This window comes from Achromobacter mucicolens (assembly GCF_902859725.1).
GTDB lineage: Bacteria > Pseudomonadota > Gammaproteobacteria > Burkholderiales > Burkholderiaceae_B > Achromobacter > Achromobacter mucicolens.
Genome location: NZ_CADIJP010000024.1, coordinates 1 through 57,671, shown reverse-complemented (window position 1 = coordinate 57,671; position 57,671 = coordinate 1). Strand labels below are relative to the sequence as shown.

The following is a 57,671-nucleotide window of genomic DNA, read 5'->3' as shown; positions in this document are numbered from 1 at the left end:
ACTCGTAGGATTCGTCGTAGTCCAGCCCAAGGCGGTGCTTGACCGTGACTGGAATATCCACGGCGTCCTGCATGGCCTTCATGCAGTCGGCCACCAGCGCCGGCTCGGCCATCAGGCAGGCGCCAAACGCACCCTTCTGCACCCGCTCGGACGGGCAGCCGCAATTCAGGTTGATTTCGTCATACCCCCACTGCTTGCCAAGCTTGGCCGCATGCGCCAACGCATCGGGCTCGCTGCCGCCAAGCTGCAAGGCCACAGGATGCTCGGCTTCGTCAAAGTCCAGGTGGCGGGCCACATTGCCATGCAGCAGCGCACCGGTGGTGATCATTTCGGTGTACAGGCGTGCACGGGGCGCCAGCAGCCGGTGAAAGTACCGGCAATGGCGGTCGGTGACGTCGATCATCGGGGCGACACAGAGCCGCCAGTCGGGGGAGTCCAAGAATCACTCTACAAAACAAGGGGATGCGGTATTTTACGGTGCTTGGCGACATTGTGCCCGCCGGGCCTGGGCATCCGTGGCCGAACCGCTGCCGAAGCCCGCCCGCCATGTGGTCTAAAATTGCGGCGCCGCAACCCTGCACGCCCGTGCGCGCGTCCGTTCAACCCTCATAACGAAGATCCATGGCCGTATTCACCCCCGTATCCGATGACGACGCGCGCGCCCTGCTGGCGCATTTCGATCTGGGCGAGTTTGTCTCGCTTCGAGGCATTACGGCGGGTATCGAGAACACCAATTATTTCCTGCACACGACGCGTGGCGAATATGTGCTGACGCTGTTCGAGGTGCTGACGCACGCTCAACTGCCCTTCTACATCGAATTGATGTATCACTTGGCGGAACGCGGCATCCCGGTGCCGCAGCCGCAGACCCTGCGCGACGGCACCCGCCTGACCACCCTGCACGGCAAGCCTTGCGCCATCGTGTCGCGCCTGCCAGGCGGCTACGAGCCCGCCCCGGGGCCTGCCCACTGCGCGCTCGCTGGCGCTACGCTAGCCCGCGCCCACGTGGCGGCGCAGGACTTCCCGATCCACCAGCCCAACCTGCGCGGGCTTTCCTGGTGGCTGGAAACGGCGCCCAAGGTCATGCCCTTTCTCAGCCCGGCCCAGGCCGAGCTGCTGACCTCGGAACTGGCCGCGCAGCAGGCCGCGGTCAAGACGCCCGCCTGGCAGGCCCTGCAAACCGGACCGGCCCACTGCGACCTGTTCCGGGACAACGTGCTGTTCGCCGGCACGTTCGAGAATCCGCTCATGGGCGGCATCATCGACTTCTACTTCGCGGGCTGCGACACCTGGCTGTTCGACGTGGCAGTCAGCGTCAACGACTGGTGCATCGACCGCGACTCCGGTGAATTCATCCCGGAGCTGGTGCAGGCCTGGCTGGCCGCCTACGCCTCGGTTCGCCCCTTTACCGACGCCGAGCGCGAAGTCTGGCCCCAGATGCTCAGGGCGGCAGCCTTGCGCTTCTGGCTGTCCCGGCTGTATGACTTCTTCCTGCCCCGCCCCGCGCAGACGCTCAAGCCGCACGACCCGCGCCACTTCGAAAGAGTGTTGCAAGCGCGCCACCGCTCGGAACTGCCCGTCTTGCCGTAATCGCTACGCCCCCCATAATGGGAATAGCGCCCCCTTTTTGAAAGATCTCCCCCTTCAGAGAGCCATGCAAGCAGCATTTCTACCCGCGACGTCCGGCTGGCTTTGGGTCCGCGACGGATTCCGCCTGTTCCGCAAGCAGCCCCTGGCCATGTTCACCTGGGCCATGGCCATCAGCCTGCTCGTCGTCTTTGCGTCGGCCACGCCTCCGGTCGGCCCGATGCTCGTCGTGGCCCTGATGCCCATCATCACGCTGATGACATTGTCCGCGTGCAAGCATGTCGAGGCCGATCGCATCATGCTGCCCTCCATGTGGGGCAAGCCGCTGAAGCAGCCGGGCGTGTTCCGCAAACTCTTCCTGATGGGCGTGCTGTATGCCGGCCTTTGCCTGGTGATGGGCTTGGTCATCTTCCTGCCTTTCTCCGACGCCATGATGGAGGGCATGCGCATTGCCTCGGTCGAAAAAAGCATGGAACCGATCCTGTCAGCCATGGCGCTGCCGCTGATGCTGTTTGCGATCTGCTACGTGGTGATCGCGGCGCTGTTCTGGCATGCACCCGTGCTGGTTGCCTGGCACGGCCTGCGCCTGACCCAGGCCCTGTTCTACTCCGGCATCGCCTGCTGGCGCAACAAGCTGCCGTTCCTGGTTTACGGCGTCTGCTGGATCATGGTCTTTTTGTTCATCGACCTGTGCGCCGGGCTGCTGGTTGCCATCGGCCTGTCGCCGCAGATGGCCGGCACGCTGCAGATTCCGTTCAACATTGCGGCGGGCGGCATCCTGTACTGCAGCTTCTATCCGGCCTACACCTCCGTGTTCGGCATCAATAGTTCCAGCGCGCATCTCGACAACGGCGACGGCGCGCAGGCATAGCGCCACCCGCCACGGCGCAAGCGCCGGGCACAACCGCACTACCCGGCCTTCCCGGCCGATGAACGCCACGTCGATGGCATAACGCATGCCGAAGGTATGCACCGCGGCACAGGGAATCAGCATCACTCCTGTGCGCGGCCCCGGCGGGTTCCGCCCCAGCAACCCGCGCATCCGACCCCACCACCGCTTTACCATCAACAGCCGCAGGCGCCCTTGGCGCAATAGCGCGGCGCGGCTCATTGCACGCTCTGCAGCAACTGCATCGCGATCGGAAACGCCAGCACGATGAAAGTGCAAGGGAAGATGCAACCGATCAACGGCAGCAGCATCTTCACCGGCGCCTGCATCGCCAGTTGCTCGGCCCGCGTGTGGCGGTCGCTGCGGCACTGCGCCGCCTGCGCGCGCAAGACCGGCCCCAGGCTCGCCCCCAGCGCCTCTGCCTGCGCCAGGGCCGCTGCCCAATTACGCGCCAGCGGACTGTTGCTACGCTCGGCCAATGTCTTGATCGCGGCGGTTCGGGAAACGCCGGCGCGCATCTCGGCCAGCGCATCGGCCAGCGCGTCGCGCAGCACGCCAGGCGGCCCGCTCTGCGCCGCCAACTGCAACGCGCCCTGCACGCTCAGTCCGGCCTCGACGCACAACGTCATCATGTCGAACACGAAGGGCAAGTCCCGTTCGATGGCGCGGCGCCGCTGCGTGCCCAGGCCTTTCAACCACGCCGCCGGCGCCACCCCGGCGGCCAGCGCCGCCGCAGCCGTCCAGAGCACCCACGACGCGGAGCCGGGTGGAGCAAGCGCCACCGCCACGGCGCCGGCCACGCCACCGGCAGCGGCGGCCGCGCTACCGCACAACGCCGCGATGTGCGCATACCCGACTCCTGGCGGCAAGGCCGCCCGCTCTATTGCCCGGTTCAACCGCAGCCGCCAGCGCCAGGCGCAAAGGGGACCCGCCAACGGCGCCACCGCCACGATCCACGGCCATGCGGCGCGCCACCACCACGGCATCGCACGCTCGGCGTTCTGTTCCTGCCGCAGCAACGGACACAACAGCACCCACGCAAGCCAGGCCGCTCCCGCCGCCGTCGCCGCCATGCCCACATAAAGCCACATCCCGCCCCCTTTCAGATATCGATCCGCATGATCCGCCGGATCAGCAGCACGCCCGCCGTCTCCAGCACCGCCACGATGGCGAGAACACCCCATCCCATCGGCGTACGCCACAACAGACTCATGATGTCGGGCTCGAGCCGGTCCAGCACCGCCAGCAGCAGCAAGGGCAGCGCGCCCACGATCCAGGCTTGCAGCCGCCCCTGCGAGGTCAGCGCAAGCAGCTTCGCCTGCAACTGCAGGCGAGCCCGCAGTGTCTGCGCGATGCTTTCAAGGGCCTCGGCCAGGTTGCCGCCGGTTGTTGCCGCGATGCGCATGGCAGCCACCACCAGCGAGGTCGAATCGGCCGGCATCCTGGCCTGCAGGTTGCCAAGCGCAACCTCCCACGGCACGCCAAGACGCTGTTCGCGCAGCATCAGGCCGAACTCCTGCGCCAGCGGCGCGCTGCTCTGTTGCACCACATGGCGCAGGCCTGTCGTCATGGCCACACCCGCCCGCAACGCAGAAGCCAGCATCAACAGCGCCATCGGTAATTGCGTTTCAAAGCGCTGCGCGCGCCGCCGCCGCAGTCCGTCAACGACCGACCGCGGCAGGCGCGAGGCCGCCAGCGCGAACATGGCCGCGAGCAACGCGCTTCCGGTGGCCGAGAACGCGGCCGCCGCGGCGGCCACCCCGCAGATGATGGCGCCCGCCCACAGTTGGCGCGGGTCGATGAAGAGGAACACCTCGCTCAACCGCACGCCCGCATCCTGCGTGTAGACCTCGCGGTATCGCCGAAGCGCGGGCGCAAACCAGTTCTGTGCGCGCCACGCCAGCAACCCCGCGCACAGCATCGCGGCCGCCGCCGCAAGCCAGATCATGGCAAGCCCTGCGCAAAGGTCGCAACGCCCGGCGCCTGGCCCGCCAAGTCCGAAAACCAGGTGGCGTCCAGACTCACGCCCTTATCGGCCCAATCGCGCGCAAAGCCGGGCAGCGCGCCGCATCCCCGAAATCCGTGACTGCGGTCAAACCCAAACAAGTCCTGCAATTGGATGCGGCCGCTTTCCATGCCCGCCACTTCGACGATCGACGTGACCACGCGGCGGCCATCCGCCAGTCGTGCCTGCTGCACGACCACGTCCACGCTGGCGGCAATGTGCTCGCGGACCGCGGACAGCGGCAGGTCAAGCCCTGCCATGAGAATCATGGACTCCAGCCGCGCCAACGCATCGCGCGGAGAATTGGCATGCAGCGTCGTCAGGGAACCTTCGTGCCCCGTGTTCATGGCCGTCAGCATGTCGAACGCCTCGGCGCCGCGGCATTCGCCCACGACGATGCGGTCAGGCCGCATGCGCAGCGCGTTGCGCACCAGTTCGCGGATGTCGATTCGGCCTCTGCCTTCCTGGTTGGCTGGCCGGGCCTCCAGCGCAACGAGATGCGCATGGTTGAGCCGCAATTCCGCAGCGTCTTCGATCGTGACCACGCGCTCGCCGTCCGGAATCTCGTTCGACAGGATGTTCAGCAGCGTCGTCTTGCCCGCCCCCGTCCCCCCGGAAACGACCAGATTCTTGCGCATCCGTACGCACAGGGCCAGAAACTGCGACATCGCGTCGCTCAGCGCGCCCAGCGCAATCAGATCGGGCATCTGCGGGCGACGCTGCGGAAACTTGCGTATGGTCAGGCTGGCGCCCTTCATCGCCACCGGCGGAATGATGGCGTGGACCCGCGAGCCATCGGGCAGCCGCGCATCCACCATCGGCGAGCTTTCGTCGATGCGGCGCCCCAAGGGCGTGACAATGCGTTCGATCACCCAGCGCACCGACTGTTCGCTGGTGAATGCGGCCTGCTCCCGCCACAGGCGCCCCGCACGCTCGACATAGATTTCGTCGTAGCGGTTGACCATGATTTCCGTGATGTCGGGGGCCGCAAGCAAGGGTTCCAACGGCCCGAGCCCAACCGCTTCGTCAAGCACCTCGCGGCACAGCGCCGCCTTGTCCGCATGGGGCGGAAGTTCGGCGTCCGTGGCAACGATCTGGACCAGAAGGCGCTCGGCTTCGGCACGAAGCATCCCGTCGCTCATCCCCGCCACGTCGCGCCGTCTCAGGTCAAGCGCGCCCAGCAGGGCCGCGTGAAGACGTCGACGGTCGTGCAGCCGATGCGGGGCACAGGGCGGAACAACTGGCGGCGCAATGCTCCGGTCATCGCCCATCGACCGGATTTCCGGTTGAACCGGGTCGGATGACACCGCATCCGCACCCTCAAGAGGCGAGGCGGCCTCGGCCTTCGGCATCGACACGCGCAGCCTGCAAGGCCCGATCAGGATCTCGTCTTGAGGCTGTACCGGCGCATGCCGCACTATCCGCACCCCATTTACCATCGTGCCTGCCAGCGTGCCCAGGTCTTCCAGGACGATTTGATCCGCTTCGCAAAGCAGCCGGGCGTGCTGACGCCCGACTCTCCAGGTGGGAATCCGCAATCCGCACTGAACGCCCCTTCCGATCAGCACCGGCGCGCGCAGCGTGAGCTGCTGCTGCGCGGCGTCCTCGAAGGTGAGTTCAATGGTCAGTTCAACGTTGAGCATCGCGCCCCTCCGGAAAAGGTGAATCGGCCTCGGCAGACGTCAGTCCCCACTGCGAACCCGCGCCCGAGTAGGGATCCCAACCGATCGCGTCCGAAGGAACCGCCGTCCCGAGGCTGGGAGGATCGGGAAACGCCGCCTGCAGCGTCTCGCGTCCGCGGCGTATGCGATCGGCCATGGCGGGCTCTGCTTGCGACACGATCTTGGGCGTCACGAAGATCGCCAGTTCGGTCTCGCGGCGTTGATAGCGGGTTGAGGAAAACAACGCGCCCAGGATCGGAATGTTGCGCAGCCCCGGCAGACCGCTGACGTCGGTGCCCTGCTCACGCGAAAGAAACCCGCCGATGACGAGCGTGTTGCCCGAACGCACGTTGAACTCGGTGGACGCGCGGCGCGTGCGCAGCGCCGGACCGCCGGGAAGGCTTAGCGACGTGTCGACCGAACTGGCCTCCACCTCGATCAAGGACCGGATGACGCCATTGCGATCGATCCGCGGCGTGATGTTCAGCGACACGCCATAGGGCTTGAACAGCGTGGTGGGATTGCCCCGTGCATCCGTGGAGGCATAGGGCACTTCCCCGCCCGCGAGAAACGTCGCACTGGCGCCGCTGCGCGCCAGCAGCTGCGGTTGCGCAAGCATTACGGCTTCACCCGTTTGCGCCAGCGCGGCAATACGCGCCGAAAGCAGCGCATTGACGCCGAAGTAGCCCGCGGCCGACGCGACCGGCGCGGCGGTCTCGATGATCTGCTCGCCAGGGCGTGTCATGCGGCTGCGCGATCCCCCATCCCAAGCGAGGCCCGCATTGAGGCCACCCTGCGTCATGCCATCCCAGCGCACGCCGAACTCTTGCAGCCGCGATGTGGGAATCTCGACCACCTGCACGTCGAGCAGCACCATGCGGTCCCATCCGACTTGACCGGTGAAATCCACGACGTCCGGATACCGGTCCACCAGCGCCGCAATACGCGCGCGATCATCGTCGGACAGGTCATCGCCTTCGATGACGATGCGGCCGCCCACGTTCGAGCTGCGCGCCCCCGGGATCCGGGAGAGCAGACTCTGGACCTCCTCGCGCAGTTGTGGCGTGCCGGCAGGGACCACACGCAATTCGTAGGCTGCCACGCGATCGCGTCCAGCCCACACATGCACGGACGACACGCCTTCGGCTCGCGCAAACACTACGACCTCGCGCCCTTCCGCCGCCACGGCGCTGGCCACCTGACTATTGCCGATGGCGACTCGCCGCACGCCGGGGTGCGGCAACACGCGCGTTTCGCCGACCTGCAGTTCCAGCGTCTGGGTGTTGGACCATGCTGGCATGCTGCACAGGCACAGCACGATGGCGAGCAAGCTTTTAATTCGGATCATGGCCGCTCCGCGTCAAAGCCTGCCTGTGCGTCCAGGCGATCACCGTAAACGATGGCGACACCGGGCACGGGCTTGGGTTCGGCGTCCAGCCCCATGAGGGAAGCCAGATCGCTTTGTGCTGCGGGGTTCACAGACGCGGCGTCGTCGCGATGACGCAGCATTGCGGTCAGCACCCCAGCCTGCCGCGCGGCAATGAACCGCATGGCTTGGTCAGGCGTCGCGGCCAGCGTGATGTTGCCCGCGCCGTCGTCGCTCATGGCGGTCAGGACTCGCATGCTCTGCAGCACCGGGACGGTGAGTTCGCGTTGGCGATGATTGAACGTCACGTAGATATCGATGGCATCGCCGCCTTTGAGCATGTCTGCAAGCCCGCCAAGGTCCGTCGCGTTCACCGTGAACGCGCGCTGCCCCGCTTCAAGCCGCGCGGCCAGCGAAGGCTGCGGCGGGTCGTAAGTCATGAAGCTTCTCAGCAAGGGGTCCCCATGCGCCAGATCGGCAAGTAGCGTTGCGCCCAGCACGCTGCCCAGTTCCATCGGGTCAACGCTGGCGCCGGGCGCCCAGGGCTGAGGGATCTTGCGCACGGCCAGATGCACCTCTTCGAGCAATGTGCCGGCCGGCAGGTCATAGGCCGCCACAAGACGGCTGACCAGCGGCGTCTGCGCCTCGGCTTCCAGCGCCTGCACGCGCTGCTGGACGTGCTCGCGCACGGCCCATGCGGCGACCAGGCCCGCCAGCACCGCCAATCCATACACGCCGGTACGGCGCAACCGCTCGGCGCCGCGATTGATCCAGGACTTCATGGCGCCCACCCCAGGGCTCGCAGCCCGCTGCCGCCTTCCACAGGCACCAGCCAAAGCTTCATCCGCTCCCGTTCACGCGCCCACCATTGGCCAGCGCCTGCGGATGACGCGCCTCGCCCCGCGGTGACCGCTGACGCCGCCATCGCGGCCCCCTCACGATCCGGGTCGCCCTGCGGCATCCATCCCGTCCGCCGCAACGCGGCATCAAGCAGTTCAGCCAGCTTTTGAGGCGGCAATGCGTACTGCCAGATCCGGTCGGAAACCTTGACACCGGATTCCATCACGGCAACGTCAGTCCTGACGCGCGCGCCCTTGGGCAGCCACCCCGGCAGATGCGCGGAGGGAGCCGCACGCACAGAAATTGCCGAGAGGCTGCCGACGGTACGATCCGCGCCCGCGTTTTCCAATTGGGCCACCCAACGCTCATCGCCGACGCGGCCGGACAGAATGAGTTGCCCGGGCAGCACGTGCAGATCCGCCAACGCAGGTTGCTGCGTGGCCAGCGTTCTGGCCAGGGCCGATGGGCTCTGGGGCGCATCGAACACCCACACTTGCGCGGGCATGCCGTGCAGCCACAACCGATCCGCCATGCGTTCTCGCAAGGTGCCTTCGGGGAGCCGCAGGCGCTCCAGGCTGGACACGCCGCCTGATGCGCCCGCGCGTTCGGGCAACAGCATCAGCGCACCGCACAGCCCGATGCCAACGGCAAGCAAGGCAGGACGGATTCGCATGCCCTGCCCTTCGCACACTTTTCGGACAAGATTCATTTTCCGCCCTCCGCAAGCCTGCCAAGCCGATCACCAGGCAGCACATCCCCCCACGCGGAAAGCCAATCCCGCGACAGCGCCGGCCGCCCCCACGGCGCCTCTGCATGGCTGACGGGACGCTGCATCCTTACCGCCTCAGCCTGTGAGGTGCGGCTCGCTTGCAACCAGCCTGTTGGCGATGCCCCAATACGGCGTTGCGCATCCGCGTCGCCATGCGCATAACCCGCGCCGTCTGCCACGCTGAGGTGACGCGAGACCGGCAGTCCAAACATGACATTGCCCGGCGGCGGCAGCGAACGCACTTGCACGGACAGCAGACGCATTGCCGCGCCAAACCATTCATCCTGCAACGCGCCGCCCCCCGCGACAGAAGATCCAAGCCAGCGTTGGGCGCGGCCTTCCACGTCCATCCGCGCCGGCGCGCGAAGCGTTGCGACGGGCTGCCCCAACGCCGCCGCCATGGCGGCCTGACGACCAACCTGCGTCGTGCGCTGCGCCGAAAACTGCATCGCGCCGATATCCGAGACCGCCCAGAGCAACACGGTCAAGAGCGGCAATATCAATAGCGCCTCGACCACCGCCTGTCCTTGTTCCTTTGATCCGCGTTGCATCACGGCAGCCTCCTGGCCAATGCTTCCTCTTGCGGCGTGACTGCGGAGAGGCGGGCCTGCCAATAGGGCCGGAAAAGCGTGGCGAGCTCCAGGCGCCCGTCGGCGCGGCGCTCCGGCCGGGAAAAGTAGGTCTCGGCAGCCGTGCTGACCGTGATGGCGCCAATTCGGCCCAGTGCGGCATATCGGAACTGACCGATTGGCGCCGACACAGCGCTGCCGGCGTCCGTGGTTTTGACGACGGACGATTGCAGGCCGACCGCCACGGCAAATCGCAAGGGATCGGCAAGACGCTTGGGCGCGACTTCCCGGTAGGCCGGCAAGCCGCCGCCGGGCCATCGGCGCACCCCAGCCATTGCGTATGAGTTCGCCATGGGGTTGTTGGCTCCGTCAAAGATGTTCCAGGACGTGGCGTGTTCCACCCATCGCCAGAAGTCTTCCTGCGAAAAGTCTGCGGGCGGATCTTCGACGAATTCCACGTCGTCGGGCGCACGGCTTTTATTGCCCTGGACGGTGCCCCACCCCATCGCGTATTCGCGGAAGTAGCAGCCAATCCAGCGGTTCGAGCGCAGCGCATGGTTGGACTGCGTGTCCAACGCGCCCCAATGGCCATCCGGCCCAAGCCAGGTCGAGCCGCGCCGCCGGAGTTCGTGCCGAAGCCACGGACACCGGGTGCTGACCACCCAGGGGTTGCGTAGCGTCGTGTTGCGGCGGTCCAGGAAACCATAGCGAGCCGCTGCGCTTTCAATAGCCGGCCGCAGGCCGGCCTTGCGTGTGGCGGCTTGGCGCTCAGTGAAACCGGGCCACCCGTCCGTCAACACACGCAGATCCAGCGGCGAGGCCCCGGATGCGTTGTCCCGGCCAGTCTTGCCAAACGCAGGATAGTTGGCAGCCAGCACCTCGCGCATGACACGATCCCGAGACATGATGAAATCGCCGGCAATCGCTCGCGCCGCGGCTTCCAGCACCTGATGCACGACGCGATCATGCTGCGCGAACGCGCGCGCCAGACGGCTTTCGGCGTCCGGAGGGGCCTGCGCCCCTTGGTAGGCCGCGCCGGCAGCCGGCCCGAAAAGCATCGCGATCAGGCTGGCTGGCGGATTGCCGCGCCAACGCTGCGATTGCAACGCATCGAGGTATTGCGCCGACGCTCCTAGCGTCACCAGATGCGCCATCGCAACCTGATGCGCGATCTGGCTGCGATTCACGTAGGCGATGGCATTGAGCGCGCGCGCCTGCATGAGCGCACCGCTGTAGGCCGCCGCGTCCGCGGCGTGGGTCAGGCGGCTGCGCGCCTCGACGGTCTGGCCAACGTTGTACAGGACGACGAGCGACGCCGCGCCGACGGCCGCGACCATCAAACCCAGGACCAGAGCCTGGCCCCGTTGTTGATCGTCGAACATGGATGGCGGCGCGTTCAATTCGCGATCTCGGCGTTGCCGGTAAATGACTTGAGCGACCGCGCCTTGGTCTGGGCCGCCGCTTTCTGGGCCGCCTGCTGCGCCGCTTTGGATTGCGTGCTGCCGTCTTCGCCGGCAAGCTCTCGCGCCATGGCGGCCGTCTGCGACCGCACGACCTGTCCGAAGTACTGATAAACCGCGATCGCCGCCACGGCGACCAGCGCCACGACAACGATGTACTCCGTCATGCCTTGTCCCAGTTGGCGCTTTCGATGCCCCCACATATCTGCTCTCCCGTGCATTGAACGTGGAGGCCAGTGTCGCCAGCGGGCGGCGGGCGGACAATTCGTGGATGCCGAGACGGACAAATCCGCGCACGCCCCCTTGACGCATGTGCATGCCTCAAAGGTCCTGCGCCAATGACGTTCCCACCCTTTTTTTGGCAAGGGTTTCCCCTATTGCCGGGGTGAAATCCGAGCAGTAGATTTGAGTTGCCGGGCTGTCTGACACCCATCGCGTGCGAAGCCGGGCAGGAGCGCCTCAGACTCATCTTGAGCTGGGGCGCTCTTCCATTTGGAGACGCTTTCCTGCTCGCGGGTGCGTTCCCATTCGCGGGGGCACGTGCCCCTGTCGGTCACGGTTTCAACACGACGTTGCGACCTCAGCTGGCCCCTACCACTGCACGCGAAAGCCGATCATGCCGCCCACGGAGTGGTTGTCGCTCATGTTGTTGGTCGCGCCAGCCACGCTCAGGTTTCCATAAACGCCGTAGCGCCCTTTGTTCCACAGGTAGGTCCCGCCAACGCCAAGTTCGGCCCACAGCCGCTCGTCCCGGCTTCGAAAAGACACGCCCGCCACGTTGACGTTCGTGCCATTCATGAACTCGTTGTACAGATTGGCGATGGCGTACACATGCGTTTGCTCGGCCGCCCCTTGCGCAACGGAGCGTTCAGGTTCGTAATCGAGCGACACGCCCAGACGTCCGATCAGACTGTCGCCATCGTCAAGCCGCACCTTGGCGCCGAACGGGTCCGTGAAGCTGTCGAAGTCGACGCGAGAGCGAATCAACTGCGCCTGCGGCGTCAGCGAAAAGCCCTTGCCGATGTCATGGCGATAACCTGTCTCCACCGAGATGGCGACGCCGTTTCCATTGTTTCCCTTCACCTCATCGCGCCCGATCGTGCGCGACGAGATGTCGCTGTCGAACCACATGGCCTGCAACTGTCCGTCCACGTAGAACCCGCTAGCGCCGTACCACGTCAGGCTGGCGCCCACGCCCGTGCCTGTCGTGTCGATCTTGCCCCGGCCATACGGAGACGCGATATCGGCCGACGCGTTCCCATGAGAAAGGTTGACGCCAGCCACCAGCATCGATCCATCAGGCTGGCGGTTTGCCACGACGTCAATACCGGTTTGCAGCTTCCACAGATCGATATCCCGGCTCGACTTTGTCGCAGACTGAGCCGGGCGCATCGAACTGGTGGCGCCTTGGATGCGGGCCCACCCCCCGAATTTTTCCCCGGCCTCGGGCTGACCGTCAGTCCGCCAGAACCGGTTTCCGACGCGTTGCTGCAACGTCGGCAACGCGTTGAGGGAAGCGAGCACCTGGGGATACTGCTCGTAAAGCGGTATGCCAGGCTGGTAGCGTGGCCCCGCTTCGGGACTTCCGGGTATTTCTTCCACCGGTGCGCCAGGCCCGGGTTCGGGTTCGGGCTCTGGATCAGGTCCCGGTCCCGGCTCCGGTTCGGGAGCCGTCTCCGGTTCCTTGAATTCGGATACGAGATACCAGTGACCGTCCGCGGGCGTATTGCTGCCGCCGTGTTGCAGCGTGTACGCATACGCGCCGGCAATCACGGCTTGCTGACCGTTTTCGGCCCGATAATCGCCCCGAAGGTTGAACGCGCCCGCAGGCGACGCGCCGCCGACCTCAATGACGCGAATGCCATTTACCGTCTGCGCCCCGCTGCCATTCAGATTGGTGACCTTGACGGCAGTACTGCCCGCGACATTGCCCGTCACAACCAGTTTGTCGGTAGGCGACGCGTCATTGCCAAGCACCGTCTCCAGCTGCAACAGCGAACCGCTGCTGCCCGCGTAGTTCCCGCTGATGGTCAGCGTGCCCAACGAGGCCCCGGGCGCTACGGTGCCTGCATTGACGACACTGCCCACCCGTCCGCGCCCTTCCAACGTACCGCCCGAGAGAATCTGCATCGCCGCGCCCGACAGGTCGCGATTGACCTGCAGAATGCCCGCGCCGCCTATTTGCGCGGCGCCCGAGAAGTCCCCGTGGTCCGCATTCAGGATGGTGCGGCCCGCCATCGCCTCCAACCGCCCGCCGCCGACCAATCCCGTATTGGAACCCGCGGCATTGTTGGCGCCGTTGTTGATCGTCGCGTCGAACACATAACTGGAAGACGTGTGATTGAAAATCACCCGGCTGTCGCCCGGGCCAAATGCAACGCGCGTGGTTTCCAGCGTGCCAGGCGCGACCGGTGCAGTGCCCACATCGCTGCCGATGACAAGCTTGCCGATCCCGGAAGCTGTCGTCCCCATCACCGCGCCCGGGGCAATCACCTGCCCGCCTTCCGAGATCGTCAAGCTGCCAGTGCCGAACGAGCCAATCTGAATGGGCGATCCCGAAAGCCACCGGGAATTGGCCCCGCGGACTGTGACGTCTCCCTTGCCGCCAACGACGCCGACAGATCCCGAACCCGTAGAAACGTAGCCCCCGTCCAAGATGTTCAAACGTCCCTCGCCCGACATCCCGACGTAGAGCAACTGGTTGTTGATCCATTGCGATCCGGCGCCGGTGATGTTCACAACGCCTACGCCGTCGTCGAATTCCCCGAGAACGGCGCGCTGACTCTGGACCACGCCACCGCTGGCAACCGTCAGTGTCCCTGCCGCGCTCCAGCCGACATTCAGCGTGCTCAGGCTGTTGGCGGACACCTCCCATCGCGCGTTTGGTCCGGTCACCGATACCACCCCGGCGCCGCCGAAAACACCTCCCAGGTAAGCATCCGGGCTAATCACCAGACCGCCACTCAACACGTTCAGCGTGCCGGCTCCCGTATTTCCAACCAAGAGGGGGCCGTTCATGTTCCAGGGAGAAGCCTGAGTTCCCGGAACGGTTACCGTCTGCCCACTCTCGATTGTGATCTGAGCGACCGATACCCAAGGAAATGCCAGGAGGGGGAGCAGCGACGAACGAGACAGTACGCCGGCGGGCAGAGCGTTGTTTTTCATGAAACTTCCTCCGATCGAGCTTCGGTATCAGCACATGCCAAACATCAGACGGGGCGGATGGGCCCTCCCCTCATCGCCCACAGCCACGAGCGGTTTCGAGGATTATTGAGGAATAGTCCTTTTGGACGAGGAAGTGTTACGCGAGGTTACCAATCAGGAATGGCACCGCTGCACGGCTCGCGCAGCCTCACGCCCAACCGTGCGCCGGAAATGAAAACAGCCGCCATTGCTGGCGGCTGCGGTACCTGAGTGTCAGGTCGCTTCGCGTCATGCGCGCCGATTACGTCGGATTGCGTCCGCTTTGCCAATATTTCCGCCGCCAAAACACCGCACATTTTGTCCGGCCCCTTGTCCTTTTGGCATCAAGCAGCGGTTCCCACAGAGCGAGGGCGGGAGCGTGACGCTGCCAGCCGCTGCCCACGCAGCCCGGCGGACAGTTTTCTCCTGGTACCTGCTCTCCGGAAACAAAAAAACCGCCCGGAGGCGGCCGTCTGCGGCATAGCGTCGGCGTCAAAGTGTGACGTCAATCACCTTAGTGTGATTCATGCAATGCGCGTTGATCTTGTACAGAAAGATCAGATACCCGATGCCGAAAGTGACGATAGAGATAATCGCCCAGATGACGATATTTCCGATAATGCTGGCCAGATCGATGGTGCATTGCAGGCGGCCAACACGGCGTCCAGAATCATCGAGCACCGAAGTGCGGCTGATGATGAAACGCTGCATGTAATACGGGAACACGAAAAGCGCTAGGCCGAACGTGACGATACTCAGGAGGATCCAGATAATCCCGTGGCCGATGATGTCTCCGACGGTGAGATCCGACTTCAATTTCAACTGCTTCATGGTGTGCAACTTCCTGCGGCTTATATAACAACCTTAGTTTTTACCATTTTTTGCAGTTGTTTCAAAAAGAGACTTCAATGTGCTCAGGCAAAGCCGAAGGATCGGCACGCCAGTGCGCCTTGGCTCCTACTTGTCCAAGGCGCAAGAGCCAGGGAGATTAGTCCCACTTCCCCCTGCGCGGCCTTTCTCGTAGCGTCTCGCTCGCGCGGCTCAAGCGTCCGGCTGCGGGACACATGGCTCACCAACTCCAGCATACTGGGGCCACCTGCGCTTTCACGACCTGCAACACAGCGCAGCGAGCGAGATAATCAACGCCAAGGTGGACCTATACACCGTGGGCGCCGTGCTGGGGCACAAGTCAGCAGCCAGCACCAAGCGCTACGCGCACCTGGCCACGGATGCCATCAAAACAGCGCTCAGCCAGATTGGCAAAAAATCCCACACACAAAAGAAAACGCGGGCTGCATGAACTTCATGCAAACCCGCGTCAATTCTTGGTAGGCCCCCCGAGAGTCGAACTCGGCACCAACGGATTATGAGTCCGCTGCTCTAACCAGGCATGAGCTAGAGGCCCAGGAAATTTACTGCCCTTCCAGGAAGCTCTTCAGCTTGTCGGCCCGGCTGGGGTGACGCAGCTTGCGCAGCGCTTTGGCCTCTATTTGGCGGATGCGCTCGCGCGTGACGTCGAATTGCTTGCCCACTTCTTCCAGGGTCTGGTCGGTGCTCATTTCGATGCCGAAACGCATGCGCAGGACCTTGGCTTCACGCGGGGTGAGAGAGTCTAGCACTTCCTTGACGACATCGCGCATCGAACCATGCAGCGCCGCATCCGAAGGCGCCAGCGTGGACGTGTCTTCGATGAAATCGCCCAGGTGCGAATCGTCGTCGTCACCAATGGGCGTTTCCATGGAGATCGGTTCCTTGGCGATCTTCAGGATCTTGCGGATCTTGTCCTCGGGCATGTCCATCTTTTGCGCCAGGGTCGCGGGATCCGGCTCAGCGCCGGTTTCCTGCAGGATCTGGCGGCTGATGCGGTTCATCTTGTTGATCGTTTCGATCATGTGAACCGGAATACGGATGGTGCGCGCCTGGTCGGCGATGGAACGCGTGATGGCCTGACGGATCCACCACGTTGCGTAGGTCGAGAACTTGTAGCCGCGACGGTATTCGAACTTGTCCACGGCCTTCATCAGGCCGATGTTGCCTTCCTGGATGAGGTCGAGGAACTGCAGGCCACGGTTCGTGTACTTCTTGGCGATCGAGATCACCAGACGCAGGTTGGCCTCGGTCATTTCGCGCTTGGCCTTGCGAGCCTTGGCTTCGCCGGTGGCCATGCGCTTGTTGACGTCCTTCAAGTCCTTCAGCGGCAGCACGACGCGCGTTTGCAGGTCGATCAGCTTTTGCTGCAGTTCCTGCACGGCGGGAATCTGGCGCTCCAGCGTTTCGGCGTACGGATGGCCGGCGGCCACTTCGTCGACGACCCACTGCAGGTTGGTTTCGTTGCCGGGGAACACCTTGATGAAGTGCAGGCGCGGCATGCCGGCACGGTCCACACACGTGTGCAGGACAGCGCGCTCGAGCTGACGCACTTCTTCAACCTGGTTGCGCAGCGTGTCGGCCAGCTTTTCCACCATCTTGGCGGTGAAGCGGATGCCCATCAGTTCGTTCTGGATCGATTCCTGGGCGCGCACGTAGATGTCCGACTTGTAGCCGTCCTTCTCGTACGACAGGCGCATCTTGTCGAATTGCTTGCCCACTTCGTCGAACTTGGCCAGCGCCTTGACGCGCAGGTCTTCCAGCTGCTTGCTGGACATGCCGCCGGCGGGGCCGTCGTCGCTTTCGTCTTCATCTGCGGTGACGCCGGCGCCGGCGTATTCCTCGCCGTCTTCCGGATCGACCAGGCCGTCGACGACTTCGTCGATCTGCGCCTGTCCCTCACGCACGCGCGTGATGTGGGCCAGGATTTCGTTGATGGTGGTCGGGCACGCCGAGATGGCCATGACCATGTGCTTCAGGCCGTCTTCGATACGCTTGGCGATCTCGATTTCGCCTTCGCGGGTCAGCAGCTCGACCGAGCCCATTTCGCGCATGTACATGCGGACCGGGTCGGTGGTGCGGCCGAAATCGGAGTCCACGGTGGTGAGCGCAGCTTCGGCTTCGTCTTCGACGTCGTCGTCGTTGGACGCAACCGGCGCGTTCTCGCTCATCAGCAGGGTTTCGGCGTCGGGGGCCTGGTCATAGACCGCGATACCCATGTCGCTGAACGTGCTGATGATGCCGTCGATGGCTTCGGCATCGACCAGGTCGTCGGGCAGATGGTCGTTGATCTCGCCGTACGTCAGGTAGCCGCGGTCCTTGCCCAGCTTGATCAGCTGCTTCAGGCGATTGCGGCGCGCTTCGTATTCTTCCGGCGTGACGGGGCCACGGGCGATCAGGTCCTTGGGATCGGCCTTGCCGCGCTTGCCGCCGCGCTTGGGCGGCTTCAGATCGGGCAGGACTTCGCCTTCGCCGTCCATCGGATCGTCGAAACCGTCGGAGTCGTTGTTGGCGTTCTTGGCGGGGCGGCCCGGACGGCGGCCGCTCGGCGCGGGACGCGCGCTGCCGACCAGGTCGGCCAGTTTGTCTTCGGCTTTCTTGGCGCGGGCCTTCGTTACCTTTTCGGGCTTGTCCGCGGCAACAGCCGTTTTGGCCGCCTTTTTGGCGGCCGTCTTGGCGGCGGGCTTGGCGACCTTCACCGCCGTCTTGGCGGGCGCTTTTTCCGCGGCCATGCTGACGGCGCGTTTGGCCGCCACAGCCTTGGTTTCGGCCGCATCAATTGCAGAGGAGGATTTGCCGGTGGATTTGGTCATAGTCGCTTCCGTGGTCGTCGCAACCCGTTCGGGCTTGTTGCACCGCATAACGCCGCGCCGGATACGGATCCGGTGCGGCATGGAATACGGGTAAATCTGGTGGATCGGCGAAGATCACGCGGCTGCGTTGTTCGCAGCACCGGCTCTTGCGAGCCCGTCTGGCGACGTCTCCGGTTCTTAACCGTTCTGACGCCCGACGTGCATGACCTCATTCAACAGCGGGTTCCGGACGTTGGGGGGGCTGCCTGCCTATAAATAGGCTTTGCTCGCTTATCGGGCCATTGCCCCAAGCAGCTACGTATACACAGCACCCAAACCACTCACGCCACGCGGAGTTACCGCTGCTGAACTGCTTTTGATCCACCGCTCAGCTATATTAATTAACGATGTAACAATTTTGACGCACGCGTCCCGTTTCTAACCTTTTTTAGTGGTTAGCGATGCCGCCTGGGCTCAATAACCGGGATGCCCGAGCTTCAGGCCGCTCTCGTCAAATTGGTACATAAATCATTAGATTCCGGCTTCCGGAATAGATTCCAGTTGCCGGACTTCGTGTCACGTTCCTGCTCTTGCTGCATCGATATGGCGAACAATCCGCCACCAATCGACCTTGAATTTCCAGCGATCATGCAACAGTCGGGCACAGCTGGCAATGGCGGCATCCGCGCTTAGCCGAACTGCACCGGCTCTGCGCTGGCCTCACAGCCCCCGCATGAGCGGAAAACCTTTGATTTTAGCGTATTTAGCGTATCCCGGCACCTTTCAGCACGGTCATGCGGCGGGAGAGCTCAAGATACCGCTTGCGAGCCTCTTCCGAAGCCAGTCCGGAAGCCGCCAGCTTGGCCATTTCATTTTTCGCCGAATCGAACTCGATCCGCCGCAACGCATCGTCCCATTCCGTCTGCGGGTCGGGCAGGTCTTCCTGCGCCAGGATGTCCGCCCGCAGCCCCTTCAATACGGTTGCAAGGTCCGAGTCCGGCTCCGCGGCCTCCAGCAAGGCGCCGACATGGCGCGCGCCGCTGGATTGCGCCAGCATGATCAGGTCTCGTACCAATCCTAGATGGGGGCCGTGGTCGATGACTTCAAGCTGCTGATCTCCCATGGAGTCGACCAGTTCAGGATGCGCGAGCAGCAGGCTCAAGAGCCGCTTGGCCAGCGACGGCATGGTGCGGCGCCCCTCGAAGCCGCCAACATCGTTGTCGCGCCGGCCTTTCCAGTTGCCCTTGCCGCCCTTCCAATCACCCTTGCCCTTCCAGTCGCTCTTGCCTTTCCAATCGCTCTTGCCCTTCCATTCCGGCTTTGCGCCTGGCTGCCAGCCCGCAGATCCGCCACCAGACTCTTCGCCATGCGAGGCGTACTGGCCGTAATCGTCGGACTCGTCGGCGGGAATGTCGTGGAAGTCGTGATTGCCGTAGTCGTAGCCCATGTCCGGCGGGCCGCCGTCGTGGCTCGGCTCGCCGCCCGGGGCCATGCCGGACTCGCCACCGCCCGACGCGGGCCGCGCGGCCGGCGCAAATGGCTTGGCAGGCTGTTGCGCCAGAACCTGCGCCATTTCCTCGGGCGTCAATTGCACCAGCTTGGCCATTTCCCGTTCGATCTGCACGCGCAACGCGCACTCGGGGATCGTTGCCAGCAGCGGCTTGGCCTCGTGCAGACAACTGGCGCGCCCTTCGGCCTCGGTCATGTTGTGACGCGACGCCAATTCGTCCAACAGGAAGCGCGACAGCGCCACGGCGTCGCCCAGACACGCGCGGAACGCTTCGGCGCCCAATTCGCGCACATACGAATCGGGATCATGCTCCGCCGGCAGGAAGAGGAACCGGATCGCGATGTCATCCCGAAGCACCGGCAGACAGGCCTGCAGCGCGCGCCAGGCGGCGCGCCGGCCGGCCTTGTCGCCATCGAAGCTGAAGATGACCTTGTCGCTGGCGCGCAAGAGCTTCTTGACGTGATCCGGTGTGGTGGCGGTGCCGAGCGTGGCAACGGCATTGGCGATGCCCTGCTGCGCCAAGCCGACCACGTCCATGTAGCCCTCGACGACAATCACCTGGCCTTCCTGGCGGATGGCCTGGCGGGCTTCCCACAACCCGTAGAGCTCCTGCCCCTTCGAAAACAGGGGAGTTTCAGGAGAGTTCAGGTACTTGGGTTCGCCTTTGCCGATGATCCGGCCGCCAAACCCGATGAGGCTTCCCCGCGCATTGCGGATCGGAAACATCACCCGTTCGCGAAAGCGATCGTAGCGCCGCCCGTCCTCGGACTCGATGACGAGGCCGGACTCCACCAACGTGGGGTCCTCGTAGTTCGGAAACACCTGGGACAGACCGTGCCGGTCCGTGCCTGACCAGCCCAGGCCGAAATGCGCGGCGATCTCGCCAGTCAGGCCGCGCTGCTTCAAATAGCGGACGGCGGCGGGCGAAGCGCGCAGCAGTTTCAGGTAATGGGCTTGGGCAGCGTCCAGCACCTGGGTGTGCCGGGATTCCTCGGCCTTGCGGCGCGCGGACTCCTGCTGCTGGCGGGGACTGCGGTTTTCTTCGGGGACCGTCATTCCCGCCGACGCCGCGAGCGTACGCACGGCGTCGGGGAAACTGGCGCCCGTATGTTCCATCAGGAAGGTGATGGCGCTGCCATGCGCTCCACAACCGAAGCAGTGATAGAACTGCTTGGTGGGGCTGACAGTGAACGAGGGGCTTTTTTCGTTATGAAAGGGGCACAGGCCAAGCAAGTTGGCCCCACCCTTTCGCAACTGCACATATCGCCCGACAACGTCGACGACGTCGACTCGGGCGAGCAAATCCTGGATGAATGATTCTGGAATCAATAGATTCGGGAATCAGAAATCAATACAGGCGCGGGGGCAGTTGTTGGCTACGGATGCGCTTGTAGTGGCGCTTCACGGCGGCGGCATGCTTGCGCTTGCGCTCGGCGGTGGGCTTCTCATAGAACTCGCGCGAGCGCAGTTCGGTGAGCAAACCGGTCTTTTCGATGGTGCGCTTGAAGCGGCGCAGAGCGGCTTCAAACGGTTCGTTTTCCTTCAGTCGAACGATAGGCATAAAGTAATTGGCCTGCTTGTAGGGTAACAAAGTTGATGACAAACCTGGCTTGCTTTTCCAGCAACGCTGCGCGGACCCAGGTACGCGAAGACGGCCTCTGGCGATAAGACCTGCAAACCGCCAATAGGCAAGTACCGCGAACTGTGAACCTTGAAAGCGCAACCCGGGCATGCGTTCACCCGGGTTTGAGCTGGCTGTTTCCGTTACCCAAAGACTACCCAAAGAGTAACAAGCCAAGTTCGGTTTAGCGATAACCAGCGATTCTAGCATGGTCAAGGACGGTTTGACTACTGCCAGGGACAGTCCGCGCCCTGGGCCCCGCCCTTTTCCTGCCTGCTATCAGCTCTGGGAACCCTTGCGGATCCAGGCTTCCAATTGATGGGGACGCAAGCTGTCGTAGTCTTCGAAAGGCTGGTGAATCCAGGGATTCGTGGGCAGCTTCTCGACGTAATAGTCGGGCGTTGCCAGGGAATGCCCCTTCCACCACAGCACGGCGCTGCGCAATTCGGTGATGTCGGCGAACTGGCTCTTCAGGTGATCGAAGACCTTGTTGAAGGTCTTGCCGGTATCGACCATGTCGTCCACCAGCAACACCCGGCCGGACAGCGTGCCGCGGGTGATGGTGATGAACTGGGCGATGTCCATGTCGCCTTGCTTGGTGCCAGCCGCCTCGCGATAGCTGCTGGTGGCAAGAATGCCCAGCGGCACGTCAAAAATACGCGACATGACGTCACCCACGCGCATACCACCGCGCGCCAGGCAAAGAATCTTGTCAAACTTCCAGCCCGACTGGTGCACCTGCAAAGTAAGGCGCTCGATCAAGCGGTTGTAATCGTCCCACGTTACCCACAGGTGGCTATCGTCACTGGTCGGCGTGCTCATAGGCAAGCATCTCCTGCACAAAAATACGAAAAGGCCGCCGCCGGTATGACCGGCGGCGGCCTTGGGAATAATAACCCGATGTCAGCCCTTCAGGGGATGACGCAAAACAATGGTCTCGTTGCGGTCCGGACCGGTGGACACCAGGTCGATCGGCACGCCGCAGACCTCGGCGACACGCTCCAGATAACGGCGCGCGGCGGCGGGCAGCTTGGCGTATTCGGTGATGCCGACGGTGGATTCGCTCCAGCCGGGCAGCTCTTCGAGCACCGGTTGCGCTTGCGCAACGGCATGCGCGCCGTAGGGCAGCACGTCGCGGAATTCACCGTTGACGCGGTAGCCGACGCCCAACTGGATGGTTTCCAGACCGTCCAGCACGTCCAGCTTGGTGATGCACAGGCCGGAAATGCCGTTCAGGCGGACCGAACGCTTCAGCGCGGCGCCGTCGAACCAGCCGCAACGGCGCGGACGGCCCGTGACCGAACCGAATTCCTTGCCGATGGTGGCCAGGCGGGTGCCGATCTCGTCGACCAGTTCCGTGGGGAACGGGCCCGAGCCGACGCGCGTGGTGTACGCCTTGGTGATGCCCAGGACGTAATCCAGTTGCTGGGGGCCGACGCCGGCGCCTGCCGAGGCCGCGCCCGCAACGCAGTTGCTGCTGGTGACGAAGGGATAAGTGCCGTGATCGACGTCCAGCAGCGCGCCTTGCGCGCCTTCGAACAGGAGGCGCTTGCCTTCCTGCTGCATGGCGTACAGGTTGCTGGAGACGTCCTTGACCATCGGGGCGATGGCCGGAGCCAAGGCCATGGCCTGATCGCGCACTTCGTTGGCCGAGACCGCTTCGGCACCCAGGTACTGGGTCAGCACGAAGTTGTGGTAATCCAGCACTTCGGCGAGCTTTTCGTCAAAGAGCGCCGGATTGAAGAGGTCTTGCACGCGCAGGGCGCGGCGGGCGACCTTGTCTTCGTAGGCCGGGCCGATGCCGCGGCCCGTCGTGCCGATCTTGCCCTCGCCCTTGCGCGCTTCGCGCGCCTTGTCGATGGCGACGTGGTACGGCAGGATCAGCGGGCAGATCTCGGAGATCTGCAGGCGCGAACGCACGTCCAGGCCGGCGGCCTCAAGCTCTTCGATTTCCTTGAGCAGGGCTTCCGGGGACAGCACGACGCCATTGCCGATGAAGCAGGTGACACCGGGGTGCATGATGCCCGACGGGATCAGGCGAAGAATCGTCTTCTTGCCGTTGATCCACAGCGTATGGCCGGCATTGTGACCGCCTTGGAAGCGGACCACGCCCTGGACGGATTCCGCCAGCCAGTCGACGATCTTGCCCTTGCCCTCGTCACCCCATTGGGTGCCGATTACGACTACGTTCTTGCTCATGATACGAATCAATTTCGAGTTTCTCGGGAAATCCGGAAATCTCCCCGCGGCCCCCTCGTTTCCGAGAGGGAGTTAGTCACAGCGTTTTGACCGTCCAGACGCCATCCTGCAGCGCCAGCTCGCGATCGCAAACGAATTCGTCCTGATCCTGCTCGTGACCGGGCAATACCTGAACGACGATTTCCCCTGACCGGCGCAAGCGGCGAACCGCCTCGGTCAGAGCGGGGGCCTGCCCCCAGGGCGCGCGAACCGCTCGCGCCCTTTCCGCCGGCGGCAGACCCGCCGCCAGCTTGCGTAAATCAAGACTGAAGCCCGTTGCCGGACGCGACCGGCCAAACGCGTGGCTGACGTCATCGTAGCGGCCACCGCTGACCAACGCGTCGTGCCAGCCTTCAGCGTAAAGCGCAAACTTGACGCCCGAGTGGTAAGCGTAACCACCGACGTCGGCCAGATCGACGCTGAAAGACACGTTGGGCATGGCGTCGACCACTGCCTGAAGGGCGTCGAGCGCCTCGGCGATACCCGGCAGCGCCGGCAGGTCACGGCGGGCGATCTTCAGCACGTCCTGACCACCGTACAGCGTGGGCAGCAATTGCAGCGCCTTCAGCGTTTCCGGACGGATGCCGGGCGCGCGCGCCGCCAGCTCGCCCAGTCCGGGCACGTCCTTGTCGCGCATCAGCCGGATCGCGTCCTGCGCCAGCTCGGCAGCCGCCGGATCCGACTTCAGGATCGCGCGCAGCACCCCGGGGTGATTCAGATCCAGGCGCGGATTGCGAACGCCGGCGATGGCAACGGTTTCCAGCACCAGCTGGATGATTTCCAGATCGGCTTCGAATCCGGCATGGCCGTAGATTTCGGCGCCGATCTGCAGCAACTCGCGGCTCGACAGCAAGTCCGAGGGACGGGCATGCAGCACATTGCCGCAATAGCACAGGCGGGTGACGCCGGCGCGGTTGAGCAAGTGCGCGTCAATGCGCGTGACCTGGGGAGTCATGTCCGCGCGCACGCCCAGCGTGCGGCCCGAAAGCTGGTCGATCAGCTTGCAGGTGCGCAGATCCAGATCGCTGCCGGTGCCCGACAGCAATGAATCGATGTACTCGACCAGGGGCGGCGCGACCAGCTCGAACCCGTATGTACGGTAAAGATCGAGAAGTTCGCGGCGCAGTTCCTCGATGCGCCGGGCCTCTGCCGGAAGTACGTCGGCGAGGCTTTCGGGCAGCAGCCAGTTACCCATGAATGTGTTTACCTGAATAACGCCAAGTGATGCGTGGGCGTCGCCCAAACGAAAAGCGGCTGAGGGGCGTAAGCCCGCTCAGCCGCTGCGGAATGTTTTCTAGCTTACGCGGTATTGTACATGGTTCAGCGGCAAGCGCCACCTGGGGGACGGGCATGTCCAGAGCCCGGCGGCGTCCCCGATACCGGCAAGGGAGCATCCCGCCAGAAGCAGAAAAGCCCCTCGGTTATCCGAGGGGCTTTTTCGTTCGTGCGGACTGCTGCCGGTTACTTGGCCGGCACGGTGACCGGCGCCAGGGCGGCGCCTGCCGGATCCTTCATGAACTGGAAGAAGCTGGAGCTGGGGTCCACCACCAACACGTCGCCCGGCTTGGAGAACGAGGCGCGATAGGCTTCCAGGCTCTTGTAGTACGTATAGAAGTCCGGATTCTTGCCATAAGCCTGGGCGTAGATGGCTGCGGCGGCGGCGTCGCCCTCACCCATGATGCCCTGGGCCTTGGCGTACGCCTGGGCCACGATGACCTCGCGCTGGCGGTCGGCCTCGGCGCGGATCTTCTCGCCTTCGGCGGCGCCGATGGAGCGCAGTTCGTTCGCCACGCGGGTACGCTCGGCTTCCATGCGGCGGTACACCGACTCGGAAATTTCCGGCGCGAACTCGATGCGGCGCAGACGCACGTCAACGATCTGCACGCCCAGCGGCTCGGCGCGCTTGGCGACGTTGTCCAGGATTTCCGTCATGATCTTGTCGCGTTCGGTCGAGACCACGTCGCGCACCGTACGCACGTTGACCGATGCGTTCAGGGCGTCGCGGATCTGAGCTTGCAGGCGCTCTTGCGCCGCACGCTCGTTGCCGCCGAACGTCACGTAGAACAGACGGGGATCCGCAATGCGCCACTTGACGTACGAGTCGATCAGCAGGTTCTTCTTTTCGGAAGTCTGGATGCGCTCGGCTTCGTTGGTTTCGATGGTCAGAATGCGCTTGTCGAGCGTGACGACATTCTGGAAAGGCGGCGGAACCTTGAAGTACAGGCCAGGTTCACTGATGACGCGGCGGACCTCACCCAGCGAGAACACCAGGGCATAGTCGCGCTCGCGGACCACGAAAACGCTGGAGGAAAGGAGGGCCAGCACGATGAGCAGGCCGACCAGGATGGGCATAAGACGATTCATGTTCAGGACTCCTCCGGATTAGCGCGACATACGGTCGCGAGGCAGCGTGTTGCTATTGCTGCTGCCGGAAGGCTGCGGCACCGGCGCGGCCGAACCGCGCGAAGGCTGCTGGACAGGCGGGTTGGCCACCGGCGAGCTGGAGCTGCCGATATTCGACTTGCCTGCGTCCTGAGCGGCGAGATGCATGATCTTGTCCAAGGGCAAATACAACATGTTGTTGTTGCTCTTGGTGTCGACCATGACCTTGCTGGCGCGGGTGAAGATGTCCTGCATGCTTTCCAGGTACATGCGCTGGCGCATGACTTGGGGAGACTTTTCGTATTCGCCCAGGATGCTGGTAAAACGCGAGGTATTACCTTGCGCGTCGCCCACGACCTTGGCCTTGTAGCCTTCGGCCTGTTCCGTCATGCGCGAAGCCTGACCGCTGGCCAGCGGCACGACCTGGTTGGCATAGGCCTGGCCTTCGTTGATCTGGCGCTCGCGATCCTGACCGGCCTTCACGGCGTCGTCGAACGCGGCCTGGACCTGCTCGGGCGGCTGCACGTTCTGGATGGCGACGGTGCTGACCTGCACGCCCGTCTTGTAGCGGTCGAGAATCTGCTGCATCAGCGCCTGGACCTGCGAGGCCACCGTCGTACGGCCTTCGTACAGCACGAAGTCCATCGACTGCTTGCCCACGACTTCGCGCATGGCGGTTTCCGACGCCTGGCGCACGGATTCATCCGGGTCGCGCGTCTTGAAGAGATAGTCGGGCGCGCCGTCTGCACGCAGGCGGTACTGGACGACGAACTGCATATCGACGATGTTCTCGTCCGTCGTGAGCATCAGCGCTTCGGGCAGGACCTTGTTGCGCGCGCCGCCACGGAAACCGACTTCGAATGTGCGCAGTTGCGACACGTTGACGATTTCATGGCTTTGAATGGGATAAGGCAGGCGCCACTGGAAACCGGCTTGCGACGTGCTCTTGTATTTGCCGAACTGGGTCACGACCGCGACCTGGCCTTCTTGCACGATGTAGAAGCCGCTGGCCAGCCAGATGCCTGCCGCAACCAGGGCAATGACGCCCAGGCCGATGCGAGTGCCCCGCGGGGATGGCGGCGTCATGCCACCACGATTGCCGGGCCGGTTGTTGCCGCCCCCGCCCTTGCGCCCGAACAGGTTCCCGATGCGATTATTGAAATCGCGCCAGACCTCGTCCAGGTCCGGAGGGCCGTCTCCATTGCCTTGGGGCCGCTTGGGCGGCGGCTCGGAGCCATTGTTGTTTCCGCGACCCCAGCCGGGGTCATTCAGATTGAAGAGTTTGATAATTCGCGGCATTGTTTCCCACAATCTGTCCGGTTTCCGCAATTGCCCCGCGCAACGCATCCAAACCGGCGCGCTCGGTGGCGCTTACAAATACTCGCGCAATCGTACCATGTGCATCGCGCTCCACCCGCGGGTCCAGGCCCGCCCGGTCGATCTTGTTGTATACCAGAATGGTTGGAATCGCGGCAGCGCCTATTTCGGCGAGGACCTTGTTGACTTCGAAAATCTGCTCATCCCGCTGCGGGCTGGCCGAGTCCACCACATGCAGAAGCAGATCCGCGTGCACGGTTTCTTCGAGCGTGGCGCGGAAGGCGGCAATCAGGTTATGCGGCAGGTCGCGGATGAAGCCCACGGTGTCCGACACCACCACTGATCCGGCGCCTTCGATCCAGATGCGGCGGGTCGTCGTGTCCAGCGTGGCGAACAACTGGTCGGCCGCGTAGGCGTCCGCGCGGGTCAGCGCGTTGAACAGCGTCGACTTGCCGGCGTTGGTGTAACCCACCAGCGACACCGACAACGCACCGCCCCGCGCGCGGGCGCGCCGCTGGGTGATGCGCTGGCGTTCGACCTTGTCGAGCCGTTCACGCAGCGTCTTGACCTTGGCGCCGATCATGCGGCGGTCCATTTCAAGCTGGGATTCACCTGGCCCGCGCATCCCGATGCCGCCGCGCTGCCGTTCCAGGTGACTCCACATGCGCGTCAGGCGCGTGGCCAGATGCTGAAGCTGGGCCAGTTCGACCTGCAGCTTGCCTTCGTGGCTCTTTGCGCGCAGCGCGAAGATGTCCAGGATGAGCGCAACGCGATCCACGACGCGCAGGTTGAAGGCGCGTTCGAGGTTACGCTGCTGGGCTGGCGAAAGCGGCTGATCGAAAAGGATGATGTCGGCAAGCAGCGCCTGCGCCATCGCGACGCCCTCGTCGGCCTTGCCGGAGCCGATAAAGAACTTGGCGTCGGGACGATCGCGGCGGGCCGTCAGGGTGCCGACGATTTCGGCGCCCGCGCCCTTGGCCAGCATGGCAAATTCCTCGGCGTGTGCCGTGAAGTCCGGATCACCGAGATCCACGCTGATGATCAGAGCGCGCATACATGCACCATATTCGAGCCAAAGCGAAAATGCCCGCCGACGAGAACCGTCTGGCGGGCAATAAAAGGTAAAGCTGGAGCGAGATTACTCAGCAGGGACTTCCACTTGAAAGTTGACGGCGCGCGCGGGAACGACGGTGGAAATGGCGTGCTTGTAAACCATTTGGGTGACCGTATTGCGCAGCAGCACCACGTATTGGTCGAAGGATTCGATTTGCCCTTGAAGCTTGATGCCGTTCACGAGGTAGATCGACACGGGCACATGATCCTTGCGCAGCGTGTTGAGGAACGGATCTTGCAGAGTTTGCCCTTTATTGCTCATTGGCCAGGCTCCATTTGTTTGTTATTGAGTAATGACGCGCTTTTTGTACTGGTGGTGCACGCCGAAACACGTACTCTACAGGGTTTTCCCGGCCCGTGCTACTTGGCCGGGAAGCAAAAATGAGACCAGAGTTTTCCAGCTGAAATGCCTCTGAAAATCATGCCTTCAGGATGTTCTGGAGCGCTTGCAGAAGCAGATCGCACTGGGCTTCGGTACCCACCGTGATGCGCAGGAATTGATCGATCCGCGCATGACGGAAATGACGCACGATGATGCTGCGCTCGCGCAGGGCGGCGGCAAGCGTCGCGGCGTCCTTTGACTGATGGCGCGCGAACACGAAGTTCGCCGCTGAAGGAAGCACCTCGAAGCCCAGCGCCTGCAACCCTGCGGTCATGCGGGACCGCGTATCGATCACGGCTTTGCGAGTCTGCTCAAAGTACTCCGTATCTTCCAGCGCCGCTACTGCGCCGGCGGATGCCAAACGATCGATGGGGTAGGAGTTGAAACTGTTCTTTACCCGCTCAAGCCCGTCGATCAGCGCGGCACTGCCCACGGCAAAGCCCACCCGCAGGCCCGCAAGCGAACGCGACTTTGAAAGGGTCTGCACCACCAGCAGGTTGTCGTAGCGCGAGACCAGCGGGATCACCGATTCGGCGCCGAAATCCACATACGCCTCGTCCACGACAACGACCGTGTCCGGATTGCCCGCCACGATGCGTTCGACCTCGGCGGCGCTGAGCGCCCGGCCGGTGGGCGCATTGGGATTCGGGAAGATGATGGCGCCCGCCTGACCGTGGCGCGCGGGCAGGTAGTCTTCGACGTCGATGCAAAAGTCCGCGGTGAGCGGCATCGTTTCGAATTCGATGCCGTACAGGCCGCAGTACACGGGATAGAAGCTGTACGTGATGTCCGGAAAGCGCAGCGGACGGTCATGCTTGAGCAGGGCCAGAAACGCATGCGCCAGGACCTCGTCCGACCCGTTGCCCACGAACACCTGCTGCGGTTGCGCGCCGACCGCGGCGGCGATGGCCTCGCGCAGGCGGTCCGAGGAGGGGTCCGGATAGAGCTTGAGCGTATCGTCGCAAGCCGCGCGGATCGCATCGAGCACCTTGGGCGACGGCCCGTAAGGGTGCTCGTTGGTGTTCAACTTGACCAGATTCTGAAGCTTGGGCTGCTCGCCCGGCACATAGGGACTGAGCGTCCCGACAACGGGACTCCAGAAGCGGCTCATGGATCAGCTTTCCTGCGCGTAAGGGTTGTGCGAGGACTTGAATTCGATACGCAGCGGCGTGCCGGCCAAGTCGAATGCATTGCGGAAACGCGTTTCGAGGTAACGGCGGTACGAATCGGGAATGGCGTCCAGCGCGTTGCCGTGAATGACGACCAGCGGCGGGTTCTGTCCGCCCTGGTGCGCGTAGCGCATCTTGGGACGGAAGATGCCCTTGCGCGGAGGCGGCTGCTGTTCGACCGCCGCCTGCAGCTCGCGCGTGAGCTTGGGCGTGGACAGTTTGGCAAAGGCCGCGGCATGGGCGGCATTGATGGACTTGAGCAGGGGCTTGATGCCCTGCCCGCGCAGCGCCGAGATCGTGTGCACGCGCGCGAACGACAGGAAGCGCAGCTTGCGGTTGAACTCGCGCTCGATGCGTTCCTTTTCTTCGCCGTCCAGGCCGTCCCACTTGTTGACGGCCACGACCACGGCGCGGCCGGTTTCCAGCACGAACCCGGCGATGTGCGCGTCCTGCTCGGAGATTTCGGTTTGCGCGTCGAGCATGAGCAGCACAACGTTGCTGGCCTCGATGGCCTGCAAGGTCTTGATGACGGAGAACTTTTCGACCGCCTCGAACACCTTGCCGCGCTTGCGCAGCCCAGCCGTGTCGATCAGCGTGTAGCGGCGCCCGTCGCGGTCGAAATCGATTTCGATGGCGTCGCGCGTCGTGCCCGGCATGTCGAACGCGATCACGCGCTCTTCGCCCATGAGCGTATTGATGAGCGTGGACTTGCCGACGTTGGGACGGCCCACGATCGCCAGCTTGATGCGGTGATCGTGCTCGCCTTCTTCGACCGGTTCTTCTTCGACGGGCGGCTCGGCCAGATCCTTGAGCGCCAGCTCGATGAGATCCACGATGCCGTCGCCGTGCGCCGCCGAAATGGGATACGGCTGGCCCAGGCCAAGTTCATGGAATTCGGCGATGGCGGGGCCCAGACCCATGCCTTCGGCCTTGTTCACCGCCAGCAGCACGCGCTGCTGGCCCGACTTGCGCAGCAGTTGCGCGATCTCGTGATCGTGCGCATTGATGCCGGAGCGCGCATCCACCAGGAACACGACGACGTCCGCCTCGGCGATGGCCTGGCGGGTCTGCCGCGCCATTTCCAGCAGGATGCCGTCCTTGGCCACAGGCTCGAAGCCGCCGGTATCGATGGCGATGAACGGAATATCGCCCACCCTGCCCTCGCCGTAATGGCGATCGCGGGTCAGGCCGGAATAATCGGCCACCAGCGCGGCGCGCGATCGCGTCAGGCGGTTGAAAAGGGTCGATTTCCCCACATTGGGGCGGCCGACCAGGGCAACGACAGGCTTGAAAGACACGGTAAAAGGCTTTGTTTTATAAGTTTCAGTTGGCGCCGATCATGACGAGATTGCCATTGCCCGTCTGGACCAGCACACCTTGGGGCGTCGTCTGCGGCGGTGACACGACTGCGCCGCCGCCCACCGACAGGCGCGCCATCAGGCTGCCATCGCTGCGCGACAGGAAGTGCACGTAACCATCCAGATCGCCGACAGCCAGCGCTCCCCCAAGCATAGCCGGAGCCGTGAGCTGGCGGTTCTTCAAAGCGCTCTGTTTCCAGACATTGCCCCCGTTATCGAGCGCAAACGCGTTGACCACGCTGTTCTGGTCGGCGGCATAAGCGAAGCGGTCATCAAGCGTCAGGCCACTGACGCTGGAGAAATCCTTGGTCCAGAGCGGACGGCCACCGGCGGTGACGTCAAAGCAGACGATGCGTCCCTGATAAGCAACCGCGCACAGCAGGTTGCCCGCGATCCGGGGTGCGCCCACCACGTCGGTCAGACGCTCCAGGTCGCTGGCGCCGCGCGGCGTGGCCACGGTGCCTTCCCATTGCACGTTGCCGCTGTTGGAGGCGATGGCCATGATCTTGCCGCCGGGCAGGCCCGTGATGACGAGGCCTTCGGCCAGGACCATTTGCGAGACGCTGCGCAAGGCGAGCGACGGGCCGGGACGCTGCACGCTCCAGACGCGCTCGCCGCTGTTCGCGTCGAATGCCTGGATGCGGTAGTCGCCGCTGCGCACCACGACGATGCCGTAGCCGACGACCGGCGGAATCGTGACGTCGCTGGTGGCGCGGACCTTCCACTTCACCTTGCCGGTGTCGTCAAAGGCGATGACGTCGCCGTTGGGCGAAGCGACCGCAGTGGTGGTGCCGTCGCTGCCGGCGCCCGCCGACAGCTTGCCTTCGGCCTTGGCCTTCCAGATGACGCGGCCGCTTTGCAGGTCGAACTTGCCGACGGAGCCGTCGGGCGTGGCGGCATAGATGGCATCGCCCAGCACGGTGGGCGCGAAGCCCAGGCCGGAGCCGCTGCCGATGGACGTGGACCAGACCTGGCGCACGGACATGCCGGCCTTGTATTCGGTCAGGGGCGCCGGATCGTAACGGCCGTCGTCATGGGAGAACAAGCCGCATCCGCCCAGGGCAAGCAGGCTTGCCAAGAGGACGGCGCCGCGCCACGTACGGCCAGGTGCAAATTTACGCATTACAGTCACGCTCCGCTCAAGGCATCCAGTTTCAGTTGCACAACCTGGGTCAAGGGATTGGCCGCACCCAGGCCATCGATGGCGCTCTGCCAGGCCGCGCGCGCTTCCTCGCGCTTGCCTTGCGCAGCCAGCACGTCGCCGCGGCGGTCAGCGAACAAGGCGGCGAAGGCGGCCGGCGGATTGTTCAGCTGCGCCAGCGCGGCGTCGTATTGCTTCTGGTCCAGCATCATGCCGGCCAGGCGCAGGCGCGCCACGGCTTGCATGGAGGGGTTCTTGTTCTGACCGGCCAGCCATTCGAGTTGTTCGCGAGCGCCGGCGTCATCCTTCTGCGCCTGCAGGGCCTGCGCGGCCACCAGGGCGCCACGCGCGGCGTAGCCGGTGGTGGGATACTTTTCGCGCAGCGTCGAGGCTGCGGTCTTGATGCGCACCGAGGAATCGGCGCCACCCAGGCGCGCGGCGTCTTCCAGCGCTTCGAAGTAGCCCATTGCCTGGTTGGCCTGGTGCGATTCGTACGCCTTCCAGCCCCACCAACCGCCCCAGGCCAGGAGCACCGCCGTCGCCAGCGTCAGCAGAAGCGTGCCATAGCGGGCCCACCACGCCTTGATCGCGTCGAGTTTTTCCTGTTCTTCAAGATCGTATGCCATGCGTTAACCCTTGTTGTTCAATGCGTCGGCCAGCTTCGCCAGCGGAACCTGTTGCTGCGCCGAGTCGCCCTGCCCTTCTGCGCGCAGGAACTTGACGCTGGCGGTCTGCGACGCCACTTCGTCGGCGCCAAGGATAACCGCAACGCGGGCGCCGCTGGCGTCCGCGCGCTTGAATTGGGACTTGAAGCCAGCCGATCCGGCATGCACGATGACCGACAGTCCCGCGTCACGCAGGTCTTCGCCGACCCGCGCGGCCAGGCGCTGCGCGTCCTCGCCCTGGTGCACGACGTACACGTCGCACTCGGCCGGCGCGGCTATTTCGACGCTTTGTTCCCACAGGTCGAGCAGGCGCTCCATGCCAATGGCAAAGCCCACGGCAGGCGCCGGCTTGCCGCCCAGCAGTTCGACCAGGCCGTCGTAGCGGCCGCCGCCGCACACCGTGCCCTGGGAACCCAGGCGGTCCGTGACCCATTCGAAGACGGTCAGGTTGTAGTAGTCCAGGCCGCGGACCAGACGGGGATTCAAGCGGTATTCGATGCCGGCGTCGGTCAGGCGCTGACACACGCCGTCAAAGTGCGCGCGGGACTCTTCGCCCAGGAAGTCGAACAGGCGCGGCGCGCTGTCGGCCATTTCCTGCATGGCGGGGTTCTTCGTGTCCAGCACGCGCAGCGGATTGCTGTACATGCGGCGCTGGCCGTCTTCGTCGAGGATTTCGTGGTGCTTTTCCAGATGCTGGATCAGGGCGGCGCGGTGCGCGGCGCGCTCGGCCGGCTGGCCCAGCGAATTCAGTTCAAGGCGCACGTCCTTCAGGCCCAGCAGCTTCCAGAGGCGGCCCAGCATGACGATGAGTTCCGCGTCCACATCGGGACCGGCAAAGCCCAGCGCTTCGACGTCGATCTGGTGGAACTGGCGGTAGCGGCCGCGCTGCGGGCGCTCGTGACGGAAGACGGGACCGATGGAGTAGACGCGTTGCGGGCGATCATAGAGCAGGTTGTGCTCGATCGAGGCGCGAACGATCCCGGCGGTCATTTCGGGGCGCATCGTGAGCGATTCGCCGTTGAGCGCGTCGGTGAACGTGTACATCTCTTTTTCGACGATGTCGGTGACTTCGCCGATGCCGCGTGCAAACAGGCGCGTATGCTCAAGCACGGGCGTACGCACATTGCGGTAGCCATAGCCGCGCAGCCAGCCGCGCACGATTTCCTCGAATTGCTCCCAGCGGGCGCTCGCCCCCGGCAACAGGTCATTCATGCCGCGGATGGCGGCGACTTTCTGGAAAGCTTGAGTCATCTTGATCATGCCGTCGGCGCGCCCGAGAAGCGCGCCAATGGCCACACCCTTACTTTAGTGAGAGGCGAGCGCGCCATACCGGCGCGCAACGTATTCTTCAACGATGGCCTGGAACTCTTCGGCGATATGGTCGCCCTTGAGCGTCACCGTGCGTTCGCCGTCGACGAACACCGGCGCGGCCGGCACTTCGCCGGTACCCGGCAGGCTGATGCCGATGTCGGCATGACGGCTTTCGCCCGGCCCATTGACCACACAGCCCATCACCGCGACGTTCATCGATTCGACGCCGGGATACTGCGTGCGCCACACCGGCATCTGCCGGCGCAGGAACGACTGGATGCTGTCGGCAAGTTCCTGGAAGAACGTGCTGCTGGTGCGGCCGCAACCGGGGCAGGCGACGACCATGGGCGTGAATGCGCGCAGTCCCATGGTCTGCAGGATTTCCTGCGCGACGATGGCCTCGCGGCTGCGCTCTCCGCCCGGTTCGGGGGTGAGCGAAATGCGGATGGTGTCGCCGATGCCCTGCTGCAGCAGCACGGCAAGCGCGGCGGTCGAGGCCACGATGCCCTTGCTGCCCATGCCGGCTTCGGTCAGGCCCAGATGCAGGGGATAGTCGCAACGGGCGGACAGATCGCGGTAGACGGCGATGAGATCCTGCACGTGGCTGACCTTGCACGACAGGATGATGGCGTCGCGCCGCAGGCCGAGTTCCTCGGCGCGCTGGGCATTGCTGATGGCCGAGACGACCAGCGCGTCGCGCATGACGGCCTGCGCTTCCCAGGGCTGGGCGCGGCGGCTGTTTTCGTCCATCTTGCGCGCCATGAGCTCGTGGTCGAGGCTGCCCCAGTTGACGCCGATACGCACCGGCTTGTCATAACGGCAGGCGACTTCGATCATTTGCGCGAAGTTGTCATCGCGGCGCTTGCCGCCCCCCATGTTGCCGGGGTTGATGCGGTACTTGGACAGCGCCTGGGCGCATTCCGGGAACTGCGTCAGCAGCTTGTGGCCGTTGTAGTGGAAGTCTCCCACCAGCGGCACGTTCACGCCCATGCGGTCGAGCTGCTCGCGGATGGCGACGACCTCGCGGGCGGCCTCAGGCGTGTTCACGGTGATGCGCACGAGCTCGGAGCCGGCCTGCGCCAACTCCTTGACCTGGATCGCGGTGGCAATGGCATCCGCGGTGTCGGTGTTGGTCATGGACTGAACCACGACCGGGGCGTCTCCGCCCACCGTCACGACACGATCGCCCCACTTCACCGCGACGGAACGCGTGGCGCGGCGCGCTGCGGCTCCCACCGAGGGAGGCGGCGCGTCCTGGCAAGGCAGAGAAGAATCTTGCATCGGTTGGAACCGGGTTACTTGGTCGGCTTCGGCAGCCAGTCGGCGGGCAGCCACTGCTGCGGCAGCCAACCTTGCCAGAAGGCATACGCCACGCCGGCGGCAAGCACCAGCACGATGGCGATCAGCCAGCCCCAAGACGACGTGGACGAGCGGTCGTCGTCGGCGCTGGATTGGGGAATGGAATGCGCGGAATGCAGCGAGCTGGGGCTGAGCTTGGCCGGGCCGGTGGCGCGGGCCTTGGGATCGAGCGAGTCGACGATGGCCTGGGCATCGGCGCCAAGCAGCCGCGCATAGTTGCGCACGAGGCCGCGCAAGGAAACGCCGGTGGGCAGGTTGTCCCACTGCTCGTTTTCAAGGGCTTCGATCTGCTTGGTGGAAAACTTGATGCGGCTGGAGACTTCGTCGAGCGACCAGCCCTTGGCCAGGCGCAAACCGCGCAAGGCGGCGCCCACGCTGCCCACCGCGCCGGCGGACGAGTCGGAAACTGCAGAAGCGAAATCCTGCGTCATGCGTGCACCTGTTTAATTGGTATGGTCTGGCGCTGGGCGGCATTGCGCTCGGTGATCCGAGTGCGATCCCGCACCTCTCCGGCCAGTTGGCCGCAAGCCGCATCGATGTCGTCGCCCCGGGTCTTGCGGACCGTGGTGATGATGCCGGCGTCCATCAGACGCTGGGCAAACACCTTCACCCGCGCCGAGGCCGATCGCTTCAGGCCGGAGGCGGGGAATGGGTTGAACGGTATGAGGTTCAGCTTGCAGCGCACCTGGCGTGCAATGTGGATCAATTCCTTGGCGTGCTGGTCGGTGTCGTTGATGCCATCCAGCATGCAGTATTCGAACGTGATGAAGTCGCGGGGCGCAAACGCCAGGTAGCGTTCGCAGGCGGCCAGCAGCTCCTTCAGCGGGTACTTCTTGTTCAGCGGCACGAGCTCGTCGCGCAGCGCGTCGTTGGGCGCGTGCAGCGACACGGCCAGCGCCACGGGACAGTCTTGCGACAGGCGGTCCATCATGGGCACGACGCCGGAGGTGGACACCGTAACGCGGCGGCGCGACAGGCCGTACGCGTTGTCGTCGAGCATCAGGCGCAACGCGGGCAGGACCTGGTCGTAATTGAGCAGGGGTTCGCCCATGCCCATCATGACGACGTTGCTGATGACGCGAGTGTCTTCGGTGGCGCGGGCGCTTTCAAGGCGAGCCGTGCCGATGTCGGCCTCTAGCACGCGCTTGGCCCACCACAGCTGGCAGATGATTTCGCTGGTCTTCAGGTTGCGGTTGAAGCCCTGGTGCCCTGTCGAGCAGAAACGGCAGTTCACCACGCAGCCAGCCTGGCTGGAGATGCACAGCGTGCCACGGTCGTCTTCGGGGATGAAGACGGTTTCGATGGCGTTGCCCTGCCCCACATCGAACAGCCACTTGCGGGTGCCGTCGGTCGAGCGTTGCTCGATGTTGACGGGCAATGCCTCGATGCGGCAATGCGTGGCAAGCTGGCTGCGGAAATCGCGGGCCAGGTCGGTCATGGCGTCGAACGAATCGGCGCCGCGCTGGTGCATCCAGCGCTGCAGCTGGCGGGCGCGAAACGGCTTGCCGCCCCACTGCCCGACCAGTTCGGACAGGGCGGAGCCGTCCAGCCCCAGCAGATTGATTCGTTCGACGGATTCCATAACCAGGTAAAACTAATGCGCTTTCAACAACTTAAGCCAAAAATTAACGGCTGTGGATGTTGATTTCGGGGAAGAAGAAAGCCACTTCGACAGCAGCCGTTTCCGGAGCGTCGGAGCCGTGAACGGCGTTGGCGTCGATGCTGTCGGCGAAGTCGGCGCGGATGGTGCCGGCTTCAGCCTTCTTGGGGTCCGTGGCACCCATCAGGTCGCGGTTCTTCTGGATGGCGTCTTCGCCTTCCAGGACTTGCACGAACACGGGGCCCGAGACCATGAAGTCGACCAGGTCCTTGAAGAAGGGGCGGGCGGCGTGCACAGCGTAGAAACGCTCGGCGTCGGCGCGCGACAGTTGGGTCAGGCGGGCGGCGATGACCTTCAGGCCGGCTTGCTCGAAACGGGCGACGATCTGGCCGATCACGTTCTTGGCGACGGCGTCGGGCTTGATGATCGAGAGGGTGCGTTGAATGGACATAAAGGACTCCGAAAACTGATTTCTGACGGGTTTCTAGTTAATTGCCTGGTGGGGCTCTGTGCTTGCCGATGCCGCGCTGGGGTGCCACCCTTGGGTGCCACATCAAGCGCCATCGCGCCGTTGGCACGCAGGAGATCCGAAACGAATGGGTGTCTCGGGCCGCCCTGAACCACCGACCAAGACAGGATTCGACACTGCCGACCTGTCGGACGCATCCTGGAATGCCAGCGGGATTCCGGCTGCGCGCCGATCCAATGATTCAACGCGCATTTCCGAAGGAATCCTCAATGAATTCAGGGACTTCTAAAAGGTTTACAGTAACCCGGTATTCTAACACGCTGAGAAGACCGCATTACATCTTAAAATGAGCGGTTTGCTGCCCGCTTCCTACCCGGGCGCCCCTGTCTGCCGGAACTTAGTAATGACTCAAGCTGCTCCCCCGAACGCCGCGCCCATCGCCGGCGAAACCCCGGAACTCTCCAAGAGCTTCGAACCCTCCGAACTGGAATCCCGCTGGTATGCCGAGTGGGACAAGCGCGGCTACTTCGCCGCGGGCCAGCACGTGAAAACGGGGACGGAAAGCCAGCCCTACGTCATCCAGTTCCCGCCGCCCAACGTGACCGGCACCCTGCACATGGGCCACGCGTTCAACCAGACCATCATGGACGGCCTGGTGCGCTACCACCGCATGTCGGGCGACGACACCGTGTTCATTCCCGGCACCGACCACGCCGGCATCGCCACGCAGATCGTCGTTGAAAGACAGCTCGACGCGCAAAAGGTTTCGCGCCACGACCTGGGCCGCGAGAAGTTCGTCGAGAAGGTGTGGGAATGGAAGGAGAAGTCCGGCAGCGCCATCACCGGACAGGTGCGCCGCCTGGGCGCCTCGGCCGACTGGCCGCGCGAATACTTCACCATGGACGACCGCATGTCGCGCGGCGTGGTGGAAACGTTTGTCCGCCTGCATAAACAGGGACTGATCTATCGTGGCAAGCGCCTGGTCAATTGGGATCCCAAGCTGCTCACGGCCGTGTCAGACCTGGAAGTGCAGTCCGAAGAGACCGATGGCCACATGTGGCACATCCTCTACCCGTTCGTCGACGGTCCGCAGACCATCGTCGACAAGGACGGCCAGACCGTCACGCTGCGCGGCATGACCATCGCCACGACGCGCCCGGAAACCATGCTGGCCGACGGCGCGCTGTGCGTGCATCCCGACGATCCCCGCTACAAGCATCTCGTGGGCAAGCAAGTCGAGCTGCCGCTTTGCGACCGCAACATTCCCATCATTGCCGACGATTTCGTCGACCCTGAATTCGGCACGGGCTGCGTGAAGATCACGGGTGCCCATGACTTCAACGATTACGCGTGCGCGATGCGCCACGATCTGCCGCTGATCGTGATCTTCACGCTGGACGCGCACATCAACGAAAACGGTCCCAAGCAATTCCAGGGCATGGAACGCTACGAGGCCCGCAAGGCGGTCGTTGCACAACTGGAAGCCGAGGGCTATCTGGTCAAGGTCGAGCCGCACAAGATGATGCAGCCCAAGGGCGACCGCACCGGCGTCGTGCTTGAGCCGATGCTGACCGACCAGTGGTTCGTCGCCATGAGCAAGCCCGCGCCGGAAGGCACGCTTAACCCGGGCAAGAGCATCACCGAAGTCGCGCTGGAAGTCGTGGCCGACGGCCGCATCCAGTTTTATCCGGACAACTGGACCACCATCTACAACCAGTGGCTCAACAACATCCAGGATTGGTGCATTTCGCGCCAGCTGTGGTGGGGTCACCAGATTCCGGCCTGGTACTCGGAAGACGGCCAGGTGTTCGTGGCGCACGACGAAGCGGGCGCAATCGAGCAGGCGCGCGCCGCCGGCGTCACGGGTCCGCTCACGCGCGATCCGGACGTCCTGGACACGTGGTTCTCGTCGGGCCTCGTGCCCTTCACGACGCTGGGCTGGCCGGAAAACACGCCGGACCTGCAGCGCTACCTGCCTTCCAGCGTCCTGGTCACGGGCTTTGACATCATCTTCTTCTGGGTGGCGCGCATGGTCATGCTGACCACGCACCTGACCGGACAGATTCCGTTCAAGCACGTTTACGTGCACGGCCTCATCCGCGACGCCGACGGCCAGAAGATGAGCAAGTCCAAGGGCAACACGCTGGACCCGGTGGACCTGATCGACGGCATCGACCTGGACGGCCTGGTGGCCAAGCGCACCTACGGCCTGATGAATCCGAAGCAGGCCGGCGCAATCGAAAAGGCCACGCGCCGCCAGTACCCGGACGGCATCCCCGCCTACGGCACCGATGCGCTACGGTTCACGATGGCGGCCTACGCCACCCTGGGCCGCAACATCAACTTCGATCTGAAGCGTTGCGAGGGTTACCGCAATTTCTGCAACAAGCTCTGGAACGCCACGCGGTTCGTGCTGATGAACACCGAAGGCCATGACCTGTCGGTGCCGGACGAAGGCGAACTGTCCTTTGTCGACCGCTGGATCGTCAGCCAGATGCAGACGCTGGAAGCCGACGTGGCGCGCGGATTTGCCGACTACCGTTTCGACAACATCGCCAACGCAATCTACCGCTACGTCTGGGACGAATACTGCGACTGGTATTTGGAACTGGCCAAGGTGCAGATCCAGACCGGCACGCCGGCCCAGCAGCTTGGCACCCGCCGCACGCTGATCCGCGTTCTGGAATGCGTGTTGCGCCTGGCGCATCCGATCATTCCGTTCATCACGGAAGAGCTGTGGCAGAAGGTGTCGGTCGTGGCCGGCAAGCGCAAGGAAGGCGTGGCCGACAGCGTCAGCGTGCAGCCCTACCCCAAGGCCAATCCGGCCGCGGTGGATGCCGCCGCCGAAGCCGATGTGGCCGAACTGAAGGCGCAAGTCGAGGCCGTGCGCGCCCTGCGCGGCGAGATGAGCCTGTCGCCCGCCCAGAAGGTGCCGCTGTGCGCGCAGGGCGATGCGCCCATGCTGACCCGCAACGCGCCCTACCTGGCTGCGCTGGCCAAGCTGAGCCAGGTTGACGTGCTGGACGTGCTGCCCGACGCGGGCGCGCCCGTGCAGGTCGTTGGCGCCAGCCGCCTGATGCTGCACGTCGAGATCGACGTCGCCGCCGAACGCGTGCGCCTGGACAAGGAAATCGCCCGCCTCTCCGGCGAGATCGCCAAGGCCCAGGGCAAGCTGTCCAACGCCAGCTTCGTCGAGCGCGCGCCCGCCGCCGTCGTGGAACAGGAAAAGGCCCGCATGGCGCAGTTCGGCGAAACCCTGCAGAAGGTGCAGGAGCAGCGCGCCAAGCTCGGCAACTGATCCTCGCGCCGCCCCAGAAACCCCGGACACTGTTCCGGGGTTTTTGTTTGGGGACGGCCGGGATTCACACCCCGCCGTCCGTCATCCGGTACCAGCTGACCACCGCGTTGACGTACAGGCGGCGCAGCGGATAAAGCGGAAATGGCTTGATGGCCGACAGCGGCACGGGCAGCGCATTGGCATCGCCCGTGACCACGTACTGCGCCATTGCGGCACCCATGCAGGTCTGCAGGCCGACGCCGCGGCCCTGGCAGCCGATGTCCACCAGCAGCCCGGGCTGCGGTTCATGCAGATGCGGAAGATAGTCGCGCGTTACGGCCACCCTGCCGCACCAGCGGAACTCGAACGGCGTGCCGGCCACCTGCGGGAACATCTTGACCATCACGCGCTCCAGATGCGCCCAATCCGCCTCGCCCTTGGGTTCGCGAAACGGCCCCCGGCCGCCCATCAAGAGGCGGCCCTGGTGATCCAGACGAAAGTACAGCAGCAGGTTGCGCGTGTCGGACGTGACGTGTCCCTCGGGAAAGATGCCCGCGCGGATTCGGTCGGGCAGTGGGACGGTGGCCACCTGAAAGGTGTTGGCATCGATGATGGACGGCTTGAGGCCGGGCCACAGCTCGCCGCCGTAGGCATTGGTGCACATCACCACGCGATCGGCGCTGATCGACGGCCCGCGCGCCGTGGACACTTTCCACTTGCCGCCGTCGCGCGCCAGGCCCGTGACGGGCGTGTCGGTGTGCAGGATCGCGCCCGCATTCAGCGCGGCGCGCGCCAGGCCGCGCGCATAGCTCAGCGGCTGCACCGCGCCCGCCCGCCGGTCCACCCATCCGCCCAGATACTTGTCCGTGCCGATAAGACGGGCGACCTGCGCCCGATCCAGCGGTTGCGCGTCCACGCCCAGCCGCGCCCATTGCGCCGCGCGGCCTTGCGCGACACGCAGCGCCTCGGGCGTGTGCGCGCCCTGGATCCACCCCTTGCGCACGCGCGGCACGTCCATTGCGTGGCGCTCGATCAGGTCGAAGACCGCGTCCGCCGTCCCGCCGGCGAACCGTGTCAACCGCTCGCCACGCTCGGGGCCGAACATAGCAACCAGATCGTCAGGGTCGTATTTCAAGCCCGGAATGACCTGCCCGCCATTGCGTCCGGATCCGCCAAAGCCGATCTCGCGCGCCTCCAAAAGCACGACCTTGACGCCACGCTCGGCCAGGTGCAACGCAGTGGACAGGCCGGCGTAGCCGCCGCCGATCACGGCGACGTCGGCCTGCGTGGACGCGTCGAGCGGCCCGGTGGGCGGCGGCGGCGCTGCGGTGGCCGCCCATAGTGACGGGGAAAGCGGAAACGGCGCTGGCTGCATGGGACGTCCTTACATGGGGTGCAACACACGCCGCAGGAAGTCCTGCGTGCGCGGATGCTGCGGATGATTCAGCACTTCGCGGGCGGCGCCCTGCTCCACCATGACGCCGCCGTCAAAGAACATGACGCGGTCGGCGACCTCGCGCGCAAAGCTCATTTCGTGCGTCACGACGACCATCGTCATGCCGGCCTCGGCCAGCTTGCGCATGACGCCCAGCACGTCGCCAACCAGTTCGGGATCGAGCGCCGAGGTGGGCTCGTCGAACAGGATCGCCTTCGGTCTCATTGCCAGCGCGCGTGCAATCGCCACGCGCTGCTGCTGACCGCCCGACAGCTGGTTCGGATGCGCGTTTTCCTTGTCCGCCAGGCCGACGCTGGCCAGCAGCTCGCGGCCGCGCTCCACCGCCTGGGCGCGCGGCTCTTTCTTGACGAAGATCGGGCCTTCGATGACGTTTTCCAGTGCCGTGCGATGCGGAAACAGATTGAAGCGCTGAAACACCATCGCCACCTGCGTGCGGATCGACACGATGGAAGGCGAATCGCAATCGACCAGCTCACCGTCCACGGTGATGCGGCCGGCGTTGTAGCGTTCCAGTCCGTTGATGCACCGCAGGATGGTCGACTTGCCCGAGCCGGATGGCCCAACGACGCACACGACCTCGCCCTGCTCGACTTCGGCGTCGATGCCCTTGAGGACTTCGAGCGGCCCAAAGCTTTTCCTCACGCCTTGCAGGCTGATCATTTGGTTGCGCTCCGTTTTTCCAGATGCCGCACCAGCAGGATGAGCGGCACGCACATCACCAGGTACATCAGCGCCACCAGTGTGAACACCGTGGCGTTTTTGAACGTCGACACGGCGATGAGCTTTCCTTGCAGCGCCAGTTCGGCGACGGTGATGGTGGATGCCTGCGACGAGTCCTTGAGCATCATGATCATGATGTTGCCGTATGGCGGCAGGACGATCTTCACGGCCTGCGGCAGCACGACGCGGCGCATCGTCAACCCCCAGCCCATACCCATGGCCATGGCCGCCTCGATCTGGCCGCGATCGATCGCCTGGATGCCGGCTCGGAAGTTCTCGGCCTGGTAGGCCGAATACGCGACGCCCAGGCCGATGATCGCCGCCTGCACCGCGCTCAGCGACACGCCCATGTCTGGCATCACGAAATAGATGTAGAAGAGCAGCACGATGATGGGAATGCCGCGCAGCAGATTGACCAGGCCGGCGCTAAAGCCCGACAAGTATTTGTTGCCCGACACCCGCATCAACGCCCAGACCAGCCCCAGCACCGTCGACAGCGCCAGCGAGCCCAGCGTGACCAGGATCGTGAGCTTGGCGCCCTCCAGCAGTATCGGCATGAACTCTGCCGCGTCCTTCATGAATTGCATCATGCGTCCACCACCCCCAGAAGACTGCCCGCGTCGCGCTCCGGATGCGCGGCGTCCGCCGGCGGGTTTGATCGCGCCGGCGGGATTTTTAACGAATGTTTGCGCTACGAAAGTCCGGCCGGCCTCAAGCGCCGCCCAGGCCCCATTTCTTCAGGATGGCGTCGATGGCGCCGTCGGCCTTCAGCTTGGCCAGCGCCTTGTTGATGCGATCAAGCAGCTCGGTGTCTTCCTTGCGCGTGGCCAGCCCCAGGCTGCCCATGATCGTGGGCTGGTAGGACTGCGCCATCTTCAGATTGGGGTAGTTGCCTTGCGACAGCACATACGCGGCAATGGGGTAGTCCATGAAGCCGCCCTGGATCCGGCCGGCGTTTGCATCGCGCATCATGTCGGGCGGATTGTCGTAGAGCTTCACCTCCTTGAAGACGCCGCTCTTCTGAATGGGTTCGACAAAGGCCGTGCCCACCTGCACGCCGACCGTCATGCCCTTCATGTCGGCGAACGACTTGTACTCCTTGTTGTCGCTCTTGAGCACCATCAGGCCTTCGCCATAGCGATAGACGGGCTCCGAAAAGCTCACCACCTGCTGGCGCTGAGGCGTGATGAACATCGCCGCCGACACGATATCGATGCGCTTGGAAGTCAGCGAGCCGATCAGCGCTGAAAACGCCATCGGCTCAATCTGCACCGAGAATCCGGCCTCCTTGCCGACCGCTTTCACAATGTCGACCATCACGCCCTCGATGCTGTTCGTCTTGGTATCGAGAAACGTGAACGGGCTGCCGGTGGGCGTGGATCCCACCTTCAATACCGTCTGGGCTTGAGCGCCCGCCGCCATGGACAATGCTGCGAATACAGAGACAACCAGGGTCTTGAATTTCATGACATATCCTCATCGTGGCAAAGAAGGCCGGGCCGCGCCTGGCGCGCCCGGTGGCGGCCCGCTCCCCTCGCGTGCCGCCGCATGGGTGCTGCGCGCTCAGGGCGCTTATGACGTGTCGTCCTCCGCGGCTTGAGTGATGTTGGAGATGGCCCAGATGACCTCGGTCGTCTGGGACCCCGGATTGCACCAGCGGCGCGGCGTGCTGCTGGCATAGCAGAAGCTGTCGCCCTCCTGCAGGCGCAGGACGCGATCGCCGACCCACAACTCCAGCACGCCCTTGAGCACCACGCCGATCTGCTCGCCCTGCCCGGTCACGAAGAGCTCGCTGCCGGTGGAGCCACCGGGCGCGATGGAGGCGCGGCACAGGTCCATGCTGCGGCAGGCCGCGGGCGTGTACATCTCTTTGCAGATGCCCTTTTCCTTGAGATCGATGTAGCGATGCGTGCCCGCGCGGGCCACGCGCCCATCTTCCTCGCCGCCCGTGTGCTCGGCGTTGCGCAGCAGGGCATTGACCGACACGCGAAACTCGCGCGCCAGGAGATGAAGGACTTTGACGGAGGCCGAGCTCAGCCCTCTTTCGATCTGGCTCAGAAGGCCCAGCGACATGCCGCAAGCCTGGGCGACGTCAGCGAGCGACCGTCCCTGCTGCTTGCGCAACTGACGCAGTTGCTGGCCCAGCCACAGATCGACGGCCGACTCCGGCCTGTCCGCCCGGGCGGGTGACGACGGTGCTGCACTGGCACGACGAACGGCGGCTGAGCGGCTCATATGAAAATTTCATGTGCATGTAATTTTCAATACTAAGGAGCAGCGAAAACGCCCACAATCTAGGACCTTCCCTAGCGTTGTGGGCGTTGCGGATGGGCCAGGATGTCCGTCAGGCGGCGCTCGAGGGATCGGACGGCTTGCGCGGCCGGCGACGACGGGATGATCCCGGCTCGGCGGGCAGCGGCGTCCCGGCAAGCTCGGCCAGATATCGCTCGTCAAGCTTGCTGAGCCAGCCTTTCTCGCGCGCGGACGCGATGAGTTCAGGCCGGCGCGCCGCGGTCAATGCCAATGAACGCTCGCGCCGCCAGCGCGCGATATTGGCGTGATGACCGCTCAACAGGGCCGCCGGCACCGCTTCGCCTTCGTACACTTCGGGACGGGTGTAATGCGGGCTGTCCAACAGGCCGGACAAGGTGTCATTGAAGGAGTCCTGCAGCGCGGAATCCCCATCGTTGAGCACGCCAGGCAAAAGGCGCACCGCGGCATCGATCACCGCAAGCGCCGCGATCTCACCGCCGGACAAGACGAAGTCGCCAAGCGAAATCTCTTGCGTGACGCAGCGATCGATGAAGCGCTGGTCCACGCCTTCGTAGCGCCCGCAAATGAGAATGAGGCCATCGCTGGCGGCCAATGCCTCGGCGCCAGCCTGGTCATAGCGCCGGCCCACCGGGGCCAGCAACGCCACCGGGGCAGGACCCAGCCCCTGTCCGGCGCGCGCCTGCTGGGCGGCGTTGACGGCGGCTTCCAGCGGCCCCGCCATCATGACCATGCCGGGACCGCCGCCGTAGGGGCGGTCGTCGACGGTGCGATGGACGTCATGCGTGAAATCGCGCGGATTCCAGGCATGCAGCTGCCACCGGCCCTGGGCATGGGCCCGGCCGGTGACCCCGAGGTCGCGCACCACCCCGAACATGTCGGGAAATAGCGTAACGACGTCGATACGCATCAAAAATCCGCGGGCCAGTCGCTGTCGATGCGGCGCGCGGCCAGATCGACGGCATGGATGTGCGCGCGTACGAACGGAACAAGCATTTCGGCGGGCCGGCCCTTGGCGTCCAGGACGGGTTCGGGATTCTCGCCCTCGCCCTTCTGCAGCAGGACCTTCAACACGGCATGAGCACCGTTGTCGAGGACCTCGCTTACCACGCCGATTCGCGTGGGTTCGCCGCTGGCGCTGGAGTACAGCGCGCAACCAATGAGATCGACCCAGTAGTATTCGTCTTCCTCGGGCGCGGGGAACGAACCGCGCGGCGCTTGCACGGAATGTCCGCGCAGCGCTTCGGCCTGATCGCGATCCGTGATGCCCTGCAGTTGCGCCACGACGGTGGCTCCCTGCGAACGGGCTTGCAAGATCTTGAATGCGACAGGCGCAGACGCGACAGCGCCCCGCGCCAATTCAGGCACAGGGCGAGTCAACCACCATTGAGACGCTGAGAGCAGCACTTCGGCGTTGGCCGAATGCGGCTGCACTTTAACCCAGCCTTTCACACCGTAGGCTGCAGTGATGCGGCCCAGCTCGACCAAATCCGTAGGCGCCGCGTTGGAGGTTGCGGCATCAGGCATTTATCGTGCTCTTTATCGGCTTGGATAGCGATGAAGCAGCTAGGAATGTCAGCTTGCAAGCGCAGGGCTTTCAGCGTGGAAAAACTAGCCGCTCAGAATTCAGCTAAAGAATTTCAGCTAAGGATGTGCGACGCGGGCAATTAGGCCGCGGCGGAAACCTTGGCCGAGTATTCCTTGACCAGACGCTCGACGGCGGGCGACAGTTGCGCGCCGGTGCCGGTCCAGTACTGCACGCGATCCAGCGCAATGCGCAGGTTTTCCGTGCCTTCGCTAGCCACGGGGTTGTAAAAACCCACGCGCTCGATAAAGCGGCCGTCGCGACGGTTACGCGAATCGGTGGCCACCAGGTTGTAGAACGGACGCTTCTTGGACCCACCGCGGGCCAGGCGAATCACCACCATAGGTAATCCCTTGAATTAGTTGTGAAAAACGGGAAATTCTAGCACTGAAAGGAGCCTGCTGGCAAATGCGAGTGCCGAAATCTGTGAAGTGGCGCGATTTGTATCGTAAAACACCACATCCGAGTATTCTACAAGCACGAGCCCAGCCCTGCTGCGGCTCTATCCGCAGGTATTCCGCGCCGAGGTTGCGTCCGGAGTTGCGCCGCAGGCTCTGTCCACCCGGTCATGCCCCCGCCGGCCCGTGCCTGCAGCCTGTCTCGTTGTCATGCGTTTGAGCAGTTGGTGCGTCTGAAGAGCAATCTGATTGGAGAGATCGGATTCATGTCGACCCGCGCAAAACTCTACGCCCTGCCCTTGCCGGCCTCCCCGCAGCGACAGCCTTCCCCTGCCTTCCTGCCCCCTCAGGGCCCGGCCACCCCGATCGGGGCGACTGCGCCTGCGCCTGACTGCGCTTTCCCCCACTGACGTCCTTGAACTGGAGTGTGCACATCATGAAGAACCAAAAATCCGTCTTCGCCCCCGTCGCGCGCCTGGCTGTGGCTGGATTGCTTGCGGGATCCCTTGCGCTGCCAACGGGCGCGTCCGCACGGGTGATGGGTGCGGCGTTGACGACGGCATCCGGCCAGGTGACCGCCGTGGATCAGGCAAGCCGGACCCTCACCTTGCGCGGCGCCGATGGCAACACCGTGGAGATCGTTGCCGGACCGGATATCCGCAATTTCAAGCAGATCAAACCGGGCGACACCCTGACGCTGGACTACTACGAGTCGATCGCGGTGGATGTGCGCCCCGCGGGCTCCGGCGCGCCGGAAGTCGTTACCGAGACCGCGGCGGCCCGTACCGCCAAGGGCGCAATGCCAGGCGGCGTCATCGGCCGTCAGACCACGATCACGGCCGAGATCTGGCACATCAATCGAAGCGCGAACCTGGTCATCCTGAAAGGTCCCCAGGGCGGCCGCCGCACCATCCAGGTGAGGGACCCGGCGCTGCGCGAGAAACTCCAGCAACTGAAGGAAGGTGACCTGGTGGACTTCACGATCACCCAGGCGGTCGCAGCGGCCATCCACCGCTAGCCGACGCCGCCAGGATGAACAAGGCCCGCTGCGGGAGCGGGCCTTTGTTGATAGCGCGATTCGGTGCGGTTCAGCGCCGGCGCAGGAAATGCACGCACCGCCCGTCGGCTTCCTGCTGCGCGACCAGCGCATTGCCGGTCTGGCGAGAAAATGCCTGGAAATCGCGGATGGCGTTGCGGTCGGTGGTGATCACGCGCACCACCTGCCCGCTTTCCATCTGCGCAAGCGCCTTCTTGGCGCGCAGGATGGGCAACGGACAGGTCAGGCCGCTTGCATCGACTTCTTGGTCGAACACCGGCGCCTCGGCGCCGGCATCGAGACGGGAATCGACGTCGCTCATCAGAGGCGCTCGCCCACCCACTTCTGCACACCGGCGATCGCCGCGGGCAGCGCGGCGATATCCGTGCCACCGCCCATGGCCATATCGGGACGGCCACCACCCTTGCCGCCCACCTGGCCGGCCACGAAGCCCACCAGATCGCCCGCCTTGATGCGGTCGGTCAGGTCGGCCGTGACACCGCCCACCACGCTGATCTTGCCGTCGGCCGAGCCAGTGGCCAGCAGCACGACGGCCGGCTTCAGACGATCCTTCAGGTTGTCGACCATGCCGCGCAGCGCCTTGGGATCGACGTCGCCAATGCTGGCCGCCAACACCTTGATGCCCTTGACGTCGACGGCGGCGCTGGAGGCCAGGTCGTTGCCGGCGCTGGCCGCAAGCTTGTTGCGCGACTGCTCAAGTTCCTTTTCGAGCGTCTTGACCTGGTCCTGCACCTGCGCAATGCGCGCCGGCAGGTCGGCGGGCGTGCTGCGCAGCATGCCGGCGACCTGGGTCAGCAAGGCGTTCTGGTTCTGCACCCAGGCAAGCGCGTTGTCGCCGGTGATGGCTTCAATGCGGCGCACGCCAGCGGCCACACCGCCTTCGGAAACGATCTTGAACAGACCGATGTCGCCGGTGCGGCTGACGTGCGTGCCGCCACAGAGTTCACGCGAGAACCCGATGTCGAGCACACGCACGGTGTCGCCGTACTTTTCGCCGAACAGCGCCATGGCGCCGCCCTTGACCGCATCGTCATAGCCCATGACCTGCGCGACCGTGGGCTGGTTGGCCAGGACTTCGGCGTTGACGATGGCTTCGACGCGGGCGATCTGCTCGGCCGTCAACGGCGCATCCTGCGCGAAGTCGAAACGGGTCTTGTCGGGATCCACCAGCGAGCCGCGCTGCTGCACGTGCGCGCCCAGCACCTGGCGCAAGGCCTTGTGCATGAGGTGGGTGGCCGAGTGGTTACGCACGGTACGGGCGCGGCGGATGGCGTCCACGCGAGCCAGCAGCGTGTCACCGACGGCCAGCGAGCCGGATTCCAGCGTGCCGTGATGGCCGAACACACCTGACTGGATCTTGAGGGTGTCGGCAACGGCAAAGCGCACGCCGTCGGCTTCCAGGAGGCCGGTGTCGCCCACCTGGCCGCCCGACTCCGCATAGAACGGGGTGGCGTCCAGCACGACGACGGCGCTCTGGCCGGCCTTCACTTCCTGGACTTGGGTGCCATCCACGTACAGGGCCGTGACCTTGACGTTGTCCAGCTCAAGCTTTTCGTAGCCTTCGAAACGCGTTTCGGCGCCTTCGTAGCTGAGGCCTTCGGCCATCTTGAACTTGCCGGCGGCACGGGCCTGGTCGCGCTGACGCTCCATGGCGACCTCGAAGCCGGCCATGTCGACTTCGACTTCACGCTCGCGGCAGATGTCGGCCGTGAGGTCGACGGGGAAGCCATAGGTGTCGTACAGCGTGAACAGCGTGGTGCCGTCCAGCACGCCGCCCTTGGGCACGTTGGCCAGGGCGGTGTCGAGGATGCGCATGCCGTGCTCGAGGGTTTCGCCGAAGCGCTCTTCTTCCTGCTTGAGGACCTGGGCCACGCGCTCGGCGGCGGCCGCCAGTTCCGGATAGGCCTCGCCCATTTCGGCAACGAGGTCCGGCACCAGGCGATGGAAGAACGGCTTGGTCTGGCCCAGCTTGTAGCCGTGACGCAGCGCGCGGCGCACGATGCGGCGCAGCACGTAGCCGCGGCCTTCGTTGCTGGGAATCACGCCGTCGACGATGAGGAACGAGCAGGCGCGGATGTGGTCGGCGATGACCTTGAGCGAGTTGTCTTCCAGGTCCTTGATGCCGGTTTCGCGCGCGGCGGCGGCGATCAGGTGCTGGAAGAGATCGATTTCGTAGTTGGAATGCACGCCCTGCAGCACGGCGGCGATGCGTTCCAGGCCCATGCCGGTGTCGACGCAGGGACGCGGCAGGCGCGGCATATTGCCGGCGGCGTCGCGTTCGAACTGCATGAACACCAGGTTCCAGATTTCGATGTAGCGATCGCCGTCTTCTTCGGGGGATCCCGGAGGGCCGCCCCAGATCTCGGGACCGTGGTCAAAGAAAATTTCGGAGCAAGGACCGCAGGGGCCGGTGTCCGCCATCTGCCAGAAGTTGTCGGACGCATAGCGCGCGCCCTTGTTGTCGCCGATGCGGATGATGCGCTCGGTCGGCACGCCCACTTCCTTGGCCCAGATGTCGTAGGCCTCGTCATCTTCCTGGTAGACGGTGACCCAGAGCTTTTCCGCCGGCAGCTTGTAGACCTGCGTCAAGAGCTCCCAGGCGTACTGGATGGCGTCGCGCTTGAAGTAGTCGCCAAAGCTGAAATTGCCCAGCATTTCGAAGAACGTATGGTGGCGGGCGGTGTAGCCCACGTTCTCCAGGTCGTTGTGCTTGCCCCCGGCGCGCACGCTGCGCTGCGACGAGGTGGCTCGCGTGTACGACCGCGATTCCTTGCCCGTGAAGACGTCCTTGAACTGGACCATGCCCGAATTGGTGAAGAGCAGGGTCGGATCGTTGCCCGGGACGAGCGACGACGAGGGAACAATGGTGTGTCCCTTGGACTTGAAGAATTGCAGGAACTGCTGGCGAATCTCGGAGGATTTCATCGTGGATGAAGCAGAATTTAGGGCGAATCGCCAATTATAGAGGGTTGGCGGGAATACGCGGGGAATGGGCTGGACGGCGGTTACCGGACACAGACGTAACCGATGGTCCAGCCTTCGGTTCCCTTCCAGACCCCGCCAGAGGACACGACGACGCTCTCATAGCCCGTCGGGCACGCGCACTGGCCGGTGCGGGGGTTGGCCGTGGAGATGCCCGTGTAATGGAAGCATCCGAGCGGGTAGTTCACGCTGAAGGCGCCCCCAAACCCGCCGCTGGCCTGCATCCAGACCCCCGATTCGCAGGAAAGCAGTTGTCCGGCGGCGGATTTGGCAAGGGCGCCGGGCTGCGCCCCGCAGGCGTGGCCCGGGACTTCCCGGGCGCCCACGTTGACGTACCCGCCCGTCTCCACGCTGCCTGCGACTGTCAGCCCGCCCTGCAGGTCCGGATCGCGCGTGTCGCGCATTTTGACGTAGCCGCTCAGGTCTGGCAGCCCGGCGCCAGCGCCCGCCCACAGGGCAAGCGTGCCCGGCGCATGCGTGGGCGCGTCGGCCGCCAAGGGATTGGGAAAGCCATACGCGGCGCCGCGCAGTTGGGCTGGCGCCTGCGGCCACACCGCCCCGCCGTAGCCGTCCGTGGATGCAACGACGGATGCCATGGCGACTTCGTCCGGCACTTGCGTCCCTTTTTTCAGCAGGGGCTTGTCGGCGTAGACGATACCGTCCAACCGGCAGGGGTCGCCCGGGCAGGTCTGGCTGCGAGCGATGTGGATGTCCGCCCCGAAGCCCAGCGCCGACTGACTGGGAAAGTCGGCGGGCAACAGCCCCTGGGCGCGCAATTCCGCCAGGCTGGGTCGCAGGGCCTGCGCGAACAGCGGCTGGCCTTCGCCATCCAGAGGCGGCTTGCCTTCGGACAGGGCCTCGGCATGCCGCGACAGCATCTGCGTCACTGCCAGGCGGATTTGCGTCATCCAGACGCCCGTGGACCGCGCCGCGGACGCTTCGATGCGGTGAACGACTTCGTTGGAGGCCCAGATGGCGACGGCGGTGGTGAGGGCCAGCGCCAGCGCCATGCCGATGAGCGAAAAGCCCCCCTGCCGCCGCCGGACGGCGGGCGGCCGCAGGCGCCATTCCGGCTGGCCTGGGGCGCAGCGAGGCGCGCTCATCTTGCAGTGAAAACGAAAGTGTTCACGTCGCCCTGGCTGCATTGCGCCTGCGCCTGTGCGGCGCGGTACGGCGTGGCGGGAGTGGCGATCGAGTCCTTGACGACCCGGGCGCCGCTGCTGCCGCTGATGGAAATGATTTCGGAGACCCGCTGCAGGACGGACGCCAGCGCCGGGCAGGCGGCATGGCTGACATTGGTGAGCGTCAGCGTGAACGCGGACCCCATGCCCGCCCCGTCAACGGAGGCCGGTTCAACCTGCACCACACCGCTGCCGCTGGTGCCGCTGCCTCCCAGGCCGTGGGCCACGCTTGCCGCCGCACCCGTTCCCTGCACCGACAGCACGGTGGAGTCGCGCAGCGCGTTTGCCAACGCACCGGTATCCAGGCCGGTGTAAGGCGTCACGCCGCCGCCCTGGGCGTTGATTTTCATGCTGGCGACGAAGCGCTGTAGTTCTTCGCCTACCTTCGGCACTTTGTTTTCTATGACGTAGCCGCCAATGGCCGGGATGCCGACGATCGCGATGAGCAGGACGATCGCCGTGACGATGGACACCTCCATCAACGAAAACCCCTGCTGCTTCCACCGGGCGCATCGGAACACTCTGACTCTTTTCATGAAGATCCTCTTTGATAAAAGCGCGCGGCGAGCCGCGCAGTTGCCGCCAACCGGCGATCCACTACTGGCTGGCATAGAAATTGGTCAACGCAAGGCGCAGCTCGTCGATCACCGCGTAGTGCCACAGCGTGATGCCCAGCACCGTGGACAACGAGGCAATCAGCAATGACCAGCGCAGCACCAGCGCCTGCCGCCGCACTCGGGCCAGCAGGCGGACCTCCACGCGCTGGCGCACGCGGGCCAGACCCGGCTCGACGCCCAGCGCATCCATCAGGTCCGCCATGTACCACCAGGTCTGGGCATCCAGCAGACCGGTGCCGAAGATTTCCGCGCCGCTGGCGCCGCCGTCGATCCGGCTCAGCATGGCCTGCAGGTGCGCCAGCAGCCACGGCGAGGCGTCGCGCGACTGCACGGACAGCGCGTGGCGCAAACGCGTGTCGGCTGCGCCGTGCTGTCTGATGAGCACGGCCAGCAGCGATAGAAAGCGGATCGCCTGGAAATCGCGATACAGCCGCCAGAGCAGCCAGCGGTCGAGCACGGCGCGGATATCGCCCGTGAAGTTGGCGAGCGACCAGAGCCCCAGCATGACCGCGCCGAATATCAGGACGACCCACAGCGCAAGCCACTGCTTCAAGCCGCCCGCCAGCGCGAACAGGCCACGCGTGAGCGGCGCATAGTCTTCGGCGGGCACGGCCTGGAAAACCTGCTGCAGCCTAGGCACGCTGAAAAACGGAATGGCGCACAGCAATGCGAAAGCGACGATGGCGGCGATCACGCCCGTGGCCGCCGCCGACAGCAATGCCGACCAGGCCTCGGACGCCAACCTGACGGCGCGCGCCAGATCGCGCAGTGCAGCAGCCAGATCGCCGCCTTCCTCCTGCACGCAACTGAGCAACAGGCATTCGCCGTGCGGCAGCGAGTCCGACCACGCAACGCCCAGATCGCCGCCAGCGCTCAGATAAGCGGCGGCCCAATGCTGACAGAGGCGCCCGCGCACGGTGTCGGGTCCGTAGCGGCTGGCGTCGTCCTCGAAGATGTCGCGCAGGCTCTTGCGCCCTTGCGTGCCTTCGACGACATCGGCCAGGTATTCGTAATAGTCCGCACGCTGCGCGCGAAAACGCAGCGCATCCAGCCGCAGCCGGTACTGGCCGGCCGACGACGCAGACCAGCGCGATGCGCGCGCTATGACATCAGCCATGACGGACTTCCTTGGACACGGCCGCGCGGGTCGGCGCAGGCGCTGCGGCCAGCACTGAAACGGCCGACACTGAACCCAGCGTCGGCAAGACGGGCAGTTCGAAGCGGCGCAACAGCGTGCGCGGATCAATTTCTCCGAGGCTCGTCCGGTACAGGGCGCAATCCAGCGCCCGCGCGCCGCGCAAGGCGGCATCGCGCCAGGCGCCGCCTATTGCGGGCTGAAACTGCTGCTTCAAACCGTGGTTGTCGCGCCGCCGCACTTGCTCAAGAAAGCCCCGCACGCGATCCGGCTCGATCATTTCGGCCGCGACACTGCGTCCCGCCGTGCCGTTCAGTTCCGGCATGTGGTCGCGCCGGCACGCGGGGCAGCCCGCCTCGTTCCTGACCTTGAGCGACGCCGCGTCCAGGTCGAAGGTGTCTTGCATCGCGCGCACCCAGCCGCGCCAGTCCCAACCTTGCGCCTGCCGCGCCGGGACGCCCGACCACAGGCTGTCCACCGGCAACGCGCAACCGGGACACAGGCGTGGCAGCAGGGTTTGGTAGATAAGCAGTTTCAGGATGCCGGGCGAAGCCAGGAACTCACGCGACACACCGATGGCGTCGGAGGCCAGGCGTTCGGGAATCATCGCGGCCGACCCGGCGTGGGTGGTGGCGTACAGGCTCACCCCCGAACTGGCGAGGTCCATGAACGCGCGGCCCGTTTGGACATCGCGGACCTCGCCGATCAATAGGTCGTTCATGGCCGAACGCTTGATGGTCTTGAGCTTGGCGTCAAGCGTGGGCCACGCCGCGTCCGCCAGCGCGCCGGTCAACGTGTTCTGCAGCGCGTTGCCGATGTGGTATTCCACGGGATCTTCAAGCGTGATGACCTTGCGTGTCGGCGAGATGCCCCGCATCAGCGCGGCGATGGTGGTGGACTTGCCCGAGCCCACCACACCCGCCAGCACGATGGCGCCGCCCTCGCGCTCGCGCGCCCGCAACAGCGTTTCGGCCTGGCCGGGCAGGTAACCCAAGGCCAGCAGGTCGCCGTTGACGGTCGCGTCCAGCCGCAGGATCCGCAGGCACACCGAAGGCCCCGCGTCCGCGGCCAGCGAGGCCCAGCGCAATACGATGGGCGCAGCGTCCACGGTTAGCGAAATGCGCCCCTGCTGCTCGAGCGCCGGATCGAACACCGCGCCATTGCCGCCACGCACATCCATCCACGCCACGGCCAGGACCTCGAGCAGCGTGGCGCTGGAGAGACCCGCGAACCGCTCGGCGCCGACATACTCGCCGTGGATGGTATAGCGGATGTCGCCGCGGTCGCGCCGCTGGTCCACGTTGATGTGCACGTCGCTGGCGCCTTGCACCACACCCCAGCGGACAATATCGAGAAACAACGCAGCCAGCGCCGAGGCGCGTTCGGCCGGGTTGGTCTTTGCCAGGCGCCCCGGCCCGGACGCCGTGTACTGGCCTCGCGCGATCATCAGCAGAAGCGGCGCGGGAACGACGTAGCGCGCGGGACGCGCCATGCGGTAACCCGCCGCTTTCACCATCCGTTCGACCTCATCGATCTGGTCGCCAACGGTGTATTCCTTGACGGCGAAGATCGCAGCCTGGCCGCCTTCCAGCAACACCGGACAGAGGCGGCCGGCCAGCGCCGCCAGATCGAACTGGCGGCTCAGCGCGCGCACGAAGGCCGGCTCCATGCCTGCAACGTCTTCAGGCGTATGCAGTTCGGGCAGGCGAGCAGGCGATGCCGAAGCGGACACGGTTTGCATCGGCATCAATGGCCCCTTCCTGCATCCAGACAAGCCGACTGCTCGCGACCGTCGCGCTGCAGGCGCACGCAGGCGCCGTCGACGGCCAGCAGGCGATACGGCGCCATCAGTGCGCCGCCAGCCACGGGATCGGGGCGGCCGGCCCGGTAGCGCAGCAACGTCCCGTTGACGATGATGTCCACGTTCAACGCGCGCGCCGTGCCGAATATCGCGGTCACGCGAATGTCGTCCGCGCCGTGTGCGACGGATGGCGCCGAGGCGCCCTTCCCTTCGCCCACTCCGCAAAGGCCCGGCACCCGGCAGTCCGCCAATGCTGCCGCGGCATCCGCCCGCAACAAGGTGCGGACGGTCTCGACGTCTGACCAGGGTTGGGGCGTCTGCGCGTGATCCGCGGCCCGGGCTTGGTCTGCCGACACCGCCGCGGCGCTCAGTGCAATGCGGGCCAGCATGCGCCCGGTTGCGCGTCTGCGCTGGATGCAAAACTTATTCCTGTTCATAAAGATCCCCCTGCAATTCAGCGACAAGCGCACTCGCGACGAGGCTGGGCCGCGGTTGCGGCTGCACATTCACCACGAGGCGCGACCAGCGGGCAGCAGGCACTGGCCCCGGCAGCAACGCCATGGATCGCAATGGCCCATGCAAGACCAGGCTGCGCCTGCGAACAAGCGGCCTCCCCCATCCGTCAGCGCTGCCGGGCGACGCAACGGCACGCGCCGCAGCAGGCTGCCGCGGCATCAGCGGCACGGCCGGCGACAGCGCAACGGAAGCGAATGCCGGACGCAGCCCTTGCAGCCCCCCTGCCACCCGCGTGTCCACGTGCAGTGACGTGGGCAACGCCAGGTCGGCCACACGGATGGGCGCCGACGCCACGCGCCAGGCCAGCGTGGCTTCCTCGAGCGGCTTGAACGACACCCGCCAGCCGGCGGGCAGCAGCGCGTGCAGCCCGTGATTGGTGGCAAGCGGGTGAGCCCTGGCATATACAGCCGCGCAGTCCCATTGCTGCGCGGCGGCCTCGCATTGGGCGCGGCGCAGCGCCCAGCCCTGCACCTGCACAGGCAACGCCGCCACGCTGGCGAGCAGGCGCGTCAGGTCCGTGGCTGGATGGACAGTCGTGCCTTGCAGCATCGCCTCGTACGCATCTGCCATCGGGTCTCGAACGGCGGCGGGCTCGGGTGGGGCCACTGGCTTGCGCGCGAACGGGGCGACGCTCGCGTTCCACAACGACGGCGCGATGGCGGCAAGACCGATGCAGGCGAGAAACACGCGCAGTGCGGCAGGCAGTTCGGCCCAGCGTGAAGGCAGTACCGTCAGCGCGGCGCCAGACTCCACCGTCTGCGCCAATGCCGTCCACACTTGATCCGGCGAATGTTCCGTCAGCGACGGACGCTGCGCGAGCAGCGCGCGCTGTTCCGACTGTGCATCGTCCAGCGAATCGAACACCCTGTCCGTCTGCGACAGGACTGCGCCGCCATGTGCGGCAACCAGCCAATGGCGTCCATCCGGCAGGCGAACCAGACTATGGCCGCCCTCGGGATACAACAAGGCGAACAACTGCGCGGCCGATTGCGGCGGCGTGGCGCCCGCTGACCGCGGGCGGCGCCAGGGCCGCGCCGCCCGCAGGCCCGGCC

General features: G+C 64.9%; 52 protein-coding genes, 1 tRNA gene and 1 pseudogene (1 of these 54 running past the window's edge). 5 read left to right on the top strand and 49 right to left on the bottom strand.

Annotation, left to right across the window (positions count from 1 at the left end; genetic code table 11):
• Positions 1–403: the 5' end (the start) of a tRNA dihydrouridine(20/20a) synthase DusA gene (gene dusA, locus HV786_RS24245; RefSeq protein ID WP_056315760.1), read on the bottom strand. It extends 578 nt beyond the left edge of the window; 403 of the gene's 981 nt are visible here — the first part of the coding sequence; the start codon lies at positions 401–403; the stop codon falls past the left edge of the window.
• A 218-nt stretch (positions 404–621) separates the two neighbouring features.
• Between dusA and HV786_RS24240 the strand changes: the two genes are divergently transcribed.
• Together HV786_RS24240 and HV786_RS27385 are read left to right on the top strand one after the other, a co-directional pair.
• Complete coding sequence (locus tag HV786_RS24240) at positions 622–1,590, top strand: homoserine kinase (RefSeq protein WP_175211957.1); 969 nt, start codon at positions 622–624, stop codon at positions 1,588–1,590.
• Between the two features lie 64 nt (positions 1,591–1,654).
• On the top strand, positions 1,655–2,458 hold the full coding sequence (locus HV786_RS27385) for a BPSS1780 family membrane protein (RefSeq protein ID WP_252870078.1): 804 nt from the start codon (positions 1,655–1,657) through the stop codon (positions 2,456–2,458).
• A gap of 6 nt (positions 2,459–2,464) precedes the next feature.
• On the opposite strand, the pseudogene HV786_RS27590 reads toward HV786_RS27385, so the two are convergent.
• The 12 genes and pseudogenes from HV786_RS27590 to HV786_RS24180 form a co-directional block, all read right to left on the bottom strand.
• Positions 2,465–2,629, bottom strand: a pseudogene (locus tag HV786_RS27590) (DUF192 domain-containing protein); the annotation flags it as partial.
• Positions 2,630–2,694: 65 nt separating this feature from the next.
• A complete protein-coding gene (locus HV786_RS24230) occupies positions 2,695–3,567 on the bottom strand; it encodes a type II secretion system F family protein (RefSeq protein WP_175211956.1) in 873 nt (290 codons plus the stop codon).
• Between the two features lie 11 nt (positions 3,568–3,578).
• On the bottom strand, positions 3,579–4,424 hold the full coding sequence (locus tag HV786_RS24225) for a type II secretion system F family protein (protein WP_175211955.1): 846 nt from the start codon (positions 4,422–4,424) through the stop codon (positions 3,579–3,581).
• Entirely contained in the window at positions 4,421–6,124 is a 1,704-nt protein-coding gene (locus HV786_RS24220) for a TadA family conjugal transfer-associated ATPase (RefSeq protein WP_128827949.1), read from the bottom strand. Before HV786_RS24220 ends, HV786_RS24225 begins: the two co-directional genes overlap by 4 nt.
• Positions 6,111–7,442, bottom strand: coding sequence for a type II and III secretion system protein family protein (locus HV786_RS24215; protein WP_252870137.1), 1,332 nt, complete (start codon positions 7,440–7,442; stop codon positions 6,111–6,113). Before HV786_RS24215 ends, HV786_RS24220 begins: the two co-directional genes overlap by 14 nt.
• A gap of 44 nt (positions 7,443–7,486) precedes the next feature.
• Entirely contained in the window at positions 7,487–8,290 is an 804-nt protein-coding gene (gene cpaB, locus HV786_RS24210) for a Flp pilus assembly protein CpaB (protein ID WP_128827947.1), read from the bottom strand.
• On the bottom strand, positions 8,287–9,057 hold the full coding sequence (locus HV786_RS24205) for a hypothetical protein (protein WP_254599509.1): 771 nt from the start codon (positions 9,055–9,057) through the stop codon (positions 8,287–8,289). The genes cpaB and HV786_RS24205 overlap by 4 nt, the downstream gene beginning before the upstream one ends.
• Positions 9,054–9,635, bottom strand: a complete 582-nt coding sequence (locus tag HV786_RS24200; protein WP_252870077.1) for a pilus assembly protein — start codon at positions 9,633–9,635, stop codon at positions 9,054–9,056. Before HV786_RS24200 ends, HV786_RS24205 begins: the two co-directional genes overlap by 4 nt.
• 32 nt (positions 9,636–9,667) lie before the next feature.
• Entirely contained in the window at positions 9,668–11,068 is a 1,401-nt protein-coding gene (locus HV786_RS24195) for a pilus assembly protein TadG-related protein (protein WP_128827944.1), read from the bottom strand.
• A gap of 14 nt (positions 11,069–11,082) precedes the next feature.
• Positions 11,083–11,349, bottom strand: coding sequence for a hypothetical protein (locus tag HV786_RS24190; protein WP_056315734.1), 267 nt, complete (start codon positions 11,347–11,349; stop codon positions 11,083–11,085).
• Positions 11,350–11,737: 388 nt separating this feature from the next.
• Positions 11,738–14,311, bottom strand: a complete 2,574-nt coding sequence (locus HV786_RS24185) for an autotransporter family protein (protein WP_128827943.1) — start codon at positions 14,309–14,311, stop codon at positions 11,738–11,740.
• Positions 14,312–14,821: 510 nt separating this feature from the next.
• Positions 14,822–15,160, bottom strand: coding sequence for a DUF6693 family protein (locus HV786_RS24180; RefSeq protein WP_128827942.1), 339 nt, complete (start codon positions 15,158–15,160; stop codon positions 14,822–14,824).
• Between the two features lie 265 nt (positions 15,161–15,425).
• Here HV786_RS24180 and HV786_RS24175 point away from each other — a divergent pair, with 265 nt between their 5' ends.
• A complete protein-coding gene (locus tag HV786_RS24175; RefSeq protein WP_338076563.1) occupies positions 15,426–15,629 on the top strand; it encodes a tyrosine-type recombinase/integrase in 204 nt (67 codons plus the stop codon).
• A 26-nt stretch (positions 15,630–15,655) separates the two neighbouring features.
• Here HV786_RS24175 and HV786_RS24170 read toward each other — a convergent pair.
• The 20 genes from HV786_RS24170 to ndk form a co-directional block, all read right to left on the bottom strand.
• Positions 15,656–15,734, bottom strand: a tRNA-Ile gene (locus HV786_RS24170).
• A gap of 7 nt (positions 15,735–15,741) precedes the next feature.
• Complete coding sequence (rpoD, locus tag HV786_RS24165; protein WP_056315728.1) at positions 15,742–18,009, bottom strand: RNA polymerase sigma factor RpoD; 2,268 nt, start codon at positions 18,007–18,009, stop codon at positions 15,742–15,744.
• Positions 18,010–18,751: 742 nt separating this feature from the next.
• Positions 18,752–20,827: a DNA primase gene (gene dnaG, locus HV786_RS24160; protein WP_128827941.1), complete on the bottom strand. Its 2,076-nt coding sequence runs from the start codon at positions 20,825–20,827 to the stop codon at positions 18,752–18,754.
• Positions 20,828–20,846: 19 nt separating this feature from the next.
• Positions 20,847–21,059 carry a 30S ribosomal protein S21 gene (rpsU, locus tag HV786_RS24155; protein ID WP_006218592.1) on the bottom strand — a complete coding sequence of 71 codons (213 nt, stop codon included), beginning with the start codon at positions 21,057–21,059 and terminating at the stop codon, positions 20,847–20,849.
• A 339-nt stretch (positions 21,060–21,398) separates the two neighbouring features.
• Positions 21,399–21,941 (bottom strand): phosphoribosyltransferase, encoded by a 543-nt coding sequence (locus HV786_RS24150; RefSeq protein ID WP_056315724.1) that lies wholly within the window; start codon positions 21,939–21,941, stop codon positions 21,399–21,401.
• A gap of 81 nt (positions 21,942–22,022) precedes the next feature.
• Positions 22,023–23,318, bottom strand: a complete 1,296-nt coding sequence (locus tag HV786_RS24145) for an adenylosuccinate synthase (RefSeq protein ID WP_056315722.1) — start codon at positions 23,316–23,318, stop codon at positions 22,023–22,025.
• A gap of 76 nt (positions 23,319–23,394) precedes the next feature.
• Positions 23,395–24,552, bottom strand: a complete 1,158-nt coding sequence (locus HV786_RS24140) for an ATP phosphoribosyltransferase regulatory subunit (protein ID WP_062842025.1) — start codon at positions 24,550–24,552, stop codon at positions 23,395–23,397.
• 266 nt (positions 24,553–24,818) lie between these two features.
• The gene (gene hflC, locus HV786_RS24135; RefSeq protein WP_056315716.1) at positions 24,819–25,721 is read right to left on the bottom strand and encodes a protease modulator HflC; all 903 of its coding nucleotides are present in this window, start codon (positions 25,719–25,721) and stop codon (positions 24,819–24,821) included.
• A gap of 18 nt (positions 25,722–25,739) precedes the next feature.
• Positions 25,740–27,038 (bottom strand): FtsH protease activity modulator HflK, encoded by a 1,299-nt coding sequence (gene hflK, locus HV786_RS24130; RefSeq protein WP_128827939.1) that lies wholly within the window; start codon positions 27,036–27,038, stop codon positions 25,740–25,742.
• Positions 27,004–28,110, bottom strand: coding sequence for a GTPase HflX (hflX, locus tag HV786_RS24125; RefSeq protein ID WP_062842027.1), 1,107 nt, complete (start codon positions 28,108–28,110; stop codon positions 27,004–27,006). Before hflX ends, hflK begins: the two co-directional genes overlap by 35 nt.
• A gap of 84 nt (positions 28,111–28,194) precedes the next feature.
• Positions 28,195–28,431, bottom strand: coding sequence for an RNA chaperone Hfq (gene hfq, locus HV786_RS24120; protein WP_006218585.1), 237 nt, complete (start codon positions 28,429–28,431; stop codon positions 28,195–28,197).
• A gap of 157 nt (positions 28,432–28,588) precedes the next feature.
• Positions 28,589–29,662, bottom strand: a complete 1,074-nt coding sequence (gene hisC / locus HV786_RS24115; protein WP_128827938.1) for a histidinol-phosphate transaminase — start codon at positions 29,660–29,662, stop codon at positions 28,589–28,591.
• Positions 29,663–29,665: 3 nt separating this feature from the next.
• On the bottom strand, positions 29,666–31,018 hold the full coding sequence (gene der / locus HV786_RS24110) for a ribosome biogenesis GTPase Der (RefSeq protein ID WP_128827937.1): 1,353 nt from the start codon (positions 31,016–31,018) through the stop codon (positions 29,666–29,668).
• Positions 31,019–31,043: 25 nt separating this feature from the next.
• Positions 31,044–32,201, bottom strand: coding sequence for an outer membrane protein assembly factor BamB (gene bamB, locus HV786_RS24105; RefSeq protein WP_056315705.1), 1,158 nt, complete (start codon positions 32,199–32,201; stop codon positions 31,044–31,046).
• Between the two features lie 5 nt (positions 32,202–32,206).
• Positions 32,207–32,845: a YfgM family protein gene (locus tag HV786_RS24100; RefSeq protein WP_128827936.1), complete on the bottom strand. Its 639-nt coding sequence runs from the start codon at positions 32,843–32,845 to the stop codon at positions 32,207–32,209.
• Between the two features lie 3 nt (positions 32,846–32,848).
• Positions 32,849–34,135 carry a histidine--tRNA ligase gene (gene hisS / locus HV786_RS24095; protein WP_128828392.1) on the bottom strand — a complete coding sequence of 429 codons (1,287 nt, stop codon included), beginning with the start codon at positions 34,133–34,135 and terminating at the stop codon, positions 32,849–32,851.
• 54 nt (positions 34,136–34,189) lie between these two features.
• Entirely contained in the window at positions 34,190–35,476 is a 1,287-nt protein-coding gene (gene ispG, locus HV786_RS24090) for a flavodoxin-dependent (E)-4-hydroxy-3-methylbut-2-enyl-diphosphate synthase (RefSeq protein WP_062842031.1), read from the bottom strand.
• A gap of 14 nt (positions 35,477–35,490) precedes the next feature.
• Positions 35,491–35,985, bottom strand: coding sequence for a helix-turn-helix domain-containing protein (locus HV786_RS24085; protein WP_056315695.1), 495 nt, complete (start codon positions 35,983–35,985; stop codon positions 35,491–35,493).
• Entirely contained in the window at positions 35,982–37,136 is a 1,155-nt protein-coding gene (gene rlmN / locus HV786_RS24080; RefSeq protein WP_128827935.1) for a dual-specificity RNA methyltransferase RlmN, read from the bottom strand. Before rlmN ends, HV786_RS24085 begins: the two co-directional genes overlap by 4 nt.
• A gap of 43 nt (positions 37,137–37,179) precedes the next feature.
• Positions 37,180–37,605, bottom strand: a complete 426-nt coding sequence (gene ndk, locus HV786_RS24075) for a nucleoside-diphosphate kinase (RefSeq protein WP_056315689.1) — start codon at positions 37,603–37,605, stop codon at positions 37,180–37,182.
• 421 nt (positions 37,606–38,026) lie between these two features.
• Here ndk and HV786_RS24070 point away from each other — a divergent pair, with 421 nt between their 5' ends.
• Positions 38,027–40,921 carry a valine--tRNA ligase gene (locus HV786_RS24070; protein WP_056315688.1) on the top strand — a complete coding sequence of 965 codons (2,895 nt, stop codon included), beginning with the start codon at positions 38,027–38,029 and terminating at the stop codon, positions 40,919–40,921.
• 64 nt (positions 40,922–40,985) lie between these two features.
• Here the strand turns inward: HV786_RS24070 and HV786_RS24065 are convergent, their stop codons facing one another.
• From HV786_RS24065 to rpsP, 8 genes are all read right to left on the bottom strand, one after another.
• Positions 40,986–42,275: an NAD(P)/FAD-dependent oxidoreductase gene (locus HV786_RS24065; protein ID WP_175211954.1), complete on the bottom strand. Its 1,290-nt coding sequence runs from the start codon at positions 42,273–42,275 to the stop codon at positions 40,986–40,988.
• 9 nt (positions 42,276–42,284) lie between these two features.
• Entirely contained in the window at positions 42,285–43,016 is a 732-nt protein-coding gene (locus HV786_RS24060; protein WP_056315684.1) for an amino acid ABC transporter ATP-binding protein, read from the bottom strand.
• Positions 43,013–43,666 carry an amino acid ABC transporter permease gene (locus tag HV786_RS24055; protein ID WP_062842033.1) on the bottom strand — a complete coding sequence of 218 codons (654 nt, stop codon included), beginning with the start codon at positions 43,664–43,666 and terminating at the stop codon, positions 43,013–43,015. The genes HV786_RS24060 and HV786_RS24055 overlap by 4 nt, the downstream gene beginning before the upstream one ends.
• Before the next feature lie 121 nt (positions 43,667–43,787).
• Entirely contained in the window at positions 43,788–44,543 is a 756-nt protein-coding gene (locus HV786_RS24050) for an ABC transporter substrate-binding protein (RefSeq protein ID WP_056315679.1), read from the bottom strand.
• Positions 44,544–44,648: 105 nt separating this feature from the next.
• A complete protein-coding gene (locus HV786_RS24045) occupies positions 44,649–45,311 on the bottom strand; it encodes a helix-turn-helix domain-containing protein (RefSeq protein ID WP_175211953.1) in 663 nt (220 codons plus the stop codon).
• A 109-nt stretch (positions 45,312–45,420) separates the two neighbouring features.
• Entirely contained in the window at positions 45,421–46,257 is an 837-nt protein-coding gene (gene trmD, locus HV786_RS24040; RefSeq protein WP_175211952.1) for a tRNA (guanosine(37)-N1)-methyltransferase TrmD, read from the bottom strand.
• Positions 46,257–46,874 (bottom strand): ribosome maturation factor RimM, encoded by a 618-nt coding sequence (gene rimM, locus HV786_RS24035; RefSeq protein ID WP_062842036.1) that lies wholly within the window; start codon positions 46,872–46,874, stop codon positions 46,257–46,259. Before rimM ends, trmD begins: the two co-directional genes overlap by 1 nt.
• Before the next feature lie 140 nt (positions 46,875–47,014).
• Positions 47,015–47,275, bottom strand: coding sequence for a 30S ribosomal protein S16 (rpsP, locus tag HV786_RS24030; RefSeq protein WP_008165084.1), 261 nt, complete (start codon positions 47,273–47,275; stop codon positions 47,015–47,017).
• Positions 47,276–47,766: 491 nt separating this feature from the next.
• Here rpsP and HV786_RS24025 point away from each other — a divergent pair, with 491 nt between their 5' ends.
• Complete coding sequence (locus tag HV786_RS24025) at positions 47,767–48,348, top strand: hypothetical protein (protein ID WP_128827934.1); 582 nt, start codon at positions 47,767–47,769, stop codon at positions 48,346–48,348.
• Positions 48,349–48,418: 70 nt separating this feature from the next.
• On the opposite strand, the gene HV786_RS24020 is transcribed toward HV786_RS24025, so the two are convergent.
• The 8 genes from HV786_RS24020 to HV786_RS23985 all read right to left on the bottom strand — a co-directional run.
• Positions 48,419–48,688 carry a sulfurtransferase TusA family protein gene (locus tag HV786_RS24020; protein ID WP_056315665.1) on the bottom strand — a complete coding sequence of 90 codons (270 nt, stop codon included), beginning with the start codon at positions 48,686–48,688 and terminating at the stop codon, positions 48,419–48,421.
• Positions 48,688–51,312, bottom strand: coding sequence for an alanine--tRNA ligase (gene alaS / locus HV786_RS24015; protein ID WP_128827933.1), 2,625 nt, complete (start codon positions 51,310–51,312; stop codon positions 48,688–48,690). Before alaS ends, HV786_RS24020 begins: the two co-directional genes overlap by 1 nt.
• 80 nt (positions 51,313–51,392) lie before the next feature.
• A complete protein-coding gene (locus HV786_RS24010) occupies positions 51,393–52,472 on the bottom strand; it encodes a PulJ/GspJ family protein (RefSeq protein ID WP_175211951.1) in 1,080 nt (359 codons plus the stop codon).
• Positions 52,469–53,086: a type 4 pilus major pilin gene (locus HV786_RS24005; RefSeq protein WP_128827635.1), complete on the bottom strand. Its 618-nt coding sequence runs from the start codon at positions 53,084–53,086 to the stop codon at positions 52,469–52,471. Before HV786_RS24005 ends, HV786_RS24010 begins: the two co-directional genes overlap by 4 nt.
• A 61-nt stretch (positions 53,087–53,147) precedes the next feature.
• Positions 53,148–54,284: a type II secretion system F family protein gene (locus tag HV786_RS24000; RefSeq protein WP_175211950.1), complete on the bottom strand. Its 1,137-nt coding sequence runs from the start codon at positions 54,282–54,284 to the stop codon at positions 53,148–53,150.
• Entirely contained in the window at positions 54,277–56,049 is a 1,773-nt protein-coding gene (locus HV786_RS23995; RefSeq protein WP_252870032.1) for an ATPase, T2SS/T4P/T4SS family, read from the bottom strand. The genes HV786_RS24000 and HV786_RS23995 overlap by 8 nt, the downstream gene beginning before the upstream one ends.
• Positions 56,049–56,492, bottom strand: a complete 444-nt coding sequence (locus HV786_RS23990) for a hypothetical protein (RefSeq protein WP_252870031.1) — start codon at positions 56,490–56,492, stop codon at positions 56,049–56,051. The genes HV786_RS23995 and HV786_RS23990 overlap by 1 nt, the downstream gene beginning before the upstream one ends.
• Before the next feature lie 34 nt (positions 56,493–56,526).
• A partial coding sequence (locus HV786_RS23985; protein ID WP_254599508.1) for a hypothetical protein occupies positions 56,527–57,671 on the bottom strand: 1,145 nt, incomplete at its 5' end.

Excerpts from the sequence above, each read along its gene's own strand:
- HV786_RS24145 (WP_056315722.1), bottom strand. The coding sequence starts at position 23,318 with ATGAGCAAGAACGTAGTCGTAATCGGCACCCAATGGGGTGACGAGGGC.
- alaS (WP_128827933.1), bottom strand. The coding sequence starts at position 51,312 with ATGAAATCCTCCGAGATTCGCCAGCAGTTCCTGCAATTCTTCAAGTCC.
- HV786_RS24045 (WP_175211953.1), bottom strand. The coding sequence starts at position 45,311 with ATGAGCCGCTCAGCCGCCGTTCGTCGTGCCAGTGCAGCACCGTCGTCA.
- HV786_RS24005 (WP_128827635.1), bottom strand. The coding sequence starts at position 53,086 with ATGAAAAGAGTCAGAGTGTTCCGATGCGCCCGGTGGAAGCAGCAGGGG.
- HV786_RS24190 (WP_056315734.1), bottom strand. The coding sequence starts at position 11,349 with ATGTGGGGGCATCGAAAGCGCCAACTGGGACAAGGCATGACGGAGTAC.
- ispG (WP_062842031.1), bottom strand. The coding sequence starts at position 35,476 with ATGCAAGATTCTTCTCTGCCTTGCCAGGACGCGCCGCCTCCCTCGGTG.
- HV786_RS24050 (WP_056315679.1), bottom strand. The coding sequence starts at position 44,543 with ATGAAATTCAAGACCCTGGTTGTCTCTGTATTCGCAGCATTGTCCATG.
- HV786_RS24225 (WP_175211955.1), bottom strand. The coding sequence starts at position 4,424 with ATGATCTGGCTTGCGGCGGCGGCCGCGATGCTGTGCGCGGGGTTGCTG.
- HV786_RS24185 (WP_128827943.1), bottom strand. The coding sequence starts at position 14,311 with ATGAAAAACAACGCTCTGCCCGCCGGCGTACTGTCTCGTTCGTCGCTG.
- HV786_RS27385 (WP_252870078.1), top strand. The coding sequence starts at position 1,655 with ATGCAAGCAGCATTTCTACCCGCGACGTCCGGCTGGCTTTGGGTCCGC.
- hflK (WP_128827939.1), bottom strand. The coding sequence starts at position 27,038 with ATGCCGCGAATTATCAAACTCTTCAATCTGAATGACCCCGGCTGGGGT.
- HV786_RS24140 (WP_062842025.1), bottom strand. The coding sequence starts at position 24,552 with ATGGGTAACTGGCTGCTGCCCGAAAGCCTCGCCGACGTACTTCCGGCA.
- HV786_RS24230 (WP_175211956.1), bottom strand. The coding sequence starts at position 3,567 with ATGTGGCTTTATGTGGGCATGGCGGCGACGGCGGCGGGAGCGGCCTGG.
- HV786_RS24240 (WP_175211957.1), top strand. The coding sequence starts at position 622 with ATGGCCGTATTCACCCCCGTATCCGATGACGACGCGCGCGCCCTGCTG.
- HV786_RS24150 (WP_056315724.1), bottom strand. The coding sequence starts at position 21,941 with ATGAGCACGCCGACCAGTGACGATAGCCACCTGTGGGTAACGTGGGAC.
- HV786_RS24055 (WP_062842033.1), bottom strand. The coding sequence starts at position 43,666 with ATGATGCAATTCATGAAGGACGCGGCAGAGTTCATGCCGATACTGCTG.
- HV786_RS24085 (WP_056315695.1), bottom strand. The coding sequence starts at position 35,985 with ATGACGCAGGATTTCGCTTCTGCAGTTTCCGACTCGTCCGCCGGCGCG.
- HV786_RS24195 (WP_128827944.1), bottom strand. The coding sequence starts at position 11,068 with ATGTTCGACGATCAACAACGGGGCCAGGCTCTGGTCCTGGGTTTGATG.
- HV786_RS24220 (WP_128827949.1), bottom strand. The coding sequence starts at position 6,124 with ATGCTCAACGTTGAACTGACCATTGAACTCACCTTCGAGGACGCCGCG.
- HV786_RS24000 (WP_175211950.1), bottom strand. The coding sequence starts at position 54,284 with ATGGCTGATGTCATAGCGCGCGCATCGCGCTGGTCTGCGTCGTCGGCC.
- HV786_RS24215 (WP_252870137.1), bottom strand. The coding sequence starts at position 7,442 with ATGCCAGCATGGTCCAACACCCAGACGCTGGAACTGCAGGTCGGCGAA.
- rimM (WP_062842036.1), bottom strand. The coding sequence starts at position 46,874 with ATGCCTGATGCCGCAACCTCCAACGCGGCGCCTACGGATTTGGTCGAG.
- HV786_RS24070 (WP_056315688.1), top strand. The coding sequence starts at position 38,027 with ATGACTCAAGCTGCTCCCCCGAACGCCGCGCCCATCGCCGGCGAAACC.
- HV786_RS24180 (WP_128827942.1), bottom strand. The coding sequence starts at position 15,160 with ATGAAGCAGTTGAAATTGAAGTCGGATCTCACCGTCGGAGACATCATC.
- rpsU (WP_006218592.1), bottom strand. The coding sequence starts at position 21,059 with ATGCCTATCGTTCGACTGAAGGAAAACGAACCGTTTGAAGCCGCTCTG.
- HV786_RS24010 (WP_175211951.1), bottom strand. The coding sequence starts at position 52,472 with ATGAGCGCGCCTCGCTGCGCCCCAGGCCAGCCGGAATGGCGCCTGCGG.
- hisC (WP_128827938.1), bottom strand. The coding sequence starts at position 29,662 with ATGAGCCGCTTCTGGAGTCCCGTTGTCGGGACGCTCAGTCCCTATGTG.
- HV786_RS24060 (WP_056315684.1), bottom strand. The coding sequence starts at position 43,016 with ATGATCAGCCTGCAAGGCGTGAGGAAAAGCTTTGGGCCGCTCGAAGTC.
- HV786_RS24025 (WP_128827934.1), top strand. The coding sequence starts at position 47,767 with ATGAAGAACCAAAAATCCGTCTTCGCCCCCGTCGCGCGCCTGGCTGTG.
- hfq (WP_006218585.1), bottom strand. The coding sequence starts at position 28,431 with ATGAGCAATAAAGGGCAAACTCTGCAAGATCCGTTCCTCAACACGCTG.
- hflX (WP_062842027.1), bottom strand. The coding sequence starts at position 28,110 with ATGCGCGCTCTGATCATCAGCGTGGATCTCGGTGATCCGGACTTCACG.
- HV786_RS24065 (WP_175211954.1), bottom strand. The coding sequence starts at position 42,275 with ATGCAGCCAGCGCCGTTTCCGCTTTCCCCGTCACTATGGGCGGCCACC.
- HV786_RS24100 (WP_128827936.1), bottom strand. The coding sequence starts at position 32,845 with ATGGCATACGATCTTGAAGAACAGGAAAAACTCGACGCGATCAAGGCG.
- HV786_RS23990 (WP_252870031.1), bottom strand. The coding sequence starts at position 56,492 with ATGCTGGCCCGCATTGCACTGAGCGCCGCGGCGGTGTCGGCAGACCAA.
- HV786_RS23995 (WP_252870032.1), bottom strand. The coding sequence starts at position 56,049 with ATGCCGATGCAAACCGTGTCCGCTTCGGCATCGCCTGCTCGCCTGCCC.
- trmD (WP_175211952.1), bottom strand. The coding sequence starts at position 46,257 with ATGCGTATCGACGTCGTTACGCTATTTCCCGACATGTTCGGGGTGGTG.
- cpaB (WP_128827947.1), bottom strand. The coding sequence starts at position 8,290 with ATGAAGTCCTGGATCAATCGCGGCGCCGAGCGGTTGCGCCGTACCGGC.
- hisS (WP_128828392.1), bottom strand. The coding sequence starts at position 34,135 with ATGACTCAAGCTTTCCAGAAAGTCGCCGCCATCCGCGGCATGAATGAC.
- hflC (WP_056315716.1), bottom strand. The coding sequence starts at position 25,721 with ATGAATCGTCTTATGCCCATCCTGGTCGGCCTGCTCATCGTGCTGGCC.
- rlmN (WP_128827935.1), bottom strand. The coding sequence starts at position 37,136 with ATGGAATCCGTCGAACGAATCAATCTGCTGGGGCTGGACGGCTCCGCC.
- rpoD (WP_056315728.1), bottom strand. The coding sequence starts at position 18,009 with ATGACCAAATCCACCGGCAAATCCTCCTCTGCAATTGATGCGGCCGAA.
- ndk (WP_056315689.1), bottom strand. The coding sequence starts at position 37,605 with ATGTCCATTCAACGCACCCTCTCGATCATCAAGCCCGACGCCGTCGCC.
- rpsP (WP_008165084.1), bottom strand. The coding sequence starts at position 47,275 with ATGGTGGTGATTCGCCTGGCCCGCGGTGGGTCCAAGAAGCGTCCGTTC.
- bamB (WP_056315705.1), bottom strand. The coding sequence starts at position 32,201 with ATGCGTAAATTTGCACCTGGCCGTACGTGGCGCGGCGCCGTCCTCTTG.
- HV786_RS24020 (WP_056315665.1), bottom strand. The coding sequence starts at position 48,688 with ATGAGCGACGTCGATTCCCGTCTCGATGCCGGCGCCGAGGCGCCGGTG.
- HV786_RS24205 (WP_254599509.1), bottom strand. The coding sequence starts at position 9,057 with ATGAATCTTGTCCGAAAAGTGTGCGAAGGGCAGGGCATGCGAATCCGT.